Below are 57,671 nucleotides of genomic sequence, written 5' to 3'. Positions count from 1 at the left end.
TATTAAAGCCAAAATTATTATTCTTCTTGATTGCTTTTCACTTCTATTTTATCCCCCGCCTTTAAGCTTTTGGTCACCGTATTGTAAGGCCCTACAATTACCTCATCGCCTACTTTTAAGCCTTCAGAGATCTCTATATTGCTGTCGTCTTGAATACCTGTTTTCACCACTTGTAGCCTAGCCTCTTCTCCATTCTTTACAAAAACACATTCAAAGGTTTCATCTGTCTTGGGCTTTTTGGAAGTAGACTTAGGTTTAGAGTTCTCATCTGCATTTTTCTTTGCGGAAGTCGTATCGTTTTTAATCACAATAGCACTTATAGGAACTCCTATAATATTTTTCTTCTTATTGGTGATGATATCTACGGTTGCCGTCATTCCAGGTCTAAACGGAGAGAAATTTTCGGGCTTCCCTTCGATAAGATCTTGGTAAGATTTCTTAAGAATCTTTACTTTCACTTCAAAATTCGTCACTTGATCTGCTGTTAAATTATCTGCGGCAGAATTAGATATTTCAGTAACTACTCCTTGAAACTCTTTTCCTAAATATGCATCTACCTCAACAATAGCAGAATCTCCTATTGCAATTTTTACAATATCATTCTCATTTACTTCTACCTCTACTTCCATCTCTGCAAGATTGGCCACTCGTAAAATCTCTGTTCCCGCCATTTGCTGGGTTCCCACCACTCGCTCTCCCAACTCTGCATCTAATTTTGAAATGGTCCCAGACATAGGTGCATAAATAGTTGTTCTTCCCAAGTTGTCTTTGGCTTCATTTACCGATGCTGCTGCACTTTGTACATTGTAATAAGCAGATTCTTTTGATGCCTGAGCTATTTCATATTCAGAAACAATCGCATCCCATTCAGATTTTGAAATCACTCCCTTATCAAAAAGGGTTTTGTTACGGTCATAATTAGCTTTTGCTTGCTTTAAACTAGATTTACTTTGAGTCAAGGAAGCTTGTATGTTTTGGTAGCCTGCCTGTGAACGTTGCAGACTAGATTGGTATAAATCTGGATTTATTTTCACCAACAGGTCTCCTTTTTCTACCACATGGCCTTCTCTTACCGGTAATTCGATAATTTCTCCTGAAACTTCTGAAGATAATTTCACTTCTATTTCGGGTTGAATCTTTCCTGTAGCCGAAACGGTTTCGGTGATATCAAGCTCGCTAATGGCAGCGATTTCTACTTGCTTAAAGTTTCCAGTTTTTCCAAACCAGCCACTTTTTTTACCTACTACCAACAATAGAATAACCGCCACGATAATGACGCCAAGGATTAGAAGTGTCTTTTTTTTCATAATTATAATTTAATATCTTTTGCGTCAACGCCAAAAAACAATTCTAATACTTTAAGTTTAAAGATATAATCGTATTTGGTTCTGTTGACTTCTATTTTTGCGTTGTCGAATCTTAATTTTGACTGACTAAAGTCGAAGGCATTTGTTAAGCCCACATCATACCTTTCTTTGGCATAGTCGTAAGCCAGTTCTTGAGATTCTAAAGCCTTTTGTGATGCTTCATAAGCTTTTAAAGCCCCGTTTACATCTACATAAGCTTGGTATACATTAGACTCTAAATCTAGCTTTGCTTGCTCTAATTGAAATTCAGTTCTTTCTAAATTAACCTTATTTCTTTTTACGTTTGTTCTCACAGTCAAACCATTAAAAATAGGAACGTTAAGTCGTATCCCGTAGCCTATACCATCATTTTGCCATAATTGGTCTACAAAGGCTCTATCTAGAAAGTCATTATTTGAATACCTTGTGTTATAGCCAAAAAACGCAGATAAAGTAGGATAATAATCACCTCTCGCAATTTGCACATCTTTTTCTGCTAAAAGCACATCCTGCTCTGCTATTTTTACTTCTGATCTGGTTTCTTCCGCAGAATTTATTATTTCCTGTACTGGTTTATTCACTACTTCTGTAGAGATAATTTCGTAACCTTCATCTACAATTTGAAAGTTAGCGTAATCTTTTATCAGTAGTAGTTGTGCTAGACTTATCAATGAGATTTCTACATCGTTTTCGGCGACAGCCATACGTTGCTTTTCACTAGCATCTGTAGCTTTTATTTCTAACATATCTCCTTGAGGTAAAACTCCAGCATCTACCAAATCTTCGGTTCGGTCTAATTGCTCTAAAGTCACTATGTTTTGCGCCTTAATTACTTCTAAGTTTGCTTTATTAAGCAGCACTTGCAAGAAAGAATTAGCCACAGCCAAGGCGATATCATCTTTCATTTTATCCAAACGATATAGACTTGCCAATTTCGCCAATTTAGATCTTTGCAGCTGACGCACATTTTTTAGTCCGTCAAATAAAGTCAAATTAGAACTAACACCTGCAGTCATAGAGGAGAAGGTCTCATTCTCAAACTGGTTGGTTACCGGGTTAATATTCGCTCCTGTATTGGTGGTGTAAGATGCCGAACCGTTTACCGTAGGAATTAAATTCCCTATGGCATCCATTCTATCCAATTCTGATGCATCTACATCTAATTGAGATTGCTTTATAGAAATGTTATTTTCTAACGCATAGGCAACGCATTCTCTTAACGTCCATTTCTTTTCTTGTGCTTGAAAAGAAAAGGTTAAGAAAAATAGAATGACAAAACTAGCTATTGATTTCATAAAAGGGTGTCTATGTATATATGTAGATTTCATTTTGCTTTTGTTACAGTTAAACTTATCCTTTTTCTCCAAATTTTTCTACGGGCTTGACTTGATTCCATACTTTAATCTCGTCCTCTTCTCCAATTCCTTCCAAAACCTGAATGTAAATACCATCGCTTAAACCTAATTTCACGTCTATCCGCTTAAATTCTTGATCTCCGGTTTTCACTTCTACAAAAGGTTCTTTGGTTTTTGAATCAAACTGAACCAAGGATTCTTTAATCGCCAGCACATTTTCTACTTTATCTAAAATAATGGAAGCATTGGCACTCAAACCAGAACGAATAAATGTACTGTCTTGATTTTTTAAGGTTCCCTCAATTTCAAACTGAATCGCTCCGTTTTCATCCAATCCCTTGGGCGCGATATAATCTAAAACCGCATCAAAGGTTTTGTTTTCTATGGCTCCAATCGTAATTTCTAACGGCAGGTTTTCTTTAATTTTCCCTACTTCAGACTCATCTACTTTTCCTTCAAAAATCATTTTATCTACATTCGCCAAGGTAGCAATCGTAGTTCCTTCATTAAAATTATTGGCTTCAATTACTTGGTTTCCCGTTTTTACAGGAACTTCTAACACCATTCCCGTAATGGTAGAACGTATCTGCGTGTTGGCGGCATTCCCCACACCGCTTGTTGTTCCTGTTTGAATAATCTCAAAGGTTTGTCGTGCGGCGTTATAGGTTTGTTGCGATTGGCGGTAGTTTGCCTCCACTTGATCAAAATCATTGGCAGAAATCACGCCTTTATCAAACAATTCTTTTTGGCGATCGTAACTTTTCTTATCATTATCCATCGCAATTTTTGCAGTTGAAATCTGATTTTTTGCGCTGGCAAGATTAGAAACATTAGGCACCACTCTTAACTGAGCGATTAAATCTCCCTCCTTAATATTTTCTCCTGCTTCAATATAGATCTTATCTATAATCCCAGAAATATTTGGTTTGATTAAAATCTCTTCCTTAGGAACAATACTTCCGGTAGCAACCGTTTCTTTTACAATCGTTTGCTTAGAAGGCTTCTCGGTTTCATAGACCACTGGGCTTTCTTGATTCTTCTGATACAAATAATATAAGGAACCAAAAAATAGTATTCCTATGACGATTAAAACAATGATGGTTAGTACTCTTTTCATTTTTATAGATGGATTTTAATATTCTTATTCTGTTCTTAATGCGTCTACTGGTTTTATTCTGATGGCATTTTGCGCAGGAATTAAACCTGCCAACAAGCCCGAAATCACTAAGATCAAAAGGGCGATAATCACCGTAACTAAATCTACACTCGGGTTGAGAAACATCATTTCTGAAGTGTCTTGGGAAGCGAGTACGTAATTCACCAACCAAAGCACTAGAGTAGCAAGTATAATCCCCGACATACCTGAAATGATGGTCAAGAAAATAGATTCTAACAATATCTGGCCGCGAATGTTCCAAGGGGTTGCTCCTAAAGCTCTTCTTACACCAATCTCACTGGTTCGTTCTTTTACTACAATCAACATAATGTTGCAAATTCCTATCACTCCCGAAAGCAGCACCAGAATCCCCACAAAATAAGCCACAAAGTTTAAGGCGGTAAACAAGCCGTTAATTTTGTTATATTCTTCAAATAAATCGAAGTTCCCTACGGCGCGTTCGTCCTCTGGATGTATGGTATGGTTTTTCTTAATCACGTCAAACACTCCGCTTTTAAGAGAGGTAATCGAATGATTGTCATCTGCCGTAATTGCCATCCAGCCTACCAAATCTCCCATATTAAAGGCTTGTGAGAAAGCGGTAAACGGCACATAAATTTCTTTTTGATCTTCTTCAGAATTTCCTCCGCCGGTGCTTTTCTTTTTATAAGTTCCAATCACTTGAAAATTGACTCCGTTGACTTTAATATAACTTCCAAGAACCGCTTCTTCAGCATCGTACATATTGGTTTTCACCCCTTCTCCTATAACTGCGACTTTTCGCTTCTCATTGATATCGTTATAGTTTATAAACCTTCCGGAAGTAATGTCCATAGGTTGCTGATTGATAATTTCGGGATAATCGCCGTAGACATTAAAAGCTCCAGATTTTAGTCCGCGTACCACATTATTAGATCCTCCAAAACCTCCTAATTGATTTCGAGGTGAGACATATTTAAGTCCGGGTACATTATCTTTTATCGCTTGAACGTCTTTGGTTTTAAAGCTATACCTTCTTCCTTTAGGCAAACCTTTATAGGGTTTAGAAACGGTTTGCGTCCACATAAACATGCTATTGGTCGCCATACCGCCAAAACCTTGTTTTACTCCGTTTTCTAATCCTTTTCCAGCTGCCAAAAGAATCACTAAAATAAAGATTCCCCAAAGCACCCCAAAGGCCGTAAGTATGGTTCTAAACCAGTTGGAGGTTAGGGATTCTATAATTTCGTTCCATTTATCTCTACTAAACATACTATTCGTCTCTTAAGGCTATAATGGGTTTAATTCTGGCTGCTCGCCAAGCGGGAAAAAATCCGGCGAAAGCTCCAGCAACAATCAGTATGACAACCGTAGTGATGGCAATATTAAAATCAACCGAAGGATTGGTAATAAATTCGGTTTCTACCATGGGGCCAATAAATTCTAACAGCAATAAGCCTAAAAACAAACCTAGGAATCCTGCGATGGCTGTTACAAAAATAGACTCGTGTAAAATCATCGTCACAATAGATAGAGGTTGTGCGCCTAAAGCTTTACGGATACCAATTTCTTTCGTACGCTCTTTTACGATAATGAGCATAATGTTACTTACGCCTATTACTCCGGCCAAAATCGTAGCAATCCCGACAAACCAAAAGAACATTTTTATCATGGACATCAGTTCATAAAAGCGTTTCGCATTCTCCAAAGAGTTATTTACAGAAATAGCACTTTCATCTTCTGGCGCCACATCATGTGCTTTTTTAAGCTTATCCTTTAAGTTTTCTGAAAACTGAACGGAAGCAGCAGTTGCTTTATCAAAGTCATCTTCCATAGGTAAACTAAAGGAAAGAGAATTTACTTTGTTACCGCCACCAAAAACTTTCTGAGCAGTGGTAATAGGTACAAATACTCTAGATTCTTCCCGTTCTCCACCAGGATCTGAAAATACACCCACCACTTTAAAATTGACTCCCGAGACTTTAACGTATTTCCCTAAGGCTTCTTCCTCCTTAAAAAGATCATCGTATACTTTTTTACCAATAACTACACTTTTGGTGCTATGATCCACATCTAAAACATTGATGTGCCGCCCTTTGATCATGCTTTGGTTTTCTAGAAATTGATAGTCGGGGTAGATTCCTTCTAAACGATAACTTCCAGCCTCTTTTTTATAGGTAATCATTTGCCCCCAAGTGCTGTAGATAGAGGACTTATACTCTAATTCGTTTTCATGGGCTCTCACAATTTGATCGTAATCTTTATTGCGAAGCTGAATTTCTCTCCCCGGATTCATTCCTTTATACTCTACGGAAGTAACTCCGGTCCAAACATAAATGATATTGGCGGCATCCCCCTGAAACTGAGTTGAGATTCCGTTTTGCATCCCTTGACTCACGCCAAGTAGAATGACTAAAATAAAGATTCCAGAAAGTACAGATAAGCCCGTAAGAAATGTCCTTAGCTTGTTTTTGCTAATGGTTTCAAAAATCTCTTCCCAACGTTCTAGATTAAACATGATCTTTGGCTCTTACTTGCTTTACGAAAGAATCATCTATAATCACACCGTCTTTAAGATTGACGATTCGCTTGGTCATGTGTGCAATATCATCTTCGTGCGTTACTACCAAGATGGTTTTTCCTTCATCATTAATCCCCTGAATTAAATCCATCACTTCATATGAAGTTTTGGTATCTAAAGCTCCTGTTGGCTCATCGGCCAATAAGACTTTGGGATCACTCGCCAAGGCTCTAGCAATTGCAACGCGTTGTTTTTGCCCTCCAGAAAGTTCGTTAGGTAAGTGTCTTGCCCAAGGTGCTAATCCTACTTTTTCTAGGTAAGCCATAGACCTATCTAATCGCTCTCCTCTACTTACCCCTTGATAATATAAGGGCATCGCCACATTATCTAAAGCGGTTTTATAATTAATAAGGTTAAAAGATTGAAATATAAAACCCAGAAATTTGTTTCTATATTGAGCAGCAATTTTTTCATTTAGATTTTTGATGGGCACATTATCTAAGTGATAAGAACCTGCATCTGCTTCGTCTAACATTCCCAAAATATTAAGCAAGGTAGATTTCCCCGATCCAGAAGAGCCCATAATAGAAACCAACTCTCCTTCTTTTACATTAAAGTTAATGCCTTTAAGCACATGCAAAGAGGTAGCGCCTGTTTTATACGATTTATGAAGGTCTTTTATGTCTATCATAGGTTTCTATTTTTCTTCCGCGTAAGCGCAGTAGTTAACCATAAGACTAATAAAAAGAAGATTCGTTACACGAGAAGCGCTACAGAAACGTTAAAATTAACATTTATGCAGATTGCTTATTGGATCTCATGAGTCTATAAATAGCAACTCCTACTCCAGCAACGAGAATGTATGGAAAGACCATTAGGTACACAATCCCATCATTAATAGCTTCTGCAGCGCCTCCATCTACATCACTTTCTAATACCGCTCTACACATAGAACATTGCGCATAAGCCGCATTAAAGATTAACGAAGTCGCCACAATCAGTAAAAAAGAAACTATTTTTTTCATCATCATCATTTAATAATAAGGTAACATAAACAAATATACCAAAACTCCAGTCACCGAAACATATAACCAAATAGGAAATGTCCAGCGCGCGATTTTTCTGTGCTTGACGTATTCTTTTGTTAAGCCTCGATACATCGTAAACAAGACTAAAGGAACAATTATAGCAGAAAGAATTATATGGCTAATTAAAACAAAAAAGTAGAGAGGCTTTAAAAAACCTTCTCCTCCATAAGGCATAGGATCATTGCTCACTTTGGAGATCACATAACTTACCAAAAAAATAGAGGATAGGCAAAAAGCAGTAATCATTACATTGCGGTGCAATTTTGTTTCTCCTTTACGGATGAGAATATAGCCAACGATTAAAAGAAATGCCGTGGAACCATTAATCAACGCATGAAAAAACGGATAGGTTCCCATCTCTAACCCAAAAATATCATAGCGCGTTGGTAAATTCATAAGCACTAGAACCGCTAAAGGAATAACCACAGACAAAATGATAATAACTGGTACCGCAATCTTGTCTGTTCTTTTTAATGCACTCATGATTTCTTACAATAAGTTTTTAATGTCTTTCCTAAGCTTTTCTAGATCACTTTTATCCAATCCGTTATAGAAAGCAATTGGATTACCAAAGTCGTCATATCTAGAACGTATTACTCCTTCTTGATCCACCAAAGCAAAATAGCCAGAATGCTCAAAATTACCGTCCATCTCATCGTTTTCTGCTACATAAAGATTAAAACCTTTATTGGCCAACTCAAAGATAGCCTCTCGTTCTCCCGTCAACATATGCCAATTAGGGATGGCGACTCCATATTTATCTGCGTAAGCCTTAAGAACTTCTGGAGTATCGTGTTCTGGATAAATACTAAAAGAAGCTATTCCAAAGTTCGGATTTCCATAAAATTCATCCTGAATTTTAATCATATTCTCATTCATCTTAGGACAAATAGTAGGACAAGTCGTAAAGAAAAACTCTACCACATATACTTTCCCTTTATAATCTTCATTAGTGATGGTTTTTCCATCTTGATTGGTAAAAGAAAAATTGGGTACTTTCCCAATTTCTGCCATAGTTGGCGTACTAAATTGAGCTATAATTTTTGGCACTGCCCAGGTTCCGAAAATAAGGATCACTAAAGAAATGCCTACGTAGGAATAGTTTTTCATAGCTTATTTATTATACTTTTTCAATGCCAACCTGTATTCTGCTAAGATTACCTTTACATCATCATCCATTACATTGTTCAACTCGCCCACAGAACTGGTATTGTAACCGTAATTCTCAATTTTAGAAGGATCATTTTCGCCTTTCCTACCTCTTAAACTTACTTCTTTGTCGATAATAAAGGCATGGGTGTTCGCTAAGTCTTCATCTAATGACAAATTAGTTTCTAAGCTTGAAAACAATTCTTGAATCGCTTCCGCGGAAGCAAAACCAAAGTTCCACTTTCTAGTATCTGTGGTTGTAGAAATCTCCTCTAAAAGATCTAAAGCTGCTTGCTGCTGACCTTCTTTAGCGATGGCCACAAATTGGAAATCATTAAAGTTATGGTTTTTATCGTAAATTTTTTCGTTAAGATTAAATGCGTTTCCTTCCATCTTATTGATGTTGTTTCCATAGAACATAAGGATGGTGATTTTGTCTTTAAACCGAAGCGGTTTTCCATCTAAAGAAGCAAAGGAAGTTAACTCATTTACTTGCCGAGTAATGGTTGGTAGGTTAGCGAAATTATTAACTCCAGAAGCGAAGAAAAGGTAGGCTAAAATTGGAAGTGCGAAAAGCACAAAGAGAATTATATATTTTTTCATTTTTGCCGTATTACTAAAGGCTTTGCAAAAATAAAAAAGACGGCTTTAATAAACCGTCTTTTCTTGTGTTTTAATTTTTAAAAATCCCAAGTCATTTGTCCGTTTTGATAGACTTCATATATGTAGTCTCCTTCGGTCAACAAGATAAAGAGGAGATAAGCAATAAGAAATAACCCTGTCCAAACTACAGATCTTCTTAATCCTTTTGACTCATGCTCCATATGCATAAATGCCCAAGTAATTAAATATGCTTTATATAAGGTTAAGACTATAAAAATCCAGTTTAACAAAGACATATAAATAAATGTAGTCTTTACTAAAAATTCTGGTTTTATAATTCCTAAGATTACTTCTACTATAGTTACCAGAGATAATATTCCAAAAACAGACCAAATTCTTTTTACTGCCGAACCGTCGTCTTGATGAGTTGCGTCGTGTGCCATTTTATAATTCTTTATTATATTAAACTAGGTAGAAGAATGTAAATACAAATACCCAAACTAAATCTACAAAGTGCCAGTAAAGTCCTACTTTCTCTACCATTTCATAGCTACCTCTTCTTTCGTAAGTCCCTACGATCACATTAAAAAATACAATGATATTCAATAAGATTCCAATACTTACGTGAAATCCGTGGAAACCTGTGATAAAAAAGAAAAAATCTGCAAAAAGTGGCGGCCCATACTCATTATGAGTTAGGTTAGCTCCCTCTACTACATTTACAGCTCTATTATCCATATATGCCAGAGACTCTTCTCTAGACAAAATGATTTTTGCACCATTTTCATCGTTCTCTAGGGTTCTTATTAGAATATTATTCTTGGTTTTAAAACCTTCTTTTATTTCGTTGATGGAATAAGTAGGTAAGGTAGACTCATCTGTAGAGTACCAGACACCGTTTTTACGCTCATGGACTACCCTGTCTTCTTTTAAGTCAACAGCAATATCTTTTAAAGCTACGCGCTCTCCATCTGTATTTACAAACTGAAGAATTTGTCCTCCGGTTGTTTCTACAGCACCATAAGTTCCTTTTATAAAGTTTTTCCACTCCCAAGCTTGAGACCCTACGAAAATCAAACCTCCAACAACGGTAAGTAACATATAAATGGTCACTTTTGCTTTTTTCATATGGTGTCCAGCATCCACTGCCAAAACCATCGTCACCGAGGAGAAGATTAAGATAAACGTCATGAAAGCCACATAGTACATAGGAGCATCTACTCCATGTAAAAAGGGGAAGTGGTTAAAAACTTCATCGGCGATGGGCCAAGAGTCTAAAAATTTAAATCTAGAAAAACCGTAAGCAGCTAAAAAGCCTGAAAATGTTAATGCATCTGAAGTGATGAAAAACCACATCATCAATTTTCCATAGCTGGCTTTTAAAGGAGATTTTTTGCCCCCTCCCCAAGTCTTGCCTTCGGTTCCTGTTCTTGCAACAGTAGCTTCCATAAAGAGAAATTAGTGTTAAAATATTTAGCAAAAATAGTTAATTTTCTTATCTAAAGAAATATAAAAATAAAAACAGATATATCCATAGGACATCTATAAAGTGCCAAAACGTCGCACCCAGTTCTATACCAAGCATTTGACCGCCTCTATATCGCTGTTTAGAATTATTATAAATTACCACCAACAACACAACAACCCCTGCAAAAATATGCGCTAAATGGGCAATCACTACCAAATAGATAAATGAGGTGGTTATGGTACTGGCACTTCCTGTAAAATAATATCCATTTTCTAAAATCTGATTAAAGCCTTCAAACTGTAAGTAGATAAAAGCTAAACCTAAAGCCAAAGTGATCCACAATAAAGCTGAGGCTTTCTTCATAGCATCCTTTCTAATCGACTTTTTCGCCAGATGGAAGCTAATGCTACTTATCAATATCAGGGCGGTGCTGTAGATGAAAACATTTGGAAGCTCAAAGTCTTTCAGCCAGTCTGGCCTGTTTTTACTTACTACGTAAGCACTCGTTAGCCCGGCAAACATCATTCCCATGCTAATGATTCCAAACCAAAGCATCATCTTCTTTGATCTTTCAATTTTTTCCTTTTCTGTCCCTTGAGTTAAATCCATATCCTAATATATTTATCTAATACATAGATTATTTGTAGTAATGTAATGTATGAAACACTCGCAAACATGAGTTTCTTTGCTGATATTTCATCCCGGCTTTGATATAATTTATAGGCATAATAAAGCATTCCTAATCCCAAAATTAATATCAACACTCCTGAAACAGGAGTTAAATAAAGTCTTCCCGTGACACCAAATACGGGTATTAATGATACCGCAATGGTCCAAATCGTATATAAAATAATTTGAACCGCTGTGCCTTTATCTCTTTTCCCTGTAGGAAGCATAAAGAAACCTCCTCGCTTGTAGTCGTCATACAACCACCATCCCAATGCCCAAAAGTGTGGGAATTGCCAAAAAAACTGAATCATAAATAAAGTTCCAGCCTCTATACTAAAACTTCCGGTTGCAGCTACCCATCCCAACATAAAAGGAATAGCTCCTGGGAAAGCTCCCACAAATACAGAAAGCGGAGTTTTAGTTTTTAAAGGAGTATATACACTTACATAAAGAAATATAGATATCGCTCCAAACATAGACGTGATGGGATTGATATAATACAAGATAATCAAACCCAATGCCCCTAACGTAGAACCAATAAGTAACGCCTTATTTACAGACATCCGCCCCGAAGGAATAGGTCTGTTTTTGGTTCTATTCATCAATGCATCCAAATCTTTCTCAATCACTTGATTGAATGCATTAGATGCTCCTACCATCATATACCCCCCAACAGCAAGCAACAAGACTTCTACAAAGTCAATGATTTCGGCACCCAAGAAGTAACCTGCTACAGAAGAAAAGACCACACTTACCGCTAAGCGCATCTTCGTGATTTCTTTGAAATCTGAAACAAGATCAATCGTGTGAATATTTGTGATGGTCTTACTCAAAAAGGAACTATTTTGGAGTGCAAAGATACTCTTTAAAAGCCTTTTAACAAGGCTCTTTTATTGTTAAATGTTTTATGAATGTGATTTGTGTTTGAGCTTAAAATAAATATGCCGAATCAAAAAGCTTAGGACAAGGCCAAGAGCCATGAATTGAAAAAATGTTTATTTAAGTTTCGAGCTAAGCTCTATGAAGGGATCAATAAGACGAGAGCCAAGTTAAAAATTAACCAAATGGTATTTTCTCGACAATTAAGCGCAGTCTCTTTTCCGTGAAGGGAAGGGTTTCTCGCTGCCTAAAACCATACTTACTATGTTAGGTTAAAGTTTACGCTTTCGCAGAAAAAGTGGACAAGAATACAAACAAAACACGCATAATACCGCTCATTAATTTAATCGAAACTATCTATTAGTTTTTTTGAATGATAAAACATATCATTTAGTAATTCTTGTTTATTTAGTGAATATCGAAAATAATAGGCAAGCTATAATTTACGGATACTTTTTTATCTTGCTGTTGCGCAGGTTTCATCTGAGGCAGTAACTCCACTACTCTCTTAGCTTCTTTCGCTAATATTTCATTCACTGATCTTGTTCTTATGTTTTCCACAAGACCCAACTCATTTATTGTAAACTTGACATATATTCTTTGTTCGCCATGTAAATCAAGCTCTGCTGCTAAATCCCCATCAAACTTCTTTTTGATCATTTTAGCAATTTGAGAAGAGAAACAATTTCTAATTTCCGCTTCAGTTTTATAAATTTCACACCCCGGAAAAACAGGAACCATTTCTACGACTCTGAAATTAAATTCTTCTATTTTAGCCTCTATAGGCTTTTCAAGACCCATCTTCCCCACTTCTTTCTTAACCGGTTCTGTTGGCTTTTCAGGCTCTACAGGATCAAGCGTCTCGACAGGAGATTCACTAGATTTTACGGGTAGTTTTTCAGTAGATTTTTTCTTCTCTTTTTTGATGGCTATTTTTTCTGGTTGCTTTTTAGGCATATGAAAAACAAAAGGAGTCTCTGGATCTAGCTCATTAAACTCAGCTGTTTCAGGATTTAAATTATCAATTTCAGATTTATTTTCAATCACAAAAATAGCTAATAATAGCGCTGCAATTAAACCAATTTGAAAATAGACTATACTGCTTTCACGGGTAGGCTTAATCTCTCTCATAACATATTGTTTTAGTTCTACAGATACAGAATCAATAATGTTGCCAAAAAATACAAAAAACAAAAAAAGCCTTTAATTTAAAAATTAAAGGCTTTGATTTATAAAGACTTAAGTTTTAGTCTTGTACTTGGAAGATAATAGGTAAAGAATAAAGTACACCAACTGGTTTACCTCTTTGTTTACCTGGAGTCATATTAGGCAACATATTCACTACACGCTCTGCTTCTTTTTGAAGTCTTGGGTGTGGTGCTCTTGCTTGAACCCCTGTAATCTTTCCTTTGTTATCAATTTTAAAACGAACGTAAACTCTATTTACACCGGTAAGTCCAAGTTCTGATCCTAAATCAGTATTAAACTTACTGTTGACAAACTCTTTAATTTTATCACTCATACACTTTTTACGTTCATTGTTAGTTTTGAACTTCTCACAACCAGGAAATAATGGTACGTCTTCAATGGCGGTAAAAGGAACATCTGCAATCTCCTCTTGTGGTGCTTCTTCTACTTCTGCAACTTCCACAATTTCTGGTTCATCCATCACCTCGGTAGATTCGATAATCTCCTCTTCGATCTCCACATCATCCTCAACTACCTCAATAACTTCGGGAGCTGGCGGCGGTGGCGGTGGCGGTGGCGGTGGGGTCTTGATTTGAGTAATTGGCATATCCTCTTCATCAAGCTGGTCAAACTGAACGACTCCTTGGTCTATGTCCTCCTTATCGTATGTTTTCCACTCGATAGCACGCCAAGTAATAAAAAGCATTAAAATAAGACCCAATTGAAAAAAAAGCACGCTTCTTCTTCCTAAGTCTTTTTTGGGATTTTTCTTTGGTTCCATAATTAAATTTTATCGAATTGCTAATGTAACTATTTTTTTCAAAAAATCTAAGCTAATCTTCAGATTTAAAGTTTTTGGATTCTTAATCTTAACATTGACACTATAATATAAGCGACTACAACACCTAATAAATTTGCCAGAACATCTAGTCGATCTATACTTCTATAGTCTGTAGCTACATCCTGTAAAACCTCAATAAGAATGCCAAATGCAATTATTAACAGTCCAATTATTAAAAAAGGGGGGTTTCTAAGACGCTTCCCTAAGTTACAGCTTATATAATAGAAATACCACAAAAGACTAAGTATCAAGTAAGCCGTAAAATGAAAAACTTTATCGGCTTGTTCAAAATTAACTTTAGGTAATCTGTCTGTTCGCATCAGGGAAGCGTAAAGAATCCCCAATGAAAATAGCAATGCCAAAGATAAGATTAGCTTAGGCGCCAATAAGTTCTTTATAAGCCTCTGCATCTATTAAGTCTTTTACCTGTTCTGGTTCTGTCATTCTAATCTTCACCATCCATCCTTCTCCGTAAGGATCTGTATTCACATTTTCTGGTTCATCTTCTAAAGACTCGTTAAACTCGATAATCTCTCCAGAAAGAGGTGAAAAAAGATCTGATACCGTTTTTACCGCTTCTACTGTTCCAAAAACCTCTTCTCTTTCTAAGGTCTCATCCACAGTTTCGACTTCTACATATACAATATCTCCTAATTCTCCTTGTGCAAATTCTGTAATTCCTACAGTTGCGACATCTCCCTCAATCTTAATCCACTCGTGGTCTTTAGTGTACTTTAATTCGCTTGGTATGTTCATTTCTATTGTTATTTTGTATGGTTATTTTTTAATTTCCAAAATTATACCTCAAGGTAAATCCAGATCTAATGGTGGTTTGCGGAAATGCAGTAGACACAGCATATTCAGAAAAACTATGGTCGTAATAAAATATTGCGGTTAAGTTTTTTGAAAGCGCATATTCTGCATTAAAATTGAATCCCCAAATATCTTGTCCCGAAGTTGTTTGACTATTATCAAAGTCTAAATACCTAATAATCGTTTCGTTTCTTCGGTAAGATAAATCTGCCTTAAAGATTAAATCACTTCTTATTATTCTTTGCTGCCCTGCGATCTTGGTAGCCATTGTAAGATCCCTTAAACGATACCCTAATCCTAAGATATATTCGTTCCCCTGAATCTCAGTTAACAAATTATTGTCAAAACTAAGAGATAATTGTCGATCTTTCTTGATTTCAGCCAATATTTTTATTGAATTCTTCAATTCCATATCTACTTTCACCAAAGGAGAGAATTGTTCTACCAAGTTTACATTGGATATTAAAAATGGATTCTTATAATCTCCAGACTGATCTACATTGTTCTCTCCGTAAGGATTACTCCTATCATAATCTAAATTACTTTGAAACTGGTTGACGTTATAAATGGAAGTATAACCGTGCTGTATACTAAAACGCTTGAACTTATCTTTAAACCACCCCAAACGCATTAAACCTGTATATTTTAAATTCCAATTAGGTAAAGGCGTATCTCTAAAAATCCCTAAACTTATGTCTTTTGCATCACTTGTAGTATAAGCTGCCAAGAAGGAAGGCAACAATACCGATTGACTATTTTTACCAAAGCCCTTAGGGTAACCCGTTTCCTGATTTATATTATTGGCATCTGTCAAATCAATTCCTGCTTCTGTAGCCAAACGATTAGCAACTTGCAACCTGTTTGCTCTAAATTCATTAAAAGCTTCAGATTCCTGATTATCACTCTTGCTAAAGGCAGAAGAAATCATAATTGTAGAAATATTAAAGTTTCCGAAGGCATTAGGAGTTAAAGATCTATACTGAAGGTCTTCCTGATTCACTCGATAATTCTCTGAATAAGTTTCAGAATATAACCTGTTTGCCGTAAGGTCTAAAGTTAAATCTGGCACTAGATTCACATTCGCTTGGACGCTTAAATTCCTAGTTTCATTTTCGGTATACTGTTCATTAAACTCTTGGTAAGCAGTAAGCCATCCGCTAGCAGCTGCTTTTTCTCTAATATCGGCTTGACTACCAAAAGTAAATCCTGCTGTAGGTTTCAACGTTCCTCCAAAACCTACATCATTCGTATAACCTGGTAAGTAAATACCATTGGTTTCTTGATAATTTACTGTGAGTCTTCTTAAAGAAGTAACTAATCCTATTGCAGTATTTAAAGCTTTATCTCCTCCAGAAAGCTTGCTATCACCGTTTTCATTAGCTCCTCTTACCGCATCTTTATTATCTCTAGAAAAACCTAATTTGTTTCCCGTATCCTGTTTTGCATCTTCCGTTCCAGATTGAGGACCTCCTCTTTTTGACCTAGTAGCTCTCTTTTTTACTAAACCTAAATACCTATACAAGGTATTCATCTCAAAAGTACCATTAATTTGATGGGTATTAGAGTTTTGAACGGTATTCCCTATATTCGGAATTCCAGGGAGGTCATTCAAAATCTCAGAGCCCTTTTGCCATTGGAAGTTTCCAGTATAAGAATACTGCGCTCTCACAAATTCTAAAAACGGAATTTTATCTAAAGGTAAATCATAATTCAATTGAAAGCTTTGGTAATGTTGATTAGGATCTCCTAGTTCAAAGAAGTCATCCCAAACTCCAACAGAATTATCTTGAACATTGCCCTCATTAATGTAGTTCCTAACAATTCTATTATTAGAACTATTAAAGTTAAAATTAAGCGATTCCGTAAGGTTATGATTAATGGTATATTGCCAATCAAAAGTATAATTTCTTTGGTATAGAGTAGGCAAGCCAATAGAACCTGGAGGGAGATTGATCTCTCTGTATCGCTGTTCGTTATACTGTCTTATAATGTTAGAACTTGCCGAAATATTTGCAGGCAAAGGATTAATATTAAAATCCTTAATAGGCTTGTAATAATCGCTACTGTCTAAAGATTTAATGTTCTTAAACGGCTCTATTTTAAAGGGTCTAAAAGCATAATCGTAGGTAGCTCCTATGTTTACATTTTGATCTAAAGCCTCTTCAATTTCAAAATCCCGGTGATCTTCTTGGTTATAGGTACCAGAGAAAGAGAAGTTTTCTACATCATAAGGCATAGGTTTTCTATCCTGATTGGTTCTATCTTTTCTTAAGCCAATAACACTCACACTCTGTCGTTTGGTATAATCTTCTGCTCTTTCCTGAAGCTCGTCTCTACGCGAATCATCCTGCGTATTATCAAGTAGCGTTTCCAATTCTAAATCTAAATATTCAGGATCGTATTGAGGCGTAATTAATTCTTCCCCACGACTATACGTAAAGGGAATTTTCACCCCCCAATCTTTAGGAAGCAACTGTCCAACATTCAAGTTACCTACTACATCATATTGTTTTACATCCTCCCTACTTCGCTGGTTGGGTCCTTGCTCAATAGACCCAAAACCTACGGTACTTCTTCTTCCTGTGGCAGATACGGTAGCAAAATCGGCGAAATTGGTATCCATATTTAAGACCGCAGCCCAGCCTCCTTGATTTTTCAAGTCAGATAAGCGCAGTTCATTAAACCAAACTTCCCCAGAAGCATCAGTCGTTCCTGTATTTTTTAAGCCCAGCATCAATACTCTTATGTTACCAAAACTAGGATTTCCTTTAATTCCCACTCTTAATTCTCCCGCATTACTCGAATTGGAAGGAGCCAAATCTGAAGTAAAGAAATTAAGATCTATAGAGTTGTAAGCATTGTTCCCTATAATCAAAGATTTTATTTGCTGAAGCAACTCTAAGGGTAATTTTAGATCATTTTCTATAGGCCAAACCGCTCTAGGATTTGTAGAGTTTTCATCACTCGTCGTTAACGGAACTTCTATTTGATAGAAGTTATCAGAGAAATCGGTTCCCATTCTAATAAATGCGGTAAGCTCTCCATCCATTAAGGTGGGCGCTGGGAAAGGTAAACTCTCTGCGTGTAAAAACATTTCTAAGTTTTTATACTGGCGCATATCGATTTGAAAATTCTTGTAAACCGCCCTAGAATCTTGCGGAGCTAATTTTTTAACCGTTAGCGATAAAGACTGCTCATCTTCCCGAATCGTTTGATTGTTGTTCACCAACTCTTCTCTTACTACTCCTGGCGGAGTTATATAATCTGAAGTTTGCTCTTCACTTACTGCAGACACATCTAGAGTAGTGTTAGGCGTGTTTTCTGGATCACTTCCGTTAGGAACTAAAGCTTGACTATACCTTCTATAATCTCCTCTTACTAAATCTAAAGTACCAAAACGCAAAACCACATCATCGCTAAATCCAGAAAGGAACATACGCATAAATCTTACCGAGCGTAAATCGGCAATACCATTTACTGAATACTGACTGTCTGTCCTTAACGGAATTTTAAATTGCACCCAACGCACATCCATCTGACTTCCGTTTTGCAAGGTAGTATTCAAGGTTCTTACATCGGTAATATAATCATTATCAATACCGGCGATAGAACTGGTGTTGTTATTCACACTCATATCTCTATAAACAGGAACTTCATACTCAAAGTAACTGTCTATGGTATTCATCGTATTGTCTCTATTTACATCTTCTGCAGACGGAATAGTAGAATTCCCTCTATCATTCTGACCCACATTTGTAGGAGAGTTTCCTTGTAAACCATTATAGCGCTTATACCTGCTAAGAATGTCTCCCTCAGCACTTAAATAATATTCATAATTATCATTGGCAGGATCTTCTAAACCGGCAAAACTAGCGAACTTCTGAGCCTCTAAAGCATCGTCTAAACCATTTAATCCTAAATCTTGATTCACTCTTTCTTGTCCATCGCTATCAAAGGCATACACCAAAGATTGACTGGAAGGAACTCTACCAAAAGCAGTTTCTATCGTGTTTCCTGCAGAACCGTCTTTAGGTAAACCGTTTTCATATTGCTTTCTTCCATCTTTTAAAACATCTTCAGAAATACTTCCTAAGTTGAAGGTAATTTTACCCTCGTTAATGGCATTATTTTCTTGATAGATAAAAGGGTCCATTACCCAAAACTCAATAAATTCTACATTGGATTGTTCAAAGTTGGTCGTGGTAATTTCTCGCGTAATTCCGCCAAAATTCTCGTTGGGAGTAGGCAATGTATTCGTTCCTGCTGCGGAAGGATTAAAGTTATATGCCCCACGTTCTTTCGGATCAAAACTAAGATCCAGCGTATAAATAGCTTGTGTTTGCCCCTGTACAATATCTGTATTAGGGAAAATTTCATCTATAAAAACTCTTCTGGTTGAGTACGTAGAAAGATCGGCATCTGTGATTCCATTAGGACGCTGACTCGTGTAAAATATAGGATCTATTGTATACCAGTTCAGTTTTGCTCTTTTATATCCCGAAGCTAAATCGTTATTCGCTTTTTCTCCTCCAAATCCAATAGGCGCACTAGACAAGTGCCAAGAAAGAGGCGTCATCACCGAAATAGAAGTTTGTGAAGCTTCAAAATCATCCACATAAGAAGTAGCCACTCCATTAAAATCATCTCCTTTTGGAGACCCTGGTTGTAGATATGCGAACTCTCCACGAACAGAGAAATTAGATTCTACATCGGTATCTATATTCGGAAGCTTATTGACAAGTCTAGTAAAAAATGGAACCTCTGTAGAATAATTTAAGTTAAACCCATACATCGAATTATTGATAGGCTCATAACTGTAGTTAGACTTCTGTGTAAGCGGTCTCTCATTTAAATTAAGATACGTTCCTCCAATTATAAAGTCTTCACTAAATTGATGCTGCACATCTATTCCTGTAAATCGTTTGGTTTGCTGACCGAATAATGCATTATTCTCTGTAGAAACCTGGATAGGCGTATCTGAAGCCAATAAAGCTTCATCCATAATTTTAACTCTTCCCAATTGATAATCTACCGTATAATCTACACCTTCTTGCAACACACGACCTCCAGCGGTTACGGTTACCGATCCTTGAGGCACATTAAATGCTCCAATAGGGATCCCGTCTTGCCCAGTCGATTTATAACTTCCTTTTAACTGAAACTTATTTTTATCGGCTTCCTCTTGCTCTGCTTGTGTTTTCGTAGTCTTATACAAGGCTCTAAATACATATTTAGATTGGTTGTCGTTATAGGTGTTGGTATCGTTATAATCTTCAGGTCCTCCGTTGGGATTGTTATCTAGCTTATCAAATAAATATTCTCCAAAAGGCTCTACGGAAGTAAAGATAATTCGACCGTTTTCGGGATCTATGGTTAAGCCGGGGACATAATCAAAGAAACCATCTCCATCAACTACTGGGTCATTGTTTAAGTTTAAATTATCTAAGTTGAAAACACCCAATAAATTTCGGTCTTCCACATCTTCAGGTAAAGGGGTAGAAGAGTTGGGCGCCGGACTAATGTAGTTAAGCGGCTGCGGATCTGTATATAAAATATTGAATCTAAAATCTTCCTTCTCCAGTTGAAAAGCATCAAGGCTATAGATGTTTTTCATCATCAAGTCCCAAATGGGTTCATTCACATTCGTGATAGGACTCTTTAACAATTTCACTACCAAGTTTTGGTTGATGGCAATCATATCTTGATTAGGATTGTTGGGGCTATTTGGGTTATTAGGATTGTTTGGATTATTGTTAGGATTAACTCCACCTTGAGTCGCTTGTACGCCATCATTAGCAAATTCTCCAACTTGATACACCTGCCCGTTAACCGTATATTGAAAAGCTACTGCCAACACCTCATCATTACTAATTCTTTGATTTAATGAAATATATCCCAGCTGGGTATTTAAAGTATATTCATTAGGATCTAATTGCCTCGCATTTTCTAGCTTGGCATAATCTACTCCCTCATCTACATCGCCAGAGTTAGGCCCAAAACCTTGATCTACCGTAGCCACATCACGAATCGCAGAAGTTAAAACCGATTGCTGCGGCCCTGTAATTCCTAATGGATTAAAGTCGTTATTAGAGTTGCTTGGATAGGCTCCCGGAGTAGAGTTTAAAAAACTTGCAAATCCTGGTGAGGTACTCGGGTTCCCGTTTTGATCGTTTAAAACTCCTACATTTAATGGGTCTGATTCCCCTAAATCTTGAATAGCTACAATATTTCTTGCATTGGTTAAGGCTTGCGTAGAATTGGTTCTATTGGTTACCCAGATTTGCACTCGGGTTACCTGGATGTTACTATTGATAAAAGGATAATTCTGAAGCGATTTATTATACTGATTTCTAAAATAATGCGCTAAAAAGAAGTGTCTGTTTTCATCATAATCTAAGATGAATTTCTCAAATTCTTGCACAGCTCCTCCCCCTTGAATATTGGTGGTTTGTCTTTCTGAATTTTGCTCAGAAAAAACACCAGTAATGGTAGTTTTCCCAAACTGAAGCTGAGTCTTTACCCCAAATAAACTTTGCGCCCCTTGAATTAAAGAACTATTAAGTGGCATACTCACGTTACCTACCTCAATTTTTCTTACAATATCATCTTCATCGGGCGTATAATCTAATTTAATTTGATTCTGAAAATCAAACGTAGATTCCGTATCGTAGTTTGCGTTTACCTCTAAACGTGTTCCTACTTTCCCCAACAAACTTAAACTGATGCGCTGATTAAAATCGAAGGTAAAACTACTTCGGTTACGAGGAGAAAGCGCAGGGTTATCTTGCTTGGTATATAAAACTCCTAAATCTACCTCCACAGATCCTTGAGGAATTACTTCTATTTCACTTCCACCAAAAATGGTTTCAAAAAAGCTATTGTTCACATAAAAGATAGGCAACAAATTTCTCTGTTCCTCTTCAGCGTTTTCACTTCTTCCCGCAACCGCATCAGATTTTTGTTTAAAATAATCTTTCATCTGCCCTTGCAAAATTAAGTCTCTATACTCGTCTGGAGTCAATACCATCGGGTATTCTACATTTACTCGGCCAATTTTTTCGGTATAGATATATCGATCTAAAATAGGATCATAGGTGTACTTTTGTTCTATACTACTAGGATTTGGTAATTGAACATTACCCGTTGAATATCCCGTTTTTGTAGAATCTTGAAAGGTTTCTTCTTGACTGAACACAGAACTGCAGCTCAACAAGAAAAAAATAAGTATATAAGTACTTTTATATCCTTTATGATGGGAGTAAATATTTTTCAATTTATATTAAAGGTTTTTTAAAGCAAGCTTAATTATCGTTTCCACTGAAGCACTCTCATCATTTTTGATGATTTTCGAAACTAGTTTCTCAGATTGTTTTCTGGTATACCCAAGTGTTTCTAATGCTGATAACGCTTCATCTTTATGGCTATTGCGTTGGACTGTAGAAATTTGCCCCGAAGCATCAATTTCTCCCAATTTATCTTTTAAATCTATAATAACTCTTTGAGCGGTCTTGGCTCCAATTCCTTTAACGCTCTGTATCTCTGGTACATTCTCTGTCGTAATGGCTTCCACAATTTGCGCCGGACTCAAAGAAGAAAGCATGGTTCTCGCCGTACTTGCTCCAATTCCCGATACAGAAATAAGCTTTTTGAACATCTCCCGCTCAGACTTTTCCATAAATCCAAAAAGCGTATGCGAATCTTCTCTTACTTGTAAATACGTATAGATAAGAATATTCTCATTTTCTGGCAAGAGAGAAAAAGTATGCAAAGATATATTTAAGAAATACCCAACTCCTCCGCACTCTACAGTCACATCTGTAGGGTTCTTCTGGGTCATTTTTCCTTTCAGGTATTCTATCATAAGTTAAGCAAACGTTAAAACTTCAAATGTAGGAAATTTATTAAGATAGCGAAACCTTAATCTCTTAGTTTAACAATCAAATTGCTATATACTTAATGCCGCTTGTCTTTTTTTATCTTTTTCTTGAGCATCGATAACCGCAACAGCTGTCATATTCACCATCTCTTCTACACTTGCTCCTAATTGTAAAATATGTGCAGGCTTCTTTAATCCCATCATAATAGGACCAATAGAATCAGATTTATTAAGCTCTTTGATGAGCTTATAAGTAGAGTTAGCCGAATCTAAATTAGGAAAAATTAAAGCATTTACTTTTCTTCCTGCCAATTTTGAAAACGGAAACTTGCTTTGTAGCATTTCTTTATTTAAAGCAAAATCTACTTGCAATTCCCCATCTACCAATAACTCTGGGGTTCGCTGGTGGAGAATTTCTACAGCGTCTTTTACTTTTCTAGCTTCAGGATGATTTGATGAACCGTAATTGGCATAAGAAATCATAGCCATAACCGGCTCCATTCCAAACATTTTTATAATGTAGCTCGTCATTTTTGCGATTCTAGCTAAATCCCCTGCAGAAGGATTGATGTTAATGGAGGTATCACTAATAAATATTGGTCCTCTAGAAGTATTCATCAGATTGGTAGCGGCAATTCTAGAAACGCCTTTTGCCATTCCAATTAAATCTAAAATTGGTTTAACTACGGTAGGGTAAGCTCTAGAATATCCCGATAAAAGCGCATCTGCATCGCCTGCATTCACCATCATCGCAGCAAAATAATTGCGCTCTCTTAATAACTTTTGAGCTTCGTATAAAGTAACTCCTTTACGCTGACTCGTTTCCCAATATTTTTCCGCGTAAGCGTTCACTTGTTCTTTTTGCTCATCAGATTTTGGATCGATAATTACAATATCATCTCCATTTTCAAAATCAATCTCTTCCATCAATTCTAAAATCACTTCTCTTCTTCCCAGCAAAATAGGTTTACAAACGCCTTCATCTCTACTTATTTGTGCAGCTTTAAGTACGTCTAAATGATCTGCTTCTGCATATACCACACGTTTGGGATTCATTTTAGCTCTATTAAGCATCAATCGGGTGATTTTATTATCTCCGCCTAAGCGTTCATACAATTCATCTTCATAACGCTGCCAATCTTCAATAGGTTCTTTGGCTACACCGCTTTCCATAGCAGCTTTGGCTACAGCAGGAGGAATCTCTGTAAGCAATCTAGCATCAAAAGGTTTGGGGATAATATAATCCCTACCAAAATTAAGTTTAGTCTCTCCGTAGGCGATATTCACCTGCTCTGGCACTGCTTCTTTGGCTAAATTTGCCAAGGCTCGTACCGCTGCTTTTTTCATTTCTTCGTTGATCTTCGTCGCTCTAACATCTAGAGCTCCTCTAAAAATAAACGGAAACCCAAGTACATTATTTACTTGGTTAGGATGATCACTTCTTCCCGTCGCCATAATAAGGTCTTTCCTTGTTTTCACAGCCAAATTATAATCGATTTCTGGATCTGGATTGGCCATAGCGAAAACGATAGGATTATCTGCCATAGTCAGCAACATCGCTGGTGTAACAATATCTGCAACCGAAAGCCCTACAAACACATCGGCGTCTTTCATAGCATCGTCTAAAATATCTATTTTTCTATGAGATGCAAATTCTCGCTTTTCGTCGGTTAAGTTTTCTCTATCCTCTCTAATTACTCCCTTACTATCGAGCATCACAATATTTTCTGCTTTAGCTCCAAAAGATTTGTATAATCTGGTACAAGAAACTGCGGCAGCACCGGCGCCACTTACGACGATTCTTACCTCCTCCATTTTTTTACCTGCTAATTCTACAGCGTTTAATAGCGCTGCAGCGGAAATAATTGCGGTCCCGTGTTGATCATCGTGCATCACGGGGATATCTAACTCTTCTTTAAGTCTTCTTTCTATTTCAAAAGCTTCGGGAGCTTTAATGTCTTCTAAATTAATTCCGCCAAAGGTAGGAGCTATATTTTTTACTGTAGCAATAAACTCTTCCACATTTTTTGTATCTACCTCAATATCAAACACATCGATATCGGCAAAAATTTTAAACAAAAGTCCCTTCCCTTCCATCACGGGCTTAGAGGCTTCTGCTCCTATGTCGCCTAAACCCAACACAGCAGTACCATTAGAAATTACTGCGACTAAATTTCCTTTAGCAGTATATTTATAACTGTTATTTTTATCTTTTTCAATCTCTAAACAAGGGGCGGCCACACCAGGAGAGTAAGCTAATGCTAAATCTCTTTGAGTTGCATATTTTTTGGTAGGCACTACTTCTATTTTACCAGGCTTCGGCTTGGCGTGGTACACTAAAGCTTCTCTTCTTTTTCTTTCGTTACTGGTCATCTTGTTATTTTTTTTGCTTTCCTACAAATATAACAAGCTTTGTTTTTTGAGGTCTATAAAAACAAAATACTTTTTACGAAATGAAGAGAAAGTCGGATTTAGACTTTATATCACACCTTCTAACAACATTTAAGAAGTCATCCTTCCTACAAATTATAATTCTTTACGGAAGTATTTCCGTTTCCTAAAGAAAGCAAGTCCTACTTTTTAAGTCTCCATCAACTCCTCCATATCTTCAATAGTATTCTCTAACTTTTCTAATAAACTGCCATACACCACTTGTGTACTCAAGCGATAACCCAAAATCGCGATTGCGGAAAGAAGTAATGCCAAGCCCATAACAATCAAAATTTCCATTCCTAAATGGAGTGTATTAAATTTAGCCATGATTTTGCTGTCTTCAAAAAACATCCAGTAAGCGGGAAGAATCGCTAGTGGGAGTCCAAATCCCGCAATCCAGGTAGAATATTTCATGATTTTTTTTACCTGATTCTTGTAATTTAAAAGATAGGAATAGGTATTATCTTTTGTGTCTACAGTTTCAAGATCTTTCAGCATTTCTTTATTCACAAAAAACAGTGTAGTAATTAGGATCACAACATATATGCCTATAATCATTTCGCCCATAAAAGCAAGAATTCCAAAAATAATAAGCGCTACAGGAATAAGACTTAGGTTATCTTTTTTTGATTTGCTATTAATCTGCTGAATCACCAGCTTCGATTTTTTCTTGTACAAATTGGAAATAACGGGAGACGAGAGTTTTGCTTCAGATTCAAAGCCTTCTTTCCAAATGTTTTCAATAGACTTTTCCATAAAGTAAGGTTTTTAATTTTTTCTTGATTCGGTTAATTTTAACGCCGATGTTGGTTGGGGACAAGCCCATGATTTCGGCTATTTCTTGATAGGATTTTTCTTCTAGGTAAAGCAATATAATCGCACGATCTACTTCTGAAAGTTTTTTGATGGCTTGATAAAGCAGTTTTAAAGATTCTTCCTGAAATGGATTTGATGCAGGCTTTTGCTCCTCTTCTATCGCTAGTAAGGCGACACTCTTCTTACTGATTTTTTTATCTTTTCTAAGCAAGGAAAGTGAAACATTAAGCGAAATGCGGTACACCCAAGTAGACCATTTGGATTCTCCCTTAAAATTATCTCGACTTTTCCATAACTGCAGACATACCTCTTGGTAGTAATCCTGAAAGTCTTCTTCATTATCGGTATAAGCCCGACAAATCTTAATAATAATCCCAGCGTAGGGTAAAATGAACTGTGTATAAAAATCTTTACTCAAAGCTTCCTTTTCTTAGTTAGTGATGGAAAGATGAATTTATTACAACTTTTTGAAAATATTTTTAATTGGAACGAAATACTATTGTATGATTTAAGTACATCTTCATGAGATCCTGAACTAAACCCGCCTGAATAGTACGGACAGGTTCAGGATGACAGTTCTCTGGATGTTGCGTTTTGGAAGAGCGTTTTTTTTAGTCTTGCATCAAACCGTCGTGCATCAAAAAGTCGTGTCTCGAACCTTCGTGTTTCCAAAAGTCGTGTTTCCAAGCGTCGTGTTTCCATAAGTCATGTTTCCAACCGTCGTGTTTCCAAAAGTCTTGCACAAAACCGTCTATCTCCTAATTTCCCTCTTTCAAGAAGTCGATATTTCTTTTTAAACCCGCAAATTTTGTCCGCTTGACGGCAGATTTTTGAAAAATCTTTCCAAAAGTTTCTTGCGTGAGTTCTTCCCAATCTTTTTTATCCATCTGAAGCAGATCTGGATGCGGATCAAAAAGCGGTTCCTTGTGGGATTGGGAGAAGCGATTCCACGGACAAACATCCTGGCAGATATCACAACCAAACATCCAATCGTCAAACTTTCCTCGTTCCGAAATGGGAATTTCATTTTTTAATTCGATGGTATAATACGAAATACATTTACTCCCATCTACTTTATAAGGCTCATAAATGGCATCGGTAGGACAGGCATCGATGCAGGCAGTGCAGGTTCCGCAGTGGTCGGTTACTGGAGTGTCATATTCTAAATCCAAATCGATAATCAATTCGGCTACGCAATAAAACGAACCGGTTTTTTTAGACAACAACAGCGTGTGTTTACCAACCCAACCTAAACCACTTTTTGCGGCCCAAGCTTTATCCATCACCGGAGCAGAATCTACAAAGGCACGTCCTCCCACCTCTCCAATTTCTTCGCGGATGTGGGAAAGCAAAGCTTTAAGTTTGTCCTTTATTACAAAATGATAATCTCTTCCGTAGGCGTATTTACTAATTTTATACGTATCGCCACCTTGTTGCTCTTCTGGATAATAATTCAGCAACAATGACACCACACTTTTGGCTCCGGGTACGAGTACTGTAGGATCGAGCCGTTTGTCAAAATGATTCTCCAGCCATTTCATCTCTCCGTGTCTATTATTGTTCAAGTAATCTTCTAAACGCGGCGCTTCTTCTTCTAAAAACCCTGCTTTACTGATGCCGCAAGACATAAACCCTAAGCGTTTTGCTTCGGCTTTAATAAGTTTAGAATATTTTTCGGCGTTAGACAAGGGTTTGGAGTTTTGGGTGCTAAGCTGACAAAAGTACGGACAAATTTTTGGAATTTGAATTTACAAGCCATCTCCCTGAACCAAATTTCGATCAATTCGATCTGAATTGGAGTAGAACTATTTCAGTAGCATTTTATTTTTTATTCTAAAGTTAAATCAATGCCTATATCTTGGAATTGTCTTAGTTTGAAATGAGTTACGTGGCATTAAAGAACAAATTTTTTAATATTTTAAATTACATTTACCTAATTAGGTCGTACTATTTTTTTCATATCATTTTAAATTATGTTTAAAAGAAGCATTTTTATTTTCGCCTTTCTGTTTTCGGGATTATTTATTTCTTGTGAAAAAGATCTCCCCGTCTCAACAAATGATGAAAGTGACGAAGAAGAAGTCACCCCCAGAATCCCGCATTTTTATATTGATACCGATAATCATGACAGCATCACTTCAAAAGAAAATTATCTAGAGGGGGATTTAGTTATTGAAGGGAATGATGAATTTCCAAATTATGAAGGGCGCACTAAAATTAGAGGTAGAGGAAATTTCTCATGGTTTAACCTGCCCAAAAAATCTTTTAAATTAAAGCTGAATTCAGCTTCTCCCCTAATGGATTTGCCTGCTTATAAAAAATGGATTTTACTGGCAAATTACCTTGACGGAAGCTTATTGATGAATTCCATACCCTATAAAACTGCACATTTACTAGAGATGCCTTTTACCAATCATATGATCCCAATTGAATTGACTGTCAATGGTCAAGACCGAGGTTTTTATGTATTTACCGAACACAAAGGAGTTAGTTATCAACGCATTGATGTTGGAGAGGATGGGTTATTACTAGAGCTAGATACTTATTTTGATGAAGCTTTACAGTTTAAATCGGAACATTATGATTTGCCGGTAATGATCAAATTTCCAAAGAAAGAAGATATGCCTGAAGCAGAAGCACAAACGCTATTGACAGCGGTTCAATCAGATTTTAATCAGTTGGAATCTCTTGTTTATGATTCCTCATTCCCTAATAATAACTACCTGGACTATTTTGACGATTTGGCTTATGTCAATTATATGATTGTTTATCAATTGACTCTTAATCGCGAAATCAATCATCCAAAAAGTACCTATATTCATAAAACCGCTGGCGGAAAATATAGCATGGGAATAATATGGGATTTTGATTGGGGTTTTGGTTATAGCGAAAATCAAGAACACTTTAGAGAAAATACGACCCAGACTCCGTTGTTTTTAGACAGCAGTTCTGCCTTGGCCGGCACTAAATTCTTTAGCAAGTTTATGGAAGATCCTCATATGCAAATTTTGTTTAAAGAGCGTTGGAATTGGTTTAGAGCTCATAAATACAGTGAGCTAAAGAAACACATAAAAGAATATGCCAAAATAGTGGAACAAGCAGCCAGCAAAGATTATGAAAGATGGGGATTAAGAGATGCTACTGGTAATTCAGAGGCTGATTTGCAACGAGTACTCCAATGGCTAGATGCTAGAGCAAATTATTTAGACACCTACGTGTCTGGACTATAAAAAACATTTACATAAATTATGAAACAACAAAATTACAAAGGCAAAAACAAATCTCGCTTAAAGAAAATATTGCCTTATGTCGTTCTTGTCCTACTGGCCATCACAGGGATTCGATCGTACTTTCAAGAAAATAAGGACGAACAAGGACCAATACCTGCAGAATCGGTTCAGAACGGGAATCTTGAAGATCATAAAGATTCTTCTAGCAACACTAATTCTTCTGCTATTGTTCAACTTACCAAGGCAAATACGGTTATCGCTTATGTCAAAAAATACGAGCGCTTACCCAAGTATTACCTCACTAAGAACGAAGCAAAAAAACGTGGATGGCAGCCGCATAAAGGAAACCTCTGTGAAGTGTTGCCAGGAAAAGCGATTGGAGGAGATTATTTTGGCAATCGGGAAGGGAGACTGCCCAATCGAAAAGGGAGAAAATATTATGAAGCCGATATTAATTACGACTGTGGTGGCCGTAATGCCAACAGGCTCGTTTATAGTAACGACGGATTGATTTTCACCACCAAAGACCATTATAAAACCTTTCAAAAACAATAAGTCTTTATGAAAATAACTATTGATTTCAAGTCGGTTAGCAGCTATGCTGATTTTTATAATCAGCTTCAAGAGAAAGTCAAGTTTCCCTCTTATTTCGGAGAAAACCTAGATGCCTTGTTCGATTGCATTTCGGGGGAAGTGAAAATGCCTTTAGCAATAGAATTTATCAACATCAACGGATTCCAATCCATCGCTTTTAGCAGACTTATCAAAACTATGAAGGAGCTTGATGAAGAAGTGGAAGGGTTTACATTTCAGCATAGATTAAAGAAATCTACATAATTATTACTATTTAGATAATCCTTTTGACATGTATCTATATACTATGACTTTTGTGTCTAAAAATGTTTGATCCTCAAAATATTTGAATTCCATCTTTTCTAATAGCCTTCTTGATACGCTATTTTCCTCATCGAATATTCCAAAAACCTCTTGTAATTTTTTCTCCTTAATCCCGTAATCTAAAATTCTCTTCAATAATTCGGTTGCAAATCCATTATTCCAGAATTTTCTTTTCAAATGACAACCCATGTGAATCATAGAAGTAGAGGCAAACTGATTTAAGTTTACAGTTCCTATAAATTCGAGGCTCTTTTTTTCTTTAACTACCCAAAACCCGATATCATTGCGATTAGATTCAATTTTATTTTGCAGAAACCTTTCATAGAAATCATCTGATTTTCCATCGAGTGCCTTGACATACTTAAATGAATCCCGTTCATTATACATATCAATTATAGCTGGTATATCGTTTTCAAGAATAGGTTCTATTAGGGTTCGTTTCGAATAAAGTTTCATTTCATAATCTTGGTTCTTACCCAATCGCTTTTCTAAAGCCTTCTATTTCTGATACTCCTCCTTGCACATAAAGCAAATCGTTTTGTAAGATTTTCTCTTCGGCTCCTATATTGGAAAGCATTACTCCATCACGCGCTACCGCAATCACATTGATGTTGTATTTAGAACGTAAATCGAGGTCTTTTAAGCTTCGGCCTACTGGAGAGCCGCTGTCTTTATACACTCGCAAGCAGGTAATATTGAAATCTGGAACTTGGTCACTTTTAAAAGTCCGTGCAATTTTGGCTTTATCTTGAAATAAGTTGTAATTGTCTGAACGAATAGATTCAATAAAATTGGTAATCTCATCATCGGGCACCAAAAAGTTATGCAAAATGCGTGAAAATATTTCTACGGCAGCTTCAAGTTCTTCAGGAATCACTTCGTCTGCTCCAATTGCTTTTAAATCATTTATTTCTCTTACGTACTTTGTGCGTACTAACAAATAAACCGATTGGGTGATGTTTCGTACCGTGATAATAATATCTTTGGAAATTTTTAATTCAGAAACAGCAACTACAATGGCTCTAGCGTGATAAATGTTGACGTGGTTGAGGATATGATCATCTCCAGCATCCCCAAAAATAATGGGAACCCCTTTTTCTGCTTCCTCTCGCACCGTTTCGGCATTGAGCTCTAATACCACATAAGGAATGTTACTAAACTCGGCTGCTTTGGCCAAACTTCTACCGTTAATCCCGTAACCCACAATAATGAGGTGGTTTTCAAAAGCTGAAGACTCTTCGGCCAATTCTGGCTCTAAGTCTTTTTTTGCTTTGAGTTTTCTGGAAAAGAAGGTCTTTATAAAAACATCACTAATCTTATCGGAATAAATAATCACAAAGGGAGTAAGAAGCATCGAGCAGATAGAGATTGCCAAAAAGTATTGATAAACAGTATCGTCTAACAAGTCGTTATCCATACCAATAGTAGCCAATATAAAAGCGAATTCTCCCACTTGGGACAAAGCCAAGGCGGTAAGTAATACGGCTTTTATGGGATACTTTAAAACTGCCACTGCAATAGCAGTCGCCAAAGTTTTTAATACCATCACCCCAGCAACCAGTAACAACACCATGGATACATTCTCTATAAAAAAGCTAATATTCAACAACATTCCTACGGAGATAAAGAAGAAAGAGGTAAAAAGCTCTCTAAACGGTAAGATGATACTTGTAGCCTGATGACTATATTCAGATTCAGAGATAATAAGACCCGCTAAAAAGGCTCCCAAAGCCAGCGATAGCCCAGCCATAGAGGTTAAAAAAGCAACCGCAAAACAAATGGTAATGGTGGTGAGCAAAAACAATTCTTTGCTTCGCGTTTTGGCGATCAAATACATCAATTTTGGAACAATATACCTTGCCAATATATAGGTTATGGCAACCACAATTAATGACTTCACCAATAAACCTACAATACTTCCTGTAATATCATCTGAATTTCCTGCCATAATTGGGGTTACCAACATCATGGGGACGACGATAATGTCTTGAAAAATAAGAATTCCCAATGCGTTACGCCCGTGGGCGGCAGAAATTTCATTTTTATCTTGTAAAATTTTTAATACAATAGCGGTACTGGACAGCGATACCAGAAAACCTATAAAAACAGCTTTGTTCCAAGTTGCACCAAAAACATTAGCGGCAAGAGCAGCGATACCAACCGTAAGCGTCACTTGCAATAAGCCCCCAATAAAAACCGTTTTTTTTATGAGTATTAATTGTTTGATAGACAATTCTAGACCAATCACAAATAACAAGAGAATGACTCCAATTTCTGCAAAAATTTCTACCTGATGAACTGCTGTAACCAAGCTCAATCCATAAGGTCCAATGATAATACCAGTGATTAAAAAACCTAAAATGGACGGTAGCTTTAGTTTTTGCAATAAAAATACAATCATGACCGAAAAGCCTAATAAAATAAGAACGTCTTGTAAAAGGGTTGACTCCATGGAGATGTATTTTGATTACAAAGATATTTTTTTTAATCGATTTGTAAGGTCTCCTAGTAAACTTAGGTTGTTTTTTCTTTATTTAAATCGTTTTTATAAGATTAAGGAGCATCGAGTAGGTTTCAAAAAAAAGTTTTAATCCACCATTCTCTTTTCAAACTTCAAGACCGCATTTTTCGGCTTTAAAGTAATGAGCGGCAGGATTTCAATTTCTTCTTTAGTAGGTTTTATCTTAAAACGTGCAACCAATTCAGCGACAGCTAAAACCATCTCAAACATGGCAAAGTTATTACCAATACACTTTCTAGGCCCAGCGCCAAATGGAAAATAAGCTTCTGGACGCGGATTCTCTTTAAATCGGTTGGGATTAAAGACACTTGGTTCTTTCCAATACTCTTTATGTTGGTGGATTTCGTAAACGGCAAGCAGAATACTGGTTTTCTTCGGAATATCTTTTCCTTCAAATTCATCTTCTTCCAGACTAATTCGGTCAATAAAATAAACCGGTGGGTACAAACGCATCGTTTCACTAATCACCCGATTGGTAAATTCAGCTTTAGTGACAACTTCCATTAAGTCTGAAGTTTCATCCTTTATATTTTTTACCTCTTGGTAGATTTCCTCTTGCATTTTGGGTTCCCTTGCCAATAACTCCGCTGCAAAAGTGAGCGCGTTGGAAGTGGTTTCGTGCCCCGCTGCAAAAAGAATCAAAATTTCATCGACCAGTTGCTCTTCGCTCATAGCTCCGTCATCTTCGTAACGTGCGTCTAGGAGTAAATCTAATAAATCATCATGACGCTTTCCTTGCTTCCGATTAGTAATAACCGTCTTTAAAATATCACGCGCTTCTTCGGTAAGATCTAGGTGTTTTTGAACCTTTCCGCTAAGTTGAAACCACCAATGTAGATAAGGCTGACGCAGTTCGCTCACCAACATTTTTTGAATGGTTTCTGTAATGTGCTGCAAGCGTTGAATTTCTTTATTCCCAATGGCATTACTAAACAGAGCTTTTACCACGGTTTGAAAAGCGAGATCATTAAAGATGGGGAAGATATCTATGGGTTGTTCTACCGTGATTTTATCAATTTCGGCAGAAAGTGCTTCTTGAACAGCATTTAAAAGTTTCTTCAAGTTATTTTTATGAAACGCAGGTTGAATTAATTTTCGCTGTTTTTGCCATTGCTTTCCTGTGGCAGTGAGCAAACCATGTCCTATATATTTCGCCATATCCTCGCTTTGAATGGGCGATTTTTCATAATTTTTCTGATTTGTCTGAAGAATATATTTGGCAAGATTGGGGTCTCTAGAAAACACCACCGAATTACCCAATCCTAAATGTAACCGATAAGAATCTCCCAACTTCTCGAAGTTCTTATGGTGAAAAGGTAAAGGATTCTTTAAGATTTTACCTGCATGCTTTAAGAAGTGAAATGCAGAAAGACTTGGAATATGTTCTATCTTCTTGTTCATACTTTTTTAGTGGTGATCGACTAATCCCAATTTTACCTTAATATAAGTTATATAATTGAATGTATTTTACCAACTACTGCGTTAAAATAGGATTGGTTTAAGATGTTAGACCGCTACCCGCCCGTACCTTTTCTGGCGGGCCCGCCAGAATGAGTTTTTGCGGAATGGCGCTTATCATGAAATCACAAATCTTTTGTACAAAAGTTTAGAAAAGTCCCGCTTGGGTATCATTTTTTGTCCGTCCCAAATGTTTGTAAGCGGTTTCGGTCACTTCTCTTCCTCTTGGAGTTCTTATAATAAAACCTTGTTGAATCAAAAACGGTTCGTACACTTCTTCTATGGTTTCAGAGCTTTCACTCACCGCTGTAGAAAGCGTGGTAAGGCCTACAGGACCTCCCTTAAACTTGTCGATAATGGTGGTTAAGATTCTATTGTCCATATCATCCAAACCGTGGGCATCAACGTTTAAGGCATTGAGTCCGTATTTAGAGATCTCCATATCTATCTTACCATTTCCTTTAATTTGCGCAAAATCTCTAATTCTTCTTAAGAGAGCATTGGCAATTCTAGGCGTTCCTCTACTTCTACCCGCAATTTCTATAGCAGCATCTTCGCTAATAGGAACTTTCAAAATCTCGGCACTTCGTTGAACGATACCTGATAACAATTCCGTAGAATAATATTCCAACCTACTGGAAATTCCAAAACGAGCGCGCATTGGCGCTGTGAGCAACCCAGATCTCGTCGTGGCACCCACCAAAGTAAATGGGTTTAAATTGATTTGCACAGAGCGGGCATTAGGCCCAGACTCGATCATGATGTCTATTCTAAAGTCTTCCATCGCAGAATACAAGTATTCTTCCACAATGGGGCTTAATCTATGGATTTCATCGATAAACAACACATCTCTTTCTTCTAGATTGGTAAGAAGTCCTGCTAAATCTCCGGGTTTATCCAATACGGGTCCCGAAGTCATCTTAAGACCTACTTCCAACTCATTAGCAAGGATATGAGCCAAGGTAGTTTTTCCCAATCCTGGAGGCCCATGAAAAAGCGTGTGATCCAGTGCTTCTCCTCTTAAGTTGGCAGCTTGCACAAAAATTTGAAGGTTCTCTAAGACTTTTTGTTGTCCTGCAAAATCATCAAATGAAAGCGGACGTAAAGCTCTTTCTATATCAAACTCCTCTGGGGTGAAGTTTTCTCCGGTAGCATCTAGATTTTCATTCATAAAACAAATATAAAGAAAAAGCCTTCTCTATTACTAGAAAAGGCTTTGTATCATTAAGTGAGCAATCGATTAGTGATTTAACTCTTCTTCGTTTTTCTGTAGAGGTACGTCTTGTGGGATAAAATCTTGTCCCGGGATCACGTAATCTGTTCCGTCTTCATTCATTTTACTGTAGTCATAAGACCAACGGTATACCGAAGGAATTTCTCCTGGCCAGTTTCCATGAACAGGCTCCACTGGAGTTGTCCACTCTAAGGTATTCGAATTCCATGGGTTTTGTGTCGCTTTCTTACCATAGAACATAGAATGGATGAAGTTATATACAAATACCAATTGAACTGTTGCTGCCATAATTGCAAACACAGTAATTAAAACATTCGTATCTGCTAAGTCATCAAAGTATGGGAAAGCGGTGTTGGTATAGTAACGTCTAGGAAGCCCTGCCAATCCAATAAAGTGCATGGGGAAGAATACTCCGTACGCCCCTACAATCGTTACCCAGAAGTGAATATAACCTAAGTTCTTATTCATCATCCTTCCATACATTTTAGGGAACCAGTGGTAAACCCCAGCAAAGAATCCGTAAAGCGCAGAGATACCCATTACTAAGTGGAAGTGAGCAATTACGAAATACGTATCGTGAACGTTAATATCTAAGGTACTATCTCCTAAGATAATCCCTGTTAAACCTCCTGTGATAAAGGTAGAAACAAACCCAATAGACCACAGCATTCCTGTATTCATCTGCAAGTTTCCTTTCCATAAGGTGGTAATCCAGTTAAAAGCTTTTACTGCGGAAGGAATTGCAATTAATAAGGTTGTAAAGGTAAATACAGATCCTAGGAATGGGTTCATCCCTGATACGAACATATGGTGTCCCCATACAATCGTTGATAGGAAAGCAATCGCCAAGATGGAAGCTACCATCGCTCTATAACCAAAGATTGGTTTTCTAGAGTTACTAGCCATCACTTCTGATACTAATCCCATCGCTGGAAGAATTACAATATATACTTCTGGGTGTCCTAGGAACCAGAATAAGTGTTCAAATAATACGGGCGAACCTCCTTGGTGTGCTAAAACTTCTCCTTTAATATAAATGTCACTAAGGAAGAATGAAGTCCCAAAACTTCTATCCATAATTAACATTAAGGCTGCCGATAATAATACAGGGAAAGATACTACCCCAATAATGGCGGTTACAAACAACGCCCAAATGGTTAACGGAAGTCTTGTCATAGACATTCCCTTTGTTCTTAGATTAATAACCGTTACGATATAGTTTAAGGAACCTAATAAAGATTGTGCAATAAAGAAAGCCATAGAAATCAACCAAAGGGTCATTCCCATTCCAGATCCTGGAATAGCTTCAGGCAAGGCACTTAAAGGTGGATAAATCGTCCATCCTGCAGAAGCAGGTCCCGACTCTACAAACAAGGAAGAAATCATGATCATACAAGAGATAAAGAATATCCAATAAGAAACCATGTTTAAGAAACCCGAAGCCATATCTCTAGCTCCAATTTGCAAAGGAATCAAGAAGTTACTAAAGGTACCACTTAATCCTGCCGTGAGTACAAAGAAAACCATTATTGTACCGTGAATCGTAACCAAAGATAAGTAGGCTTCAGCGGTCATTACACCATCTGGAGCATATTTATCACCTAAAAGCCATTCAAATATTACGAAAGACTCTTCTGGCCATGCAATTTGCATTCTAAACAAAACCGACATTAAGATTCCTAAACTTCCCATTAGCAGTCCTGTAATTAGGTACTGCTTGGCGATCATTTTATGATCTTGACTAAATATATATTTAGTAATAAAGGTTTCTTTATGATGATGTCCATGATCATCGTGTTCGTGATGATCTTGAGCTAAAGTTGCGTTTGCTGTTGCTGACATATCTATAATATATAACTTTAAATAATTATTTTTTTGTTTATTGTTCCTCCTGTTTAGCCAAAGTTTCACCGAAACTCTCTTGCTCTGCTATCCACTCCTTATAATCTTCTTCATTTTCTACTACAATTTTCATTTGCATGTTGTAGTGAGAAATTCCACAAATCTTATTACATAATAAGTAGTATTCAAACTCATAAGGATCTAAAGCCATATCACCGTTTGCCACCAGTTCTTTACTGTTTTCTTTACGGATTTGATTAATGGTCTTTACTTTATCTACCATATAATCTGTCTGTCTCATTTCTTCGGAAGTAATAGTTGGTGTAAATCCAAATTGCGTAATCATACCTGGAACAACGTTCATTTGAGCTCTAAAGAATGGGAAATATGCCGAGTGCAATACATCCTGAGATCTCATTTTAAATAAAACCTTTTTATCTACAGGTAAATGCAATTCACTAACAATTTTATCATCCTTAGCGTAGCTATCGCTTTCATCAACACCCACTGTATTTATACCTTCAATAAAACGAACGTTTGCTTTACCTAAGGTATTATCTTCTCCTGCATACCTAGCTTTCCAACCAAATTGATACGCATATAATTCTATGACGATGGTATCTTCATCTTCTTCTACATTCATAATGTCAGACCAAGTAAACAATCCATAGATAATTAATCCTGCTAACACAATAACTGGAATGATGGTCCATATAAACTCTAACTTATCATTATCTGCATAGAAATACGCTCTTTTACCTTTTTCCCCTCTATAGATAAAAGAAAAGTAGTGTAATAAAAACTGCGTAATTACCTGAACAAACATAATGATCGCTAACGAAAGGAACATGAGGTTGTCAAACTGAACTCCGTGTGCAGAAGCTGCCTCTGGCAAATAGAATCTTGAGTATTCCCAGAAATTATAAAACATAAATATGTTAAATACGATAAGGAAACCCAACATCAAATACCCTTGATTTTTGTTGTCTTTATCCGTCGCAATGCTAGGATCTTCTGAACTATGAGATTTAGATAGGTTTAGGATCTTTGACATTTGCCAAAGAGTGATTCCTAAAAGTGCTATAACTATGATGATTAAAAATACAGTCATTTTATATAATCTTCTTTAAACTAATTATCTTAATAATGAAATTGTTCACTTTCCTTAATAAAAGGATTCCTTTTAGCTAATAATGGTGCTTTTGTTAATGCATTAAACACCACCAGTATAAATAATCCTCCAAAGAAAAGTACGGCACTAATTTCAGACACTCCAATGAACCAAGATTTACCAACGGTGGCTGGCATCACCATAGTATAGATATCTAAATAGTGACCAACAAGGATAATGATTCCTGTCATTACGACAAACCAATTGATTCTCTTGTAGTCGCTATTCATAAGCATCAACACAGGGAAAATAAAGTTAAGAGCAACCATCCCAAAGTAAGGTAAACCAAAATCTTCTATTCGAGTAACGTAATAAGTAACTTCCTCTGGAATATTTGAATACCAAATCAACATAAATTGAGAAAACCATAAGTAGGTCCAGAAAATACTCATTCCAAACATAAACTTAGCAAGGTCATGAATATGGCTGTCATTTACTGTTGGCAGATAACCTCTAGACTTTAAGTACATCGTTACCAATGCGATTACCGTAATCGCAGCTACGAAAAGGCTTGCAAACAAATACCATCCAAATAAGGTACTAAACCAGTGCGGATCAAAACTCATAATCCAGTCCCAAGACATCATAGACTCAGAAACCATAAAGAATACTAAGAAACCTGCAGATAGTTTAAAGTTCATTCTATAATAACGGTTGTGATCTACTTCATCGTGTCTTAATGAATTCCTTCTTAAAAGGAATCTAAAGATATTCCAACCTGCGATATAAATTGCCGCTCTTATTAAAAAGAAAGGAACATTTAAGTAAGCTTCTTTCCCTTGAATGATCTCATCGTTAGCAACCACTTCTGGATCCATCCATATAAAAAGATGATTGAATTGTAAACCAGAAAGTACAAATAAGACAAACATAATAATACTTCCAGGAAGTAGGTAAGCTGTTATACCTTCCATAACCCTATACAAGACAGGCGACCATCCAGCCATAGATGCATATTGTACCGCGTAAAATGCTAGCGCACCTAGAGCAATCATAAAAAAGAAGAATGCCGCTACATAAGTCGCAGCCCAAGGTTTATTTTGTAATTGATGCAGCATATGCTCTGCATGTGCATCTTCATCACTGTGAGCATTCTCTGCTCCCGTTGCAGCAAGTTCTTGTGACTTATCTACACCAACCCCATCTACATGATGAGTCGTTTCTTCAGCTGCAGCATGCCCTTCCTCGTGAACTTCTTGAGAGGCAATAATTTCTTTTACATCTTCTATGGAAGATGGAGCAGACAAGAAACCATAAATAAGTCCTATTGCCCCAACAATCATTAAGATTATTGCTGTTATTTTTAATTTACCAGATAGCGTGTACATATTAAAATATATAATGCGGTTGATTCTTAATTTTGTTCTTGGTTTAAGCTATTGCTCTCTTCCGTTTCTGTATTTTCAACTTCTGTAGCATCCTCACTCTTCATCAATTGAGGCTCCATTCTCATCTTCTCTGCTGCTTCTTCTGTTAAAAATTCTCTTTCAGGGTTTCCTTCAAGCTTATCTTTCAAATCCATCACATAATGATTAATCTGCCAACGTTCTTTCTCATTGGTTTGCGAGGCATAAGACCCCATAGTATTAATTCCGTAGAACATTATATGGTATACAGATCCTTCCGTAACGGCTCTCCCTTGATCATCATAGGAAGGAATTCCCAATATCTTCTCTCTTTCCACTAAGGTTCCCTTTCCGTCTCCTTTATCTCCGTGACAAATTGCACAGTAAATGGTATAAAGTCCTCTTCCCTTATTTACATTATCTTCTGTATAAGGAAGTGGGTTTTTTAATTCGGCCTTAGCCGCATCATATCCATCAAGATTATTTTCGTATTCGTAAGGCATCCATCCTCTAGGAATAGAACCTTCTGCAGGCAATTTAGCCGCCTGCCCGTTTACGAATATATCGTACTCTCCATAAGTATCATAACCTATAGATTCATACATATCTGGAAAGTATTGATAATTTCTATCACTTTCATTAAAACAGGATACTGCCAATAAAGACACTAAAGTAACCCCGGCTATTCTAAATAAACTTTTCATGGGTTTATTTGTTTATTAAATTCACTTCTAAAGCGCCAGTGTCGCTTAGAAATTTAGACATTTTCTCTACATTATGATTAGACACACTAACTTCCATTAAAAAATGGTCATCTGTGGTTCTCAAATCTGGATTTTCTGCTTGCTTAAAAGGCCATAATTTACTTCTCAAGTAAAAAGTAATAACCATAAGGTGAGCAGCAAAAAATACGGTAAGTTCAAACATAATTGGTACAAAGGCTGGTAAGTTTTCCAAGAAACTAAAACTTGGTTTACCTCCAATATCTTGTGGCCAATCTTGGATCATAATAAAATTCATCATAGAGATGGCAACTCCTAGCCCCACCAAACCATATAAAAATGATGTGATTGCCAATCGCGTAGGCTCTAATCCCATTGCCTTATCAAGACCGTGTACCGGAAAAGGAGTATAAATTTCCTCGATATGGTAGTTAGCCTCTCTCGTTTGCTTTACGGCTTGCATAAGCAAGTCATCGTCCGTATAAATAGCGTGTATAACTTTTGAAGACATTCTTTACTTATTATGAGTTTATATTATTATCTGAGTCTGAATTAGCGTCATTTGCTGCGTCATTATCATTACTAATATTAGACGCTGGCTTTTTAACAGGCTCATCATATAGTTTTACATGATCTCCATGTTCTGCTCTTAACTTTTTATATTTTTCTCCTGAAGATTTCAAGATGGTTTTAATCTCTGCTTGTGCAATTACTGGGAATGTTCTAGCATACAATAAGAATAATACAAAGAAGAATCCTATCGTACCAATGAAAATTCCAATATCTACAAATGTCGGAGAGAACATCGTCCAGGAAGAAGGTAGGTAATCCCTGTGCAATGAAGTCACAATGATTACAAAACGCTCAAACCACATTCCTGTATTTACGACAATCGAAATAAAGAAAGAGAACATAATACTTCTTCTTAATTTAGGGAACCACATAAACTGAGGAGAGATCACGTTAAATGACATCATACACCAGTATGCCCACCAGTATGGTCCAGTAGCCCTGTTTAAAAACGCATACTGCTCAAACTCTACTCCAGAATACCATGCAATTACCAACTCGGTAATATAGGCGACCCCCACAATAGATCCCGTAAGCATAATTACAATGTTCATCAATTCAATATGCTGTACCGTAATGTAGTCTTCTAAATTAGAAACCTTACGCATAATAATTAACAAGGTGTTTACCATCGCAAATCCAGAGAAAATCGCCCCTGCAACAAAGTAAGGAGGGAAAATCGTGGTATGCCAACCTGGAATTACAGAGGTTGCGAAGTCAAAAGATACAATTGTGTGTACAGAAAGTACTAAAGGAGTAGCTAAACCAGCTAATACTAAAGATACTTCTTCAAAACGCTGCCAGTCTTTTGCTCTACCAGACCATCCAAAGGAAAGAATAGAATAAATTCTTTTTTGAAAAGGTTTTACCGCTCGGTCACGAATCATAGCAAAGTCAGGAAGTAAACCCGTCCACCAGAATACCAATGATACCGATAGATATGTTGAAATCGCAAATACATCCCAAAGTAACGGGGAGTTAAAGTTTACCCACAACGAACCAAACTGATTAGGAATAGGCAATACCCAATACGCCAACCAAGGACGTCCCATGTGTATAATTGGAAATAATCCCGCCTGAACAACCGCAAAAATAGTCATCGCTTCTGCAGATCGGTTAATAGACATTCTCCATTTTTGACGGAATAATAATAGTACGGCTGAAATAAGTGTACCGGCGTGACCAATACCTACCCACCATACAAAGTTGGTAATATCCCAAGCCCAACCTACGGTCTTGTTCAATCCCCAAGTACCAATACCTGTTGATACAGTATAAGTAATACATCCTAATCCCCAAATAAAAGCGATAAGGGCTATGGTAAATGCAATCCACCAAGACTTATTGGCTTTCCCTTCTACAGGAGCCGCAACGTCTACAGTAACATCATGATAGGACTTATCTCCTGTAACTAAAGGCTTTCTAATGGGTGCTTCGTAATGAGACATAATGCGTTATAATTGATTCTTTAAATAAACTATTAAACTTTTGAAGTGTTTCTTACTTTAGTATGATAAAAAACATTGGGTTTAGTACCTACATATTCTAACAAATGATACATTCTATCCTCTTGCTTTTTCTCATACACCACACTTTCTTTATCGTTGATATCGCCAAACTGCATTGCACCAGCACTACAAGCGTTAGAACAAGCCGTTTGGAATTCTCCATCTTCAATTTCTCTTCCATCACGCTTAGCATCAAGAATCGTTTTCTGTGTCATTTGAATACACATAGAACATTTCTCCATCACCCCACGAGATCGCACGGTCACATCTGGATTCAACACCATTCTACCTAAATCATTATTCATATGATAGTCAAACTCATCATTCTTGTTGTACAAGAACCAGTTAAAACGACGTACCTTATAAGGACAATTGTTGGCACAATATCTGGTACCCACACAACGGTTATAAGCCATTTGGTTTTGACCCTGACGTCCATGAGATGTTGCCGCTACAGGACAAACTGTCTCACACGGAGCGTGATTACAATGCTGACACATTACCGGCTGGAATACTACCTGAACATTCTGCGTTGCCGCGTGCTCTAATTCTCCAAATCCACCTAAAGAACCATTGTCACCAAATAATCCAGAAAGATTATCTTTCTTCTGGTTATCTTGTTCAAAAGTCTCTTCAGAAGAGTAGTAGCGGTCAATACGCAACCAGTGCATATCTCTACTACGTCTAATTTCTGACTTTCCAACTACAGGAACGTTGTTTTCACTATGACAAGCAATCACACAAGCCCCACACCCCGTACAAGCATTTAAATCTATAGAAAGGTTAAAGTGATGCCCAATACTTCTGTCAAAAGAATCCCAAAGATCAACTTCTGGTGATCTAACCGAAGTTTCTTCATGGTTTAAAGACACTAATGGCACATCATTCCACTCTTCCTTATCTTTTGTATTAAAGATCTCTAAAGTAGTTTCTCTAACAATTTCCCCTCTACCCATTAAGGTATTATGGAGCTGTACACATGCAAATTCATGCTCTCCCGCAGCCTTTTCTATCGTTACGTTCTGCACATTGTTAAAATTCTTATATAAAGGATAGGCATTTAAACCTACCTGCATTTCTTCTTGGATCGCTTCTTTTCTACCATAACCTAAAGCTAAACCAACAGATCCTCTTGCTTGTCCAGGCTGAATAATTACAGGCACTGCATTTAATTCTGTCCCTTCTACTTTTAAGTTGACGTAACTACCATTCAAGCCTCCATTCGCGACATGCCTACTCTCCAAACCTAATGCATCTGCATCCGCCTTAGAAATAGTCAAATAGTTATCCCAAGAAGCCCTCGTAATAGGATCTGGCATTTCTTGCAGCCAAGGATTGTTCGCCTGCTCCCCGTCACCTAATGCAACTTTGGTATAAAGCGTCAACTCAAATCCATTTCCTTTTTCAGACTGACTTAATTTTGTCGCTGAAGCGGAAGGAGATACAGCTGACCCTGCAGATTCCGTAGAACCCGAAGAAGTTGTTCCCGCAGAAACTGTAGATGTCGACTCAAATACTCCGTCGTGCAGTGCATTAGACCAAGAAGTTGACCCCAACATTCCATTCCAAGTTTCTTTAATATATTCGTAATATGATTTATCGTTATCTGTCCATTTTAATAAACAATCTTGAAATTGACGCGTATCAAACAATGGCTTGATGGTAGGCTGCATTAAACTAAAGTTATTTTTAGTCATCTGCACATCTCCCCAGCTTTCTAGGTAGTGAGGTGTAGCTCCAACAAACTCTGTTAATATAGCAGTTTCATCCATTTTAGAGGAAAAAGTAACCGTAAGATCCACATTTTTAAGTGCTTCCACAAACTCATCTGCATTAGGGAAACTATACGCAGGATTCACTCCTACCATCATAATTCCTCCAACAGAACCGCTACTCATTTGGTCCACCAAACGAAGTGCCTCATTAGCATTTCCTTGACGAATCATTCTAGGATTAGACGTACCCATTACGGCACTGTTTAATTTTTCGTTGATTGCCAATACTAAATTCTGAGCATCTACATCTTGGATTCCAGAAACCACTACAGCTCCAGACCCCGCTTTTCTTAATTCTTCTTTTGTCTTAATGACTACATCATCAAGTTTCGCAGGCAAACCACTTGTAGTGGTACCGGAAACATATCCGTAAAGAGCCGCTAAAATCATTTTTTGTTCTGATGGAGTCACAGGAATACGCTTATCTGCGTTTGCTCCTGTCATAGACATATTAGATTCAAATTGAATATGACGAGACATTTTTCCATTCTTTGGAATTCTTCCTTGCGCATATTCAGCATCATATCCTCCACCTTGCCAATCTCCTAAGAAATCTGCTCCTACAGAAACAATCGTAGTCGCTTTAGAGAAATCATAATTAGGAAGCGCTCTAAAACCATACTTGGCCTCAAAAGCATCTAAGGCCGCCGTTTCAGAAATTGTATCATACACAACCTGACGCACATTAGGATATTTTTCCTTAAATTCTTCAATTAATTTTGCTGTGGAAGGACTTGCAAAAGTTTGCGTTAATAACACCAATTCTTTTCCTCCTAAAGCAGCAAGCCTAGCGCCTACTTCTTTATCAAATCTTTCCCAAGAAACACCTTCCCCTTCAATCGTAGGTCGGCTCACTCTATTACCGTCATATAATGACAATACGGAAGCATGAACCCTGGCGTTTGCCCCTGAATTCACCTTACCGAGTTTATTATTTTCTATTTTAATAGGCCTCCCTTCACGAGTCTTCACAAGCACGCTAGAGAAATCAAACCCATCAGCAATGGTCGTAGCATAGTAATTTGCCACCCCAGGAACGATGCGCTCTGGCTGAACCACGTAAGGAATTGTTTTCGTCACAGGACCTTCACAAGCCGCAAGTGACGCTGCTGCAGTACTAAAGCCTACAAATTTAAGGAAATCTCTTCTAGATGTTGAAGAACCTTCTAAAGCCTCTTTATTTCCCAAAAATTCATCTGTAGGAATCTCTTCCGCAAATTCTTTTTGTTGAAGCGCCTCAACAATAGAGCTATCCTCATTTAGCTCTTCAACACTTTTCCAGTATTTCTTGTTTGATGACATATGATATAATAGATATTAACTTCTTATTCTTAAAAAAATTAGTAGTGACATTTACCGCATTCCAACGCCCCCATCTGAGCCGCCGTTAATGTTTCAACACCATATTTCTTAGACAATTCCTCATGAATCTTATCATAATACTTATTGCCTTCTACTTTTACTTTTGTTTCTCGGTGACAATTAATACACCAACCCATCGTTAATGGAGCTTCTTGACGCATAATCTCCATCTCCTCTACAGGTCCGTGACATTCCTGACAAGCAATACCCGCCACAGAAACGTGCTGTGAGTGATTGAAGTAAGCAAAATCTGGCAAATTATGGATTCGCACCCATTTCACAGGCTTCTCTTCTCCAGTATACGATTGTGTTTCCGTATCCCATCCTACAGCATCATATAATTTAGAAATCTCGCCGTCGTAAAAATCTTTCGTATAATCTTCTGTTGCCGTTTCCGGAGCTACTTCAGATACAGATTTATGACAGTTCATACATACATTTAATGATGGCACCCCAGAGGTTTTACTCACTCTCGCTGAAGAGTGACAGTACTTACATTCAATTTGATTATCTCCTGCGTGAATTCTATGCGAGTAATGAATAGGCTGCACCGGCGCATAACCCTGATCTACACCTACCTGCATAAAGAAACCGTACACAAAATACGCCCCCACTAATAACAAGAAAACAGAAGACACCAATACTAAAAATTGATTTTCAACAAAAGCTTTCCAAATTGGCTTTCTTTTCTCAGAAGCCACAATAGGCACTCCGTTTACTTCAGCAAATCTATTTAAAGTCTTATTTACTAACACCAAGATTACCGTAAGCAACAACAACACAAAAGCAAGAATCCCCAACACGACATTAGTAGATACTCCGCTTCCATAACCACCTCCAGCATCTACCTGAGCATCACCACCAGCCACCTGAACAGGTTCTGGTTTTGGCTGCTCTACATACGCTAAAATGTTATCAATATCCTCGTGAGACAATTGAGGGAACGCGTTCATAGGAGTTTGATTGTACTCTTCGTAAATTTTTACAGCCGCATCATCGCCAGAAGCAATCATTGCCGCACTGTTTTTTATCCACTCATAAAGCCACTGTCTATCATGCCTATCACTTACACCGTGCAAAGCAGGACCCGTAGCCTTCTTATACGGCTTATGACAAGCGGCACATAAAGAATTAAATAATTCTTTTCCCGCAGCCACATCTCCTTCGGCACCTGAAGCACCAGAATCAGATTCCTCTACCGCAGCATCTGCAGTGCCAGAATCTTCTTGCGAGTAAGAAGTTTGCGAGAATGAAAATAACACTACCATCGAAAGTAGTAACGTTCTAAAAATTGAATGGCGTATATTCACCTTTTCCATATTACAGCTGAATTAACATCTTAGTTTGGTATGGTTTTTATAGTGAAGCAGTTAGCTATATTAACACATCTTAACACTCCAAAATCCAAGGACAAAAGTAATACTTATAGATGATTTTACGGATGCTAAGGAAGTGTTAATGGCTAATTTATACTATTTCTAAATAATAAATCTAGTACAACTATAGTTATTTAATTATACTTTTGTAAAAAAAAATTTGCCTTATGATCAAAAACAAGTCAGTAATATATTTACTTTTAACAAGTTGCAGTTTTTCCGGATTGAATTTAAGTGCTCAGGAAAACAAATCTAAAGTCACTGCCCCCCCTTTAGTACAAGAACTTTTAGTTTTAAAATCTAAAATGACAGAGAGCAATGAACTAAACGAACGCTACAAAATTCAGTTATTTTCTGGCTCTACATTAGATGAAGCTAACAAAACGAGAAGAAAGTTTAAAGAGAAGCATCCTAATCAACCCGCAAGCATAGAATACCAGACCCCCAACTACAAAGTATGGGTAGGTGACTTTAGAGACCGCCTAGAAGCAGAAAGGCTTTTTATCACCATTAAAGAAGACTTTAAAAGTTCTTTTGTTTTTAAGCCTAGATAAATGATCATGTTTATTTATAAATAAACATCACCTCCATTAATTCCATAAAAAAAGCAGCCCCAATGGAGCTGCTTTTTTTACGAAGTATTTCTACTTGTCTTATTTCAGTTTTTTCTTCACTGCCACCTCTTCGAAAGCTTCTACGATATCGCCTTCTTTGATGTCGTTGTAGTTCTTCACCTGAAGTCCACAATCGTATCCTTTAGCAACTTCTTTCGCATCATCTTTAAATCGTTTCAGAGAAGACAATACTCCAGTGTAAATCACTACTCCGTCACGTATTAAACGTATGTTGCTATTTCTATAGATCTTACCATCGGTAACCATACATCCAGCAATCGTTCCTATCTTAGAAATCTTAAAGGTTTCTCTTATTTCTGCGTTCCCCGTAATCTCTTCCTTCATTTCTGGAGAAAGCATTCCTTCCATCGCATCTTTAAGATCGTTGATCGCATCATAGATAATAGAGTAAGTTCTGATGTCGATTTCTTCTTTATCTGCAACCTGACGAGCATTACCTGCAGGTCTCACATTAAATCCAATAATAATCGCTTCAGAGGCCGAAGCTAACAACACATCACTTTCTGTAATGGCACCTACTGCCTTATGTATAATATTTACCTGAATCTCTTCCGTAGAGAGTTTCTGGAAACTGTCTGTTAAGGCCTCTACAGAACCATCAACATCTCCTTTTAAGATAATGTTTAATTCTTTAAAGTCACCTAACGCAATTCTACGTCCAATTTCATCTAGCGTAATATGACGTTGCGTTCTCACACTCTGCTCTCTTTGTAGCTGCGTACGTTTTGAAGCAATGTCTTTAGCCTCACGCTCATCTAGCATCACAGAGAATTTATCTCCAGCCTGTGGCGCTCCATCTAAACCTAATATAGAAACCGGAGTTGCAGGACCTGCTTCTTTAATATCATTACCACGCTCATCGTGCATCGCTTTGATTTTACCACTTGTTGTTCCTGCCAAGACGTAATCTCCAATTTTTAAGGTTCCGTTCTGAACTAAAATTGTAGACACATACCCTCTACCTTTATCTAAGTAAGCTTCCACAACCGTACCAGAAGCTTTTCTGTCTGGGTTTGCTTTAAGCTCTAAGATCTCGGCTTCTAATAATACTTTTTCTAATAATTCTTTAACTCCAGCTCCTGTCTTCGCAGAAATATCTTGAGACTGTACCTTACCTCCCCAATCTTCCACTAAAAGATTTAATGCAGCTAACTTTTCTTTAATCCTTTCTGTGTTTGCTGTCGGAAGATCTGTTTTATTGATTGCAAATATAATAGGAACTCCTGCTGCCTGAGCGTGAGAAATTGCCTCTTTTGTTTGCGGCATCACATCATCATCTGCTGCAATCACAATAATAGCAATATCAGTAACTTGAGCTCCACGTGCACGCATTGCCGTAAAAGCCTCGTGTCCTGGAGTATCTAAAAATGCTATTTTATTACCGCTTTCTAACTCTACACCGTAAGCTCCAATATGCTGTGTAATTCCTCCACTTTCACCCGCAATTACATTCTCTTTACGGATGTAATCCAGTAAGGAAGTTTTACCGTGATCTACGTGCCCCATTACGGTTACGATAGGCGCTCTTTCTATTAAGTCTTCTGGATTATCTACAACTTCTTCAATTGAATCTTCAATATCTGCAGTTACAAAATCTACATCGTACCCAAATTCTTCAGCAACAATAGAAAGTGTCTCAGCATCTAAACGCTGATTCATCGTTACCATCATTCCTAACGACATACAAGCCGAAATCACTTTCGTCACCCCCACATCCATCATCGTAGCCACTTCACTTACCGTAACAAATTCTGTTACCTTAAGTACTTTACTTTCTTGCTCTTGCTGTGCTTGTTCGTCTTCCGTTTTTTGACGGTGCGAATCTCGCTTATCTCTTCTATACTTAGCTCCTTTACCTTTAGAGGATTTCCCCTGAAGCTTTTCTAGCGTTTCTCTAATTTGTTTTTGTACTTCTTCTTCTGTAGGCTCTTCTTTGGTTACTTGTGGTCTACGAGCTTTATTAGCTCCTGCCCCTTTTTTGAAACCTCCGCCACCAGTTCTTCTATTACCACCAGAAGCATTTCCTCCAGTATCTTTACTGATTCTTCTTCTCTTCTTCTTTTTGGCAGCAGCACTGTCTTTAGGATCCTCTTTTTTCTTTGCAGGCTTTTTCTTAAACTGACTTAAATCAATTTTTTCTCCTGTAAAGTTAGGTCCGTTAAGCTTCTTATATTGAGTTTCTAAACGTTCTTCTTCTGGCGCTTTCACCTCTTCCTTTTTCTCAGGAGTTGCTTCTTTCTTTAATCCAGCAGCTTTATCTTTAGACGGCTCTTCTTTTTTCTTCTCGTTCTTCTTAACTTCTTTAAGCTTTTCTTCCTTCTTCGACTTAGGCTTATGCTTAGACTTGTCTTTTTCCAAATCTATTTTCCCTACTTGCTTAGGTCCGCTTAAACTTGCTTTAGCTTTCACTATACGAGCCTCTTCTTCTTCTTTCTCCTTCTCCTTCTGTCTACGCTCCTCTAGTTTGCGCAACTTCTCCTCCTGCTCTTTCTCTCTCGCCAATCGAAGTTCCTCCTTCTCTTTCTTTCGCTCTTCACTCACTTCTTTTGAAGCCACCTTCTTACTTTTATCGGTTTGAAACTTCTCAAAAAGCACCCGATAAACTTCGTCGGAGATTTTTGTAGTAGGACGAGCTTCAATATCATAACCTTTAGAATCTAAAAATTCCACAGCACGGTCTAGTGAGATATTGAATTCACGTAGTACTTTGTTTAATCGCATTGTTCTTGCTTCAGCCATAAATTGCCTCTAAATTAACCTCTTTATTCTTATTATATGATTAAAAATTTTATAAAAACTCCTAATCTTCAAATTCTTCTTTTAAGACCCTCATCACATTTTGGATAGTTTCCTCCTCCAGGTCTGTAATTTTCACTAAATCTTCTACGTCTTTTTCTAAAACGCTTTTCGCAGTTTCTAATCCTACTCTAGATAACTCTAAAATTACCCAGTCTTCAATTTCATCAGAAAATTCAGACAACTCAACATCTTCTTCTCCTCCTTCTCTATACACATCTATCTCATACCCCGTAAGCTGTCCTGCTAAACGAATGTTATGACCACCTCTACCAATAGCTTTAGAAACTTCTTCTGGCCTTAGCATCACTTGAGCTGTCTTCTTTTCCTCATCAATCTTTATAGAAGTAACTTTCGCTGGACTCAAAGATCTTGTGATCAATAACTGCGTATTAGTCGTATAATTAATTACATCTATATTTTCATTCCCTAACTCACGTACAATTCCGTGAATACGAGAACCCTTCATCCCTACACAAGCTCCAACAGGATCAATTCTATCATCATAAGAATCTACCGCTACCTTCGCCTTCTCTCCAGGAACTCTTACCACTTTCTTCACAGTAATCAATCCGTCGAAAACTTCTGGAATTTCTTGCTCAAATAATTTCTCCAAGAAAACAGGTGCAGTTCTCGATAAGATAATCGTAGGCTTATTGCCCTTTAACTCCACACTTTCAATAATTCCTCTTACATTTTCTCCTTTACGGAAAAAGTCAGAAGGAATCTGTCTATCCTTAGGCATTACTAGCTCATTTCCTTCATCATCTAACAAAATTACGGTTCTATGACGAATATGATGAACTTCTGCGGTATAAATTTCTCCTTCTAAATCTTTAAACTGCCTATAAATGTTAGTATTATCGTGTTCGTGTATTTTAGAAATTAGGTTTTGTCTTAATGCTAAAATAGCTCTTCGCCCTAAATCTATCAACTTTACTTCTTCAGAAACATCTTCGCCCACTTCAAAATCAGGTTCGATTTTTCTGGCTGCCGAAAGAGAAATTTCCTGGTTGTCGTCTTCCACCTCACCATCAGCGACCACCACTCTATTTCTCCATATTTCTAAATCTCCTTTATCTGGGTTTATAATGATATCAAAGTTGTCGTCTTCTCCAAATTTCTTCTTCAGAGCATTCCTAAACACATCTTCTAAGATCGCCATTAAGGTCACACGATCAATTAATTTATCATCTTTAAACTCTGAAAAAGAGTTAATTAAATCGATATTTTCCATATCTAATTTCTGTTAAAATGTTATCATCACTTTTGCTTCTACAATATCGGAGTATGATATTACAGCTTCTTTTTTAACTGTTACCTTTCCTTTTCCTACCGGCTTAGGCTCCCTAGCCTTCCAATGGAGTGTAATCTCTTCTTCGTTGGCATCTTCTAAATTAGCTTCTATGGCCTCATCTTTTGTTTTCACCGCTAATTTCCTGCCTATATTTTTCTTAAATTGTCTTGGAATTAATAAGGGAGCAGATACTCCTGCCGAGGTCACTTCTAAAGAAAAATCTTCCTCTTCCCTATCTAAATTATGCTCAATCGCCCGACTAACATCAATGCAATCATTCACAGATACACCTTGATCTCCATCAATAACTACTAGAATCTGATTATCTGCCTTCATTTCAAAATCTATCAAAAACAAGTCCTCTTTTTCATCTAAAGCCCTCTCTAATAAATCTTTAACTAGTTCTTTCTGCATTAAAATTGTTATAAAAAGAGGGGACTTTACGTCCCCTCTATCAATTATTTTCTTCTTTCCGGTGCAAATATAGTAATATTTTCTAACATAATTAATTAGAAGCCCAATGAAATTATTTGTAACTTTATTTTATATATAAATTAACACAACCAAACCACCCAAAAAATGAAAAAAATTCTTGTCCCTACAGACTTTTCTGAACAAGCAGAAAACGCTCTAAAAGTAGCCGTTCAATTTGCCAAAAAATACGATAGTGAAATTTATCTTCTTCACATGCTTGAGCTGCCCATGCAAAATACTGATCCTGCAATGTCTACTGGAAATCAAATTCCAGAATCTCTATACTTCATGAAATTGGCTCATAAACGCTTTGAAGATGTTTTATCTAAGGATTATCTTGATGGAATTAAAGTCTATGAAACCGTACAATTTCAACAAGCCTTTGACGGCATTATGGAATTCACCACGCAGAACGATGTAGATTTAGTTGTTATGGGTTCTCACGGAGCTACCGGGATGAAAGAAATTTTCATAGGCTCTAATACCGAAAAGGTAGTAAGAAACTCAGACATCCCCGTTTTGGTAGTCAAAAATGAATTGATAATTTCTGAAGTGCAAAACATGGTTTACGCTACAGATTTAATGAAGAAAAATAAAGAGTCTTTCACCGAAGCTGTGAAATTCTGCCAGATGTTAGAGGCCAAAATGCACGTAGTATATATCAACACGTCTAGCAAGTTTAAAACCGACGATTACCTAGCAGACAAATCTGATAAATTCTTAAAAGATATAGATACTACCAACCTAAACTTTGAAGTTTATGGAGCAGAATCTATAGAAAAAGGAATCTTAAAGTATGCGGCTAAGAAAAATGCAAATTTAATAGGTATAAGCACTCACGGAAGAAAAGGTCTTGCCCATTTCCTTAACGGAAGCATTAGTGAAGACTTAGTCAACCACGCAAAAACACCAGTAGTTACCTTTAGAATTAAATAAATATCTTTTTTAAACCAGACTGCAGACAAGACCAAAAATAATTCCAAAAAGATTTGGTCTTGTCTCTTTTTACACTTCCTACATTCTTAGAAACCCCTCCATTTTTTGATGAATTTTTCACCACAATATTCGCTATAAAACTAAGAATCTTATCTTTTCGCTGGCGGTCTTTCTTAAGCACATGAAACTTGAGTTTTTCATAAATCAATTTCAAATCTCCCGAAGCTACATTTCTATCTCCGCCAAAATTATAATAGATCTCATCTATTTCTCCCTCTGCCTCTACATTAAAAGCGGGAGTAAAGAATGAATTTACGGAAGCATCTGAAACCCTATACGCCGAACCTCTAACCCTAAACCGGTCTAAAGTATCATTTACTTTAAAGTTCCAGTTAAAATTTAATGTAGACTTCCCCATAAATCGCGTTTTGATTTCCACTTTAGTGAGCGGAAAATCTTCTCTACTTAACTCCAAATTTGTTACATCACTTATCTTAACATTAAGATCATCAAAAAATATCATCGCAGGCGGACCCGGTTTCCGGATCTGCTCCTCATAAGTGATGCGACTAGAGCGTATACGCATAGAATCCACCTTAATTCCAACCTCTAGATTCCGAAGCATCTCACTGTACATTTCTTTTTTGGTTACATCGTCTTTCACCGTCTTATCCCTAAAGACTTCAAAATCCATTTTTTCAATTCCTATCAAAGGAGAATAAAAACGCTTCTCTCCTTCCAATTCAAGTTGATATCCATCTATCACCAGTGTCTCTATTTTCAAGTCCATCCAATCCTTTTCGTAAGGAATATGCTTAATGTAATTTTCCTTAGAATATTTAGGACTCATATGCAGCCCAGTTAGAGAAACTTTATCTTTAGAGAACTGTAGTTCTTTCACACTTAAGTCTTGCAATTCATTCATGTCAAAAAATAGCCCCCCAACTTTAAGATCATAGTCTCCATATTCAAAAGGAATTTCTTGAGTTCTTTTTTCTTTGGTAGAAGCAATTTCCTTTAATTCAAAATCAAAAGAGTTCAGTTTCAACTTTTCTATACTGTCTTTTTTATAAACAAAAGAAGCTTTTCCTATGTTTAGGTTCTCTACAATAATCTCTTTATCAAATTCTTTCTTGTTTTTTTTTGATGAAGACACGGTAGTATCTGTTGTTTTATGAAGATATATTTTAGGTTGGCTTATCGAAATGCTATACATTTTAATTTGATTCTTAAAAAGAAACGCATAATAAGAAATATCTTTCACGGCCAAGTCGGCAACCTCTACATGAGATTCTTTCTCCTTACTTTTCCAAGTTATATTAGTGAGATCTACGCTTCCGCGGAAGAGACTCATGTCTAAACCCTCATACGTAACCACCCCATTCATCACGGGTTCCTTTAAAGAAGATTCTATTTTATATTTTACAAAAAAGTAGGTGAAAAAATATCCTCCAATCAATAGAACCACAACAACAGTAAGTACTTTTAAAAATGTTTTCAAGCTAAAGTATTTTGGTAGTTAAAAATAGGTATTTAGATTTAAGACTACATATTACTTTTAAAAGATTTAACAACGCACACGTCCGAATTTTAAAGTTATAGTTAAAATTTCATTAATTGTATTTGTTTTAAAATATAGATAAGTCCTTTAGAACTATATTTGTTATATAACCCAATCCATCACCCCAAAATGATCATCAAGCTCTTCTTAGCGGCCTTCTTTCTTATTGTAGAAATTGCGTTAGGTATTTACAGCTTTTTACATACTGATAGTCTGATGATCAAATTCATCTTCTTTCTATTAACTACGCTCATCGTATGTATTTTGATTATTCAAGCGACCAATATAGTTCTTCCTTCAGAGGAGAATCTCGAAAAATAAAATTCTTCATTAGCACTTAATTTGTTTATCATTACAGCATGAAATTAGTTTGCATTGCTGACACCCACACGAGAGAAGAGCGTTTACAAATCCCATCTGGTGACGTGCTTATTCATGCAGGCGATTTTTCTGAAGCGGGTACCTTTCGAGAAACCAAAGCTTTCTTAACTTGGTTTGCTCACCAACCACACCCCTATAAAATAGTGGTTCCAGGAAATCACGATTTCTTTCTTCAAAATGAGAATTTCGAAAAGCTTGCATCGTACTTAAAAGACATTCATCTTTTAATCAACAATTCTGTTATAATTGAAGGGCAACATTTTTGGGGCTCCCCAAATACTTCTTTAGGTAAACCTTGGGCTTTTGGATTAGAGCCAAATGAAATTGAACAGCATTGGAAGCAAATTCCGCGTCAAGCAAATGTGATTATCACCCACAATCCGCCTTATGACATTTTGGATCACACTAAAGATCATCGGGTAGGTTGCCCTTATTTAAAAAAGGAAGTACAAGACATTCAGCCGAAGTTTCACATTTTTGGTCATGCGCACGACAACTACGGAAAAATAAAATTAGGAGAAACCACCTATATCAACGCTACTTCTTTCGACGATAAATACACAACACCCAATGCGCCTATGGTGGTTAATTTGTAAGAAATTCGTAGAAAAACCAAGAACCTCGGTGCAAATCTACTAGACATGAATGGGAGTATGCTTACTAAAATTGCAAACCAATCCCTGCTAAACGACAAGGACGAGCCGCGGAGAAACTGCCTAAAAAGTTCAAGCAGTTTAAAACTTTTGGAGAGATTAAAGCTTTAACTTAAAGCAAATTTGGTACGCTTCCTAGAAGTTTTGGGACTGATTGGCCAAAACTAGACAATAAGTGTCCTTCAGCGCTGCCTCTACCACTGAATAACAGCACCCAGGCTTTCCATATCTATAAAAAGAAGTACCATAATTAACTTTATCAATCCTCAAAAAGAGACCCCCAGATTGTTTCAAGGTCTTGAAATAATCGGGGGTCTTCGAAAAGTTTAAAAGCTCAAGGTGTTTGATGAAAAATTCCGGTTGTTTCCAAGTATCTTTAAAAAAGATTTTTCTTCTTAGGTTTTAGAAATATTTTTTTTAGCAGATTTGTATTTTCTTGTTTACACTTTAAAAATACCTAAAAACCAAGCCAATGGCTAGATTTATACGCTATATTGTTCCTTTCTTATAGCCCTAATCCCCAGTACTTTCAGCTTGCAAAACTTGAGTTATTTATTTATAAACTTAAAGGTTTGAGTGTCTTTTTCAAATATTAAGCGAGTAAGATAAACATCAGGCGCTAAGTTTTCAATTTGAATGTTTTCGTCTGTAGAATTTAGTTTTTTAGAAAGCACCTCTTGTCCATTTAAGTTGTAAATCTTCACTTTCTCCATGGCAGAAGTACTATTAAGATATAATTGATTTGCACTTACATAATAGGAAAACGTATTTGGAGAAAACTCTGAAACACTTAAAGATGGGTCAGATGTTGTCACATTATCCACATAACCAACTGCTTTTCCTGTGGTAAGGAAACCATATCCTGTAACTTCAGATAGATTTAGATCTCCAGTATAAACCAACTCTTCATCCACATAATACAGGGTTTCTTCATTTTCAAAATCTAATAGCATAGATAAGTGAATAAAAGTCTCTTGGGGCACTTCTAAATCTGCCCCAACTGAAAAATCAGATAGTTCTATAATAAGCACCCTTCCATCGAGTAATGCTATAGAAGCACCAGCTAGCGCATCGGGTCCAGCAGCTCCATACACATTAAAATCAATTTCTCCAGCTTCGGCTGAGGAAATATACACATCGGCTGATAATTCGTAGCTATCAGGAGAATCAGGTACATCTTGACTAATATCTCTAGTTGCTCCAGCCGTAGCACCACTGGGTATAATATTATTTAAACCAAGTCTGAGAGACCAGTCACCATCGGAAACATTTTCGCCGGTTACTGCAAAGGATTCGGTTAGGAAGCTAAATACTTCCCAATCGTTTTGGCCATTTATTTCGCCTAACTCATAACCTTCTTCTGCTTCAAAAGAAGTGTTTTGCGCATAGATGGTATCCGCAAAAACGAATACTGTTATAATAAGTAAAAAAAATTTCATAACTAAGTTATTTTTTTGTGACAAAAGTAATCATTACTAATAAAAAAACTGATGAGATTCTATTTATTGTATTGCTAATCTTGTGTTATAGCCTTTAATGAATTTACTAAATTAGCCGCCCATACAGATTTTTTTATCTTAAAGCCTTAAATATTACGGTACATATATCCTATTATGATGCGTTTAAAACTTAATCTTATATATTTATAAACTCAATAATAATAATAATAATAACCCGTTGTGCATTTTAAATAATACTGATTTTTATGTTATTGATGTTTCTATTAAATATAAATCTATTGATATA

Annotated in this window: 50 protein-coding genes (1 of these 50 running past the window's edge); 7 read left to right on the top strand and 43 right to left on the bottom strand. The window is 36.9% G+C overall.

All coding sequences use genetic code 11. The features are described from left to right. From tsaB to queG, 26 genes are all read right to left on the bottom strand, one after another. Positions 1-12 carry the start of a tRNA (adenosine(37)-N6)-threonylcarbamoyltransferase complex dimerization subunit type 1 TsaB gene (gene tsaB / locus RBU60_RS05490; protein WP_308863705.1) on the bottom strand. It extends 675 nt beyond the left edge of the window, so only the first 12 of its 687 coding nucleotides appear in the window; its start codon is at positions 10-12; the stop codon falls past the left edge of the window. Between the two features lie 5 nt (positions 13-17). Beyond that, entirely contained in the window at positions 18-1,307 is a 1,290-nt protein-coding gene (locus tag RBU60_RS05485; protein WP_308863704.1) for an efflux RND transporter periplasmic adaptor subunit, read from the bottom strand. A gap of 2 nt (positions 1,308-1,309) precedes the next feature. Continuing rightward, on the bottom strand, positions 1,310-2,641 hold the full coding sequence (locus RBU60_RS05480; RefSeq protein WP_308863703.1) for a TolC family protein: 1,332 nt from the start codon (positions 2,639-2,641) through the stop codon (positions 1,310-1,312). 55 nt (positions 2,642-2,696) lie between these two features. Then, a complete protein-coding gene (locus tag RBU60_RS05475; RefSeq protein WP_308863701.1) occupies positions 2,697-3,818 on the bottom strand; it encodes an efflux RND transporter periplasmic adaptor subunit in 1,122 nt (373 codons plus the stop codon). Between the two features lie 24 nt (positions 3,819-3,842). Continuing rightward, on the bottom strand, positions 3,843-5,108 hold the full coding sequence (locus RBU60_RS05470; RefSeq protein WP_308863700.1) for an ABC transporter permease: 1,266 nt from the start codon (positions 5,106-5,108) through the stop codon (positions 3,843-3,845). 1 nt (position 5,109) lies between these two features. Next, complete coding sequence (locus RBU60_RS05465; protein ID WP_308863699.1) at positions 5,110-6,354, bottom strand: ABC transporter permease; 1,245 nt, start codon at positions 6,352-6,354, stop codon at positions 5,110-5,112. After that, complete coding sequence (locus RBU60_RS05460) at positions 6,347-7,048, bottom strand: ABC transporter ATP-binding protein (RefSeq protein ID WP_308863697.1); 702 nt, start codon at positions 7,046-7,048, stop codon at positions 6,347-6,349. Before RBU60_RS05460 ends, RBU60_RS05465 begins: the two co-directional genes overlap by 8 nt. Before the next feature lie 103 nt (positions 7,049-7,151). Continuing rightward, positions 7,152-7,382 carry a hypothetical protein gene (locus RBU60_RS05455; RefSeq protein WP_308863696.1) on the bottom strand — a complete coding sequence of 77 codons (231 nt, stop codon included), beginning with the start codon at positions 7,380-7,382 and terminating at the stop codon, positions 7,152-7,154. A gap of 9 nt (positions 7,383-7,391) precedes the next feature. Then, positions 7,392-7,928, bottom strand: coding sequence for a DUF420 domain-containing protein (locus tag RBU60_RS05450; RefSeq protein WP_308863695.1), 537 nt, complete (start codon positions 7,926-7,928; stop codon positions 7,392-7,394). A gap of 6 nt (positions 7,929-7,934) precedes the next feature. Further along, a complete protein-coding gene (locus tag RBU60_RS05445) occupies positions 7,935-8,555 on the bottom strand; it encodes an SCO family protein (protein ID WP_308863694.1) in 621 nt (206 codons plus the stop codon). A gap of 3 nt (positions 8,556-8,558) precedes the next feature. Further along, positions 8,559-9,197 carry a hypothetical protein gene (locus RBU60_RS05440; RefSeq protein WP_308863693.1) on the bottom strand — a complete coding sequence of 213 codons (639 nt, stop codon included), beginning with the start codon at positions 9,195-9,197 and terminating at the stop codon, positions 8,559-8,561. Positions 9,198-9,274: 77 nt separating this feature from the next. Next, entirely contained in the window at positions 9,275-9,640 is a 366-nt protein-coding gene (locus RBU60_RS05435; protein WP_308863692.1) for a cytochrome C oxidase subunit IV family protein, read from the bottom strand. 19 nt (positions 9,641-9,659) lie between these two features. Continuing rightward, on the bottom strand, positions 9,660-10,646 hold the full coding sequence (locus RBU60_RS05430) for a cytochrome c oxidase subunit 3 (RefSeq protein ID WP_308863691.1): 987 nt from the start codon (positions 10,644-10,646) through the stop codon (positions 9,660-9,662). Between the two features lie 46 nt (positions 10,647-10,692). Then, positions 10,693-11,274 (bottom strand): cytochrome c oxidase subunit 3, encoded by a 582-nt coding sequence (locus RBU60_RS05425; RefSeq protein ID WP_308863689.1) that lies wholly within the window; start codon positions 11,272-11,274, stop codon positions 10,693-10,695. Further along, positions 11,265-12,167: a heme o synthase gene (gene cyoE, locus RBU60_RS05420; RefSeq protein WP_308863688.1), complete on the bottom strand. Its 903-nt coding sequence runs from the start codon at positions 12,165-12,167 to the stop codon at positions 11,265-11,267. Before cyoE ends, RBU60_RS05425 begins: the two co-directional genes overlap by 10 nt. Positions 12,168-12,621: 454 nt before the next feature. Then, positions 12,622-13,344 (bottom strand): energy transducer TonB, encoded by a 723-nt coding sequence (locus RBU60_RS05415; RefSeq protein WP_308863687.1) that lies wholly within the window; start codon positions 13,342-13,344, stop codon positions 12,622-12,624. Positions 13,345-13,459: 115 nt separating this feature from the next. Then, positions 13,460-14,182, bottom strand: a complete 723-nt coding sequence (locus RBU60_RS05410) for an energy transducer TonB (protein WP_308863686.1) — start codon at positions 14,180-14,182, stop codon at positions 13,460-13,462. Positions 14,183-14,247: 65 nt separating this feature from the next. Further along, positions 14,248-14,562: a VanZ family protein gene (locus RBU60_RS14160; RefSeq protein ID WP_407660194.1), complete on the bottom strand. Its 315-nt coding sequence runs from the start codon at positions 14,560-14,562 to the stop codon at positions 14,248-14,250. A gap of 55 nt (positions 14,563-14,617) precedes the next feature. After that, the gene (gene gcvH, locus RBU60_RS05405; RefSeq protein WP_308863684.1) at positions 14,618-14,998 is read right to left on the bottom strand and encodes a glycine cleavage system protein GcvH; all 381 of its coding nucleotides are present in this window, start codon (positions 14,996-14,998) and stop codon (positions 14,618-14,620) included. A gap of 28 nt (positions 14,999-15,026) precedes the next feature. Beyond that, a complete protein-coding gene (gene sov / locus RBU60_RS05400) occupies positions 15,027-22,328 on the bottom strand; it encodes a T9SS outer membrane translocon Sov/SprA (RefSeq protein ID WP_407660193.1) in 7,302 nt (2,433 codons plus the stop codon). 6 nt (positions 22,329-22,334) lie between these two features. After that, positions 22,335-22,916 carry a Holliday junction branch migration protein RuvA gene (gene ruvA, locus RBU60_RS05395; protein WP_308863681.1) on the bottom strand — a complete coding sequence of 194 codons (582 nt, stop codon included), beginning with the start codon at positions 22,914-22,916 and terminating at the stop codon, positions 22,335-22,337. A gap of 84 nt (positions 22,917-23,000) precedes the next feature. Beyond that, positions 23,001-25,304, bottom strand: coding sequence for an NADP-dependent malic enzyme (locus RBU60_RS05390; protein WP_308863680.1), 2,304 nt, complete (start codon positions 25,302-25,304; stop codon positions 23,001-23,003). 207 nt (positions 25,305-25,511) lie between these two features. After that, positions 25,512-26,120, bottom strand: coding sequence for a hypothetical protein (locus RBU60_RS05385; RefSeq protein ID WP_308863679.1), 609 nt, complete (start codon positions 26,118-26,120; stop codon positions 25,512-25,514). Then, entirely contained in the window at positions 26,104-26,598 is a 495-nt protein-coding gene (locus RBU60_RS05380; protein WP_308863678.1) for an RNA polymerase sigma factor, read from the bottom strand. The genes RBU60_RS05385 and RBU60_RS05380 overlap by 17 nt, the downstream gene beginning before the upstream one ends. Positions 26,599-26,791: 193 nt before the next feature. Beyond that, the gene (locus RBU60_RS05375) at positions 26,792-26,923 is read right to left on the bottom strand and encodes a hypothetical protein (RefSeq protein WP_308863677.1); all 132 of its coding nucleotides are present in this window, start codon (positions 26,921-26,923) and stop codon (positions 26,792-26,794) included. 15 nt (positions 26,924-26,938) lie between these two features. Next, the gene (queG, locus tag RBU60_RS05370; RefSeq protein WP_308863676.1) at positions 26,939-27,868 is read right to left on the bottom strand and encodes a tRNA epoxyqueuosine(34) reductase QueG; all 930 of its coding nucleotides are present in this window, start codon (positions 27,866-27,868) and stop codon (positions 26,939-26,941) included. Positions 27,869-28,153: 285 nt separating this feature from the next. Here queG and RBU60_RS05365 point away from each other — a divergent pair, with 285 nt between their 5' ends. From RBU60_RS05365 to RBU60_RS05355, 3 genes are read left to right on the top strand one after another with little or no spacing between them, the layout of a single operon-like run. Then, positions 28,154-29,410, top strand: a complete 1,257-nt coding sequence (locus RBU60_RS05365; protein WP_308863675.1) for a CotH kinase family protein — start codon at positions 28,154-28,156, stop codon at positions 29,408-29,410. Between the two features lie 18 nt (positions 29,411-29,428). After that, entirely contained in the window at positions 29,429-29,965 is a 537-nt protein-coding gene (locus RBU60_RS05360) for a ribonuclease domain-containing protein (protein WP_308863674.1), read from the top strand. 6 nt (positions 29,966-29,971) lie between these two features. Beyond that, the gene (locus tag RBU60_RS05355) at positions 29,972-30,247 is read left to right on the top strand and encodes a barstar family protein (RefSeq protein WP_308863673.1); all 276 of its coding nucleotides are present in this window, start codon (positions 29,972-29,974) and stop codon (positions 30,245-30,247) included. A 6-nt stretch (positions 30,248-30,253) separates the two neighbouring features. Here the strand turns inward: RBU60_RS05355 and RBU60_RS05350 are convergent, their stop codons facing one another. The 12 genes from RBU60_RS05350 to RBU60_RS05295 form a co-directional block, all read right to left on the bottom strand. After that, positions 30,254-30,787, bottom strand: a complete 534-nt coding sequence (locus RBU60_RS05350; protein ID WP_308863672.1) for a GNAT family N-acetyltransferase — start codon at positions 30,785-30,787, stop codon at positions 30,254-30,256. Further along, positions 30,780-32,759, bottom strand: a complete 1,980-nt coding sequence (locus tag RBU60_RS05345; protein ID WP_308863671.1) for a cation:proton antiporter domain-containing protein — start codon at positions 32,757-32,759, stop codon at positions 30,780-30,782. The genes RBU60_RS05350 and RBU60_RS05345 overlap by 8 nt, the downstream gene beginning before the upstream one ends. A 135-nt stretch (positions 32,760-32,894) precedes the next feature. After that, positions 32,895-34,229: a cytochrome P450 gene (locus RBU60_RS05340; protein WP_308863670.1), complete on the bottom strand. Its 1,335-nt coding sequence runs from the start codon at positions 34,227-34,229 to the stop codon at positions 32,895-32,897. A 205-nt stretch (positions 34,230-34,434) separates the two neighbouring features. Next, on the bottom strand, positions 34,435-35,457 hold the full coding sequence (gene ruvB, locus RBU60_RS05335) for a Holliday junction branch migration DNA helicase RuvB (RefSeq protein ID WP_308863669.1): 1,023 nt from the start codon (positions 35,455-35,457) through the stop codon (positions 34,435-34,437). Positions 35,458-35,526: 69 nt separating this feature from the next. Continuing rightward, positions 35,527-37,362: a cytochrome c oxidase subunit I gene (locus RBU60_RS05330; RefSeq protein ID WP_308863667.1), complete on the bottom strand. Its 1,836-nt coding sequence runs from the start codon at positions 37,360-37,362 to the stop codon at positions 35,527-35,529. Positions 37,363-37,399: 37 nt separating this feature from the next. Beyond that, positions 37,400-38,473, bottom strand: coding sequence for a cytochrome c oxidase subunit II (locus RBU60_RS05325; RefSeq protein ID WP_308863665.1), 1,074 nt, complete (start codon positions 38,471-38,473; stop codon positions 37,400-37,402). 29 nt (positions 38,474-38,502) lie between these two features. Continuing rightward, positions 38,503-39,861, bottom strand: coding sequence for a quinol:cytochrome C oxidoreductase (locus RBU60_RS05320; RefSeq protein ID WP_308863664.1), 1,359 nt, complete (start codon positions 39,859-39,861; stop codon positions 38,503-38,505). Positions 39,862-39,887: 26 nt separating this feature from the next. Continuing rightward, positions 39,888-40,583 carry a c-type cytochrome gene (locus RBU60_RS05315; RefSeq protein WP_308863663.1) on the bottom strand — a complete coding sequence of 232 codons (696 nt, stop codon included), beginning with the start codon at positions 40,581-40,583 and terminating at the stop codon, positions 39,888-39,890. Between the two features lie 4 nt (positions 40,584-40,587). Continuing rightward, positions 40,588-41,112 carry a DUF3341 domain-containing protein gene (locus RBU60_RS05310; protein ID WP_308863662.1) on the bottom strand — a complete coding sequence of 175 codons (525 nt, stop codon included), beginning with the start codon at positions 41,110-41,112 and terminating at the stop codon, positions 40,588-40,590. A gap of 10 nt (positions 41,113-41,122) precedes the next feature. Next, on the bottom strand, positions 41,123-42,619 hold the full coding sequence (nrfD, locus tag RBU60_RS05305) for an NrfD/PsrC family molybdoenzyme membrane anchor subunit (RefSeq protein ID WP_308863661.1): 1,497 nt from the start codon (positions 42,617-42,619) through the stop codon (positions 41,123-41,125). Positions 42,620-42,651: 32 nt separating this feature from the next. Then, the gene (locus tag RBU60_RS05300; RefSeq protein ID WP_308863660.1) at positions 42,652-45,756 is read right to left on the bottom strand and encodes a TAT-variant-translocated molybdopterin oxidoreductase; all 3,105 of its coding nucleotides are present in this window, start codon (positions 45,754-45,756) and stop codon (positions 42,652-42,654) included. A 38-nt stretch (positions 45,757-45,794) separates the two neighbouring features. After that, complete coding sequence (locus tag RBU60_RS05295; protein WP_308863659.1) at positions 45,795-47,135, bottom strand: c-type cytochrome; 1,341 nt, start codon at positions 47,133-47,135, stop codon at positions 45,795-45,797. Between the two features lie 362 nt (positions 47,136-47,497). Here RBU60_RS05295 and RBU60_RS05290 point away from each other — a divergent pair, with 362 nt between their 5' ends. After that, the gene (locus RBU60_RS05290; protein ID WP_308863658.1) at positions 47,498-47,746 is read left to right on the top strand and encodes an SPOR domain-containing protein; all 249 of its coding nucleotides are present in this window, start codon (positions 47,498-47,500) and stop codon (positions 47,744-47,746) included. Between the two features lie 99 nt (positions 47,747-47,845). Here the strand turns inward: RBU60_RS05290 and infB are convergent, their stop codons facing one another. The 3 genes from infB to rimP all read right to left on the bottom strand — a co-directional run bounded on the left by infB (position 47,846) and on the right by rimP (position 52,334). Next, entirely contained in the window at positions 47,846-50,566 is a 2,721-nt protein-coding gene (infB, locus tag RBU60_RS05285) for a translation initiation factor IF-2 (protein ID WP_308863657.1), read from the bottom strand. Between the two features lie 61 nt (positions 50,567-50,627). Continuing rightward, positions 50,628-51,860, bottom strand: coding sequence for a transcription termination factor NusA (gene nusA / locus RBU60_RS05280; RefSeq protein ID WP_308863656.1), 1,233 nt, complete (start codon positions 51,858-51,860; stop codon positions 50,628-50,630). A gap of 12 nt (positions 51,861-51,872) precedes the next feature. Beyond that, positions 51,873-52,334, bottom strand: a complete 462-nt coding sequence (gene rimP / locus RBU60_RS05275; protein WP_308863655.1) for a ribosome assembly cofactor RimP — start codon at positions 52,332-52,334, stop codon at positions 51,873-51,875. Positions 52,335-52,499: 165 nt separating this feature from the next. On the opposite strand from rimP, the gene RBU60_RS05270 reads away from it, so the two are divergent. After that, positions 52,500-53,330: a universal stress protein gene (locus tag RBU60_RS05270; RefSeq protein WP_308863654.1), complete on the top strand. Its 831-nt coding sequence runs from the start codon at positions 52,500-52,502 to the stop codon at positions 53,328-53,330. On the opposite strand, the gene RBU60_RS05265 is transcribed toward RBU60_RS05270, so the two are convergent. Next, positions 53,323-54,831, bottom strand: coding sequence for a hypothetical protein (locus tag RBU60_RS05265; RefSeq protein WP_308863653.1), 1,509 nt, complete (start codon positions 54,829-54,831; stop codon positions 53,323-53,325). The two genes, RBU60_RS05270 and RBU60_RS05265, sit on opposite strands and share 8 nt — an antisense overlap. Positions 54,832-55,020: 189 nt before the next feature. On the opposite strand from RBU60_RS05265, the gene RBU60_RS05260 reads away from it, so the two are divergent. Continuing rightward, positions 55,021-55,212: a hypothetical protein gene (locus tag RBU60_RS05260; protein WP_308863652.1), complete on the top strand. Its 192-nt coding sequence runs from the start codon at positions 55,021-55,023 to the stop codon at positions 55,210-55,212. Between the two features lie 38 nt (positions 55,213-55,250). Further along, the gene (locus RBU60_RS05255; RefSeq protein ID WP_308863651.1) at positions 55,251-55,868 is read left to right on the top strand and encodes a metallophosphatase domain-containing protein; all 618 of its coding nucleotides are present in this window, start codon (positions 55,251-55,253) and stop codon (positions 55,866-55,868) included. A 605-nt stretch (positions 55,869-56,473) separates the two neighbouring features. On the opposite strand, the gene RBU60_RS05250 is transcribed toward RBU60_RS05255, so the two are convergent. Further along, positions 56,474-57,364, bottom strand: a complete 891-nt coding sequence (locus tag RBU60_RS05250) for a T9SS type A sorting domain-containing protein (RefSeq protein WP_308863650.1) — start codon at positions 57,362-57,364, stop codon at positions 56,474-56,476. Between the last annotated feature and the right edge of the window lie 307 nt (positions 57,365-57,671).

Origin of the sequence: Mesonia profundi (assembly GCF_031085155.1) — a bacterium.
GTDB classification, from domain to species: domain Bacteria; phylum Bacteroidota; class Bacteroidia; order Flavobacteriales; family Flavobacteriaceae; genus Mesonia; species Mesonia profundi.
The sequence above is the reverse complement of the archived record's forward strand: the minus strand, read 5'-3'. Positions and strand labels throughout refer to the sequence as shown.

Coding starts and splice junctions, on each gene's coding strand:
- RBU60_RS05310 (WP_308863662.1), bottom strand. CDS start 41,112: ATGTCTTCAAAAGTTATACACGCTATTTATACGGACGATGACTTGCTT.
- RBU60_RS05475 (WP_308863701.1), bottom strand. CDS start 3,818: ATGAAAAGAGTACTAACCATCATTGTTTTAATCGTCATAGGAATACTA.
- RBU60_RS05435 (WP_308863692.1), bottom strand. CDS start 9,640: ATGGCACACGACGCAACTCATCAAGACGACGGTTCGGCAGTAAAAAGA.
- gcvH (WP_308863684.1), bottom strand. CDS start 14,998: ATGAACATACCAAGCGAATTAAAGTACACTAAAGACCACGAGTGGATT.
- RBU60_RS05480 (WP_308863703.1), bottom strand. CDS start 2,641: ATGAAATCAATAGCTAGTTTTGTCATTCTATTTTTCTTAACCTTTTCT.
- RBU60_RS05450 (WP_308863695.1), bottom strand. CDS start 7,928: ATGAGTGCATTAAAAAGAACAGACAAGATTGCGGTACCAGTTATTATC.
- rimP (WP_308863655.1), bottom strand. CDS start 52,334: ATGCAGAAAGAACTAGTTAAAGATTTATTAGAGAGGGCTTTAGATGAA.
- RBU60_RS05315 (WP_308863663.1), bottom strand. CDS start 40,583: ATGAAAAGTTTATTTAGAATAGCCGGGGTTACTTTAGTGTCTTTATTG.
- RBU60_RS05410 (WP_308863686.1), bottom strand. CDS start 14,182: ATGGAACCAAAGAAAAATCCCAAAAAAGACTTAGGAAGAAGAAGCGTG.
- RBU60_RS05460 (WP_308863697.1), bottom strand. CDS start 7,048: ATGATAGACATAAAAGACCTTCATAAATCGTATAAAACAGGCGCTACC.
- nrfD (WP_308863661.1), bottom strand. CDS start 42,619: ATGTCTCATTACGAAGCACCCATTAGAAAGCCTTTAGTTACAGGAGAT.
- RBU60_RS05465 (WP_308863699.1), bottom strand. CDS start 6,354: ATGTTTAATCTAGAACGTTGGGAAGAGATTTTTGAAACCATTAGCAAA.
- RBU60_RS05300 (WP_308863660.1), bottom strand. CDS start 45,756: ATGTCATCAAACAAGAAATACTGGAAAAGTGTTGAAGAGCTAAATGAG.
- RBU60_RS05340 (WP_308863670.1), bottom strand. CDS start 34,229: ATGAACAAGAAGATAGAACATATTCCAAGTCTTTCTGCATTTCACTTC.
- RBU60_RS05325 (WP_308863665.1), bottom strand. CDS start 38,473: ATGACTGTATTTTTAATCATCATAGTTATAGCACTTTTAGGAATCACT.
- RBU60_RS05250 (WP_308863650.1), bottom strand. CDS start 57,364: ATGAAATTTTTTTTACTTATTATAACAGTATTCGTTTTTGCGGATACC.
- nusA (WP_308863656.1), bottom strand. CDS start 51,860: ATGGAAAATATCGATTTAATTAACTCTTTTTCAGAGTTTAAAGATGAT.
- RBU60_RS05385 (WP_308863679.1), bottom strand. CDS start 26,120: ATGGAAAAGTCTATTGAAAACATTTGGAAAGAAGGCTTTGAATCTGAA.
- RBU60_RS05430 (WP_308863691.1), bottom strand. CDS start 10,646: ATGGAAGCTACTGTTGCAAGAACAGGAACCGAAGGCAAGACTTGGGGA.
- RBU60_RS05295 (WP_308863659.1), bottom strand. CDS start 47,135: ATGGAAAAGGTGAATATACGCCATTCAATTTTTAGAACGTTACTACTT.
- RBU60_RS05415 (WP_308863687.1), bottom strand. CDS start 13,344: ATGAGAGAGATTAAGCCTACCCGTGAAAGCAGTATAGTCTATTTTCAA.
- RBU60_RS05270 (WP_308863654.1), top strand. CDS start 52,500: ATGAAAAAAATTCTTGTCCCTACAGACTTTTCTGAACAAGCAGAAAAC.
- RBU60_RS05485 (WP_308863704.1), bottom strand. CDS start 1,307: ATGAAAAAAAAGACACTTCTAATCCTTGGCGTCATTATCGTGGCGGTT.
- RBU60_RS05455 (WP_308863696.1), bottom strand. CDS start 7,382: ATGAAAAAAATAGTTTCTTTTTTACTGATTGTGGCGACTTCGTTAATC.
- RBU60_RS14160 (WP_407660194.1), bottom strand. CDS start 14,562: ATGCGAACAGACAGATTACCTAAAGTTAATTTTGAACAAGCCGATAAA.
- infB (WP_308863657.1), bottom strand. CDS start 50,566: ATGGCTGAAGCAAGAACAATGCGATTAAACAAAGTACTACGTGAATTC.
- RBU60_RS05470 (WP_308863700.1), bottom strand. CDS start 5,108: ATGTTTAGTAGAGATAAATGGAACGAAATTATAGAATCCCTAACCTCC.
- RBU60_RS05440 (WP_308863693.1), bottom strand. CDS start 9,197: ATGAAAAAATATATAATTCTCTTTGTGCTTTTCGCACTTCCAATTTTA.
- RBU60_RS05255 (WP_308863651.1), top strand. CDS start 55,251: ATGAAATTAGTTTGCATTGCTGACACCCACACGAGAGAAGAGCGTTTA.
- RBU60_RS05365 (WP_308863675.1), top strand. CDS start 28,154: ATGTTTAAAAGAAGCATTTTTATTTTCGCCTTTCTGTTTTCGGGATTA.
- RBU60_RS05330 (WP_308863667.1), bottom strand. CDS start 37,362: ATGTCAGCAACAGCAAACGCAACTTTAGCTCAAGATCATCACGAACAC.
- RBU60_RS05355 (WP_308863673.1), top strand. CDS start 29,972: ATGAAAATAACTATTGATTTCAAGTCGGTTAGCAGCTATGCTGATTTT.
- RBU60_RS05260 (WP_308863652.1), top strand. CDS start 55,021: ATGATCATCAAGCTCTTCTTAGCGGCCTTCTTTCTTATTGTAGAAATT.
- RBU60_RS05390 (WP_308863680.1), bottom strand. CDS start 25,304: ATGACCAGTAACGAAAGAAAAAGAAGAGAAGCTTTAGTGTACCACGCC.
- RBU60_RS05360 (WP_308863674.1), top strand. CDS start 29,429: ATGAAACAACAAAATTACAAAGGCAAAAACAAATCTCGCTTAAAGAAA.
- RBU60_RS05425 (WP_308863689.1), bottom strand. CDS start 11,274: ATGGATTTAACTCAAGGGACAGAAAAGGAAAAAATTGAAAGATCAAAG.
- RBU60_RS05345 (WP_308863671.1), bottom strand. CDS start 32,759: ATGGAGTCAACCCTTTTACAAGACGTTCTTATTTTATTAGGCTTTTCG.
- ruvB (WP_308863669.1), bottom strand. CDS start 35,457: ATGAATGAAAATCTAGATGCTACCGGAGAAAACTTCACCCCAGAGGAG.
- RBU60_RS05290 (WP_308863658.1), top strand. CDS start 47,498: ATGACAGAGAGCAATGAACTAAACGAACGCTACAAAATTCAGTTATTT.
- RBU60_RS05445 (WP_308863694.1), bottom strand. CDS start 8,555: ATGAAAAACTATTCCTACGTAGGCATTTCTTTAGTGATCCTTATTTTC.
- ruvA (WP_308863681.1), bottom strand. CDS start 22,916: ATGATAGAATACCTGAAAGGAAAAATGACCCAGAAGAACCCTACAGAT.
- RBU60_RS05320 (WP_308863664.1), bottom strand. CDS start 39,861: ATGTACACGCTATCTGGTAAATTAAAAATAACAGCAATAATCTTAATG.